The sequence below is a fragment of the Pseudomonas sp. 3MAES_34.3B genome (assembly GCF_058145875.1).
On sequence record NZ_CM176960.1, the window covers coordinates 4,549,616 to 4,607,286 of the forward strand.

Consider the following 57,671-nt stretch of genomic DNA (forward strand, 5'->3'; position numbering starts at 1 on the left):
CACACCCACCGCGCCGAGGATGATGTCGTTACTGCGTTGCGGGAAGAACACCTGGGTGGCGCCCTCTTCCGCCAACTGTTGCAGGCCCTGGCGCAGTTGCTTGGACTTGAGAGGGTCTTTCAGGCGCACGCGGCGGAACAGCTCCGGGGCGAAGTGCGGGATGCCGGTAAAGCCAAGGCTTTCGCCTTCGGTGAAGGTGTCGCCGATCTGGATGGTGCCATGGTTGTGCAAGCCGATGATGTCGCCGGCGAAGGCCTCTACCAGTTGCTCACGCTCGGAGGAGAAGAACGTAAGCGCGTCGCCGATGCGCATGTCCTTGCCGGTGCGCACGTGGCGCATCTTCATGCCCTGGTCGTAGCGGCCCGAGCAGATGCGCATGAAGGCGATACGGTCGCGGTGTTTGGGGTCCATGTTCGCCTGGATCTTGAACACAAAGCCGGTGAACTTCTCTTCGACAGGCTCCACGGTGCGCTCGTGCGCCACACGGGCCAACGGGCGCGGCGCCCAGTTCACGACAGCGTCCAGCACATGGTCTACGCCGAAGTTGCCCAGGGCGGTGCCGAAGAATACCGGCGTGAGCTGACCATTCATGAACTCGTCCTGGTCGAACGGATGGCAGGCGCCCTGCACCAGCTCCAGCTGCTCGATGAACCGCTCGTATTCATCACCAAGGTGGGCGCGGGCTTCGTCCGAGTCCAGCTTCTCGATGATTTTCACTTCGGTCCGCTCATGGCCATGGCCAGGGGTGTAGACGATGATGTAATCGCCTTCGAGGTGGTACACGCCCTTGAAATCCCGATAGCAACCAATCGGCCAGGTGATGGGCGCGGCCTTGATCTTCAATACCGCCTCGATCTCGTCCAGCAGCTCGATCGGGTCGCGGATGTCCCGGTCCAGCTTGTTGATGAAGCTCACGATGGGCGTATCGCGCAGGCGGCACACGTCCATCAGGGCAATGGTGCGCGGCTCTACACCTTTACCGCCGTCGAGCACCATCAGCGCCGAGTCCACCGCGGTGAGGGTGCGGTAGGTGTCTTCGGAGAAGTCTTCGTGGCCCGGGGTGTCGAGCAGGTTGATCATGTGATCGCGGTAAGGGAACTGCATCACGGACGTGGTGATAGAGATACCGCGCTGCTTCTCCATTTCCATCCAGTCGGACGTGGCATGGCGGTCCGATTTGCGCGACTTGACCGTACCGGCCACCGCGATTGCCTTGCCCATCAGCAACAGCTTTTCAGTGATGGTGGTTTTACCGGCGTCGGGGTGGGAAATGATTGCGAAGGTACGGCGCTTCGCGACTTCGGCGGCCTGCTGGGTCATGGAAAATCGCCCGGGAGCTAAACAAAAAAGGGTACGGATTATAGCCCAGAACCGGGCCTGCGCTGAACCGTCCAGCAACATTCGGGGTTCCCACACCAGCCTGTGTGTGGGAACCTTTAAAACACTGGAGCCGTCCATTGCCGCGCAACCGCTTCGCTTGCGCGGCAGAAACACTTGGCAATTCGCGACCTGACGGGGTCGTGCTCAGGGTTCGCCAGGCGCTTGCCGCCCAGGTACGAACCGCACTTCGCGCCAACACTCGAACGCCTCCCTCCCCGGGCATCGCCGAGCGTGTTTGCGCAGACCGATAAACAGGAGTTTCTATGGCCACACGCTATGGAACGGGCCTGGCAGGGTGCGCCGCTGTGCTCGCCGTCCTGGCCCTGCTGATCCACTGGATCGGCGTTGAAACCGTGCTGCATTACCAGCAAGACCTGCTGTTCTACCTGCAAGCCCACCTGGTGCTTGTACTGGTGTCCATGTTAGCCGCTCTGTTGATCGGCATCCCCGCTGGTGTACTGCTCAGCCGCCCGGCCATGGCCCGGCACGCCGAACGCTTCATGCAAGTGTTCAACATCGGCAATACCGTCCCGCCCCTCGCCGTGCTCGCCATTGCCCTTGGCATTCTCGGCATTGGCAGCGGCCCGGCCATCCTTGCGCTGTTCCTCGCCTCTTTGTTGCCCATCGTGCGAAACACTTACGAAGGCCTGAAGAACGTTCCCGGCTCGCTGAAGGAAGCTGCCACCGGTATCGGCATGACCCCGCGCCAGGTGCTGTGGCAAGTGGAGCTGCCCAACGCTGTGCCGATCATCATCGGTGGGGTACGGGTAGCGCTGGCGCTCAATGTGGGCACCGCGCCGCTGTCGTTCCTGATCGGCGCCAACAGCCTCGGCAGCCTGATCTTCCCTGGCATTGCGCTGAACAATCAGCCGCAGCTGGTGCTGGGGGCGGCCTGTACCGCATTGCTGGCACTGGTGCTCGATGGCCTGGTGCTGGTGATCAGCCGTACTTGGCTGGAACGCGGCCTCGCCCCTGCCCGCTGACACAAGGACACGCACATGACCAAATCAGGCTGGCTGCTGGCGGCAGCCCTGCTGTTCTCGGGCATTGCCCAGGCGGCGGACGAACAACCCCTGCTGCGCATCGGCGCGCGGGTTTTTACCGAGCAGACCGTACTGGCCACGCTCACCTCGAAGTACTTGGCCACCAAGGGCTTTCGTACTGAAATCACTGGCGGCCTGGGCAGCAATATCGCCCGCAGCGCCCAGGAAAGCGGGCAACTGGACCTGCTGTGGGAATACACCGGGGTGTCGTTGGTTTCCTATAACCACGTCAACGAAAAGCTCGACAGCAACGCTACCTACGCACGAGTGAAAGCGTTGGACGCGCAAAAGGGCCTGGTGTGGCTGGCGCCCTCGAAGTTCAACAACACCTACGCCTTGGCGTTTCCCGACAAGGTCGCGCAGCGCTACCCCGAGGTGAACACCATCAGCCAGTTGAACGCGCTGGTGAAGCGTGAAAAGGACGAGGACCACGTGCTTGCATTGGACACCGAATTCGCCAACCGCCCGGACGGGCTGGTGGGCCTTACCCAGGCCTACGGCTTGGCGTTCGACCGCCGCGACATTCGCCAGATGGACGCCGGCCTGGTGTACACCGCCCTGCGCAACGGCCAGGTGTTCACCGGCCTGGTGTACACCACCGATGGCCGCCTGGATGCCTTCAAGCTCAAGGTGCTGGAAGACGACCGCCACTACTTCCCCGACTACACCGCAGCGCCGGTGGTGCGCAAGGCCGTGCTGGACCAGTACCCGCAACTGGCGACGCTGCTCAAGCCGCTGGCCGAACTGCTGGACAACGCCACTATGCGCCAGCTGAACACGCGTGTGGATGTGGACCACGAAAACCCTGGCGCAGTGGCCGATGCGTTCCTTGCCCAGCACCCTGAACTGAAGGAGGCGAAATGAACATGCTCGCGACCTTCCAGCACATCGACTGGCAGCAGGTGCTGCACCTCACCGGCCAGCACGTGATGCTTGTAGGCATTGCCGTAAGCCTGGCCATCCTGATCGGCGTACCGTTGGGCATCGTGATGACCCGCTTCCCCGTACTCGCTGGCCCGCTACAGGCCGCTGCCACGGTGTTGCTGACTATCCCTTCCATCGCGTTGTTTGGCCTGCTGCTGCCGTTCTATTCGAAGTTCGGCCAAGGCCTGGGCCCGCTGCCGGCAATCACTGCCGTGTTCCTTTATTCACTGCTGCCCATCCTGCGTAATACCTACCTGGCCCTTACCAGCGTGGAGCCCGGCATTCGTGAAGCGGCCAAGGGCATCGGCATGACCTTCGGCCAGCGTTTGCGCATGGTGGAATTGCCGATTGCCGTACCGGTGATCCTGGCCGGGGTGCGCACCGCCGTGGTGATGAACATTGGCGTGATGACCATCGCCGCCACCATCGGGGCCGGCGGCCTCGGTGTACTTATCCTGACTTCCATCAGCCGCAGCGACATGTCGATGCTGGTCGTGGGCGCGGTATTGGTGAGCCTGCTCGCCATCGTCGCCGACCTTTTCCTGCAATGGCTGCAACGCTCGCTGACACCAAAAGGATTGCTCAAATGATCGAACTCCAGAACCTGACCAAGACGTTCAACAGCAATGGCAAGGACGTCCGCGCCGTGGACGCCGTGAGCCTGACCGTGAACGAGGGCGAGATCTGCGTATTCCTGGGCCCCTCCGGTTGCGGCAAAAGCACCACGTTAAAAATGATCAACCGGTTGATCGAGCCCACCTCCGGGAAAGTGCTGATCAATGGCGAGGACACCAGTTCGCTGGATGAAGTGACGCTGCGCCGCAAGATCGGCTACGTGATCCAGCAGATCGGGCTGTTCCCGAACATGACCATCGAAGAGAACATCACGGTGGTACCGCGCCTGCTGGGCTGGGACAAGGACCGCTGCCGCGAGCGTGCCCGGGAGCTGATGAGCATGATCAAGCTCGAGCCCAAACAGTACTTGAGCCGCTACCCGCGCGAGTTGTCCGGCGGCCAGCAGCAGCGCATCGGGGTAATTCGTGCCTTGGCGGCGGATGCGCCATTGCTGCTGATGGATGAGCCTTTCGGCGCCGTGGACCCAATCAACCGCGAGATGATCCAGAACGAATTCTTCGAGATGCAGCGGGCCCTGAACAAAACCGTGATCATGGTCAGCCACGACATCGACGAAGCGTTGAAGCTGGGCGACAAGATCGCGATATTCCGCGCGGGCAAGCTGTTGCAGTTGGACCACCCGGACACCCTGCTGGCCCACCCGGTGGACGATTTCGTCAGCAACTTCGTGGGCCAGGACAGCACCCTCAAGCGCTTGCTGCTGGTAAAGGCCGAAGAAGCAGCGGACAACGCGCCATCCGTAAGCCCGGACACCCCGGTGGCCGACGCCCTGGAGCTGATGGACGAGCACGATCGGCGCTACGTGGTGGTCACCGACGCAGGGAATCGAGGGCTGGGTTATGTGCGTCGCCGCGACTTGCACCGCCAGCAAGGCCAGTGCGAAAGCTTCTTGCGCCCGTTCACGGCCACGGCGGCCTCGGAAGAAAACTGCCGCATCCTGCTGTCACGCATGTACGAGTTTAACCGCTCGTGGCTACCGGTAATGAATGCCGAGCAGGTGTTCCAGGGCGAGGTCACGCAAGAGTCCATTGCCGCCTACCTCAGCTCCGGGCGTTCGCGCGGGATGAAAACCAGCATCGTGTCGCCGGCGGAGCAGGCAATGGCCTGACTCGATTCACATCAGGCCTGTAGGAAGCGGGCGCAGCTCGCGAAGAATGGGAGTAACGACTATTGGCGAACTTCGTCGGATGGCCGGCCGCCGCTTCCTACAGATCGATTCACCCTGTTTAATTTATTTAAATGCGACGTTGAATTTATTTAAACGCGACATTTTTAGTTGATCTCGCCCCCCTTACGCCCTACAGTGCGCGCCGAACGTCCATGCTGGAAACGATCCATCCGGCTCAAGTACTGACGACGAGACAGCAAGGTCACCTCCTTATTTGGGAAGCAGGCAAGCTCAGCCGCTTCCCCGGGGTGGCCTTTTTGCTTTCGGCGAACAGCCTTGGGAAGTAGGCGAACCAAAGTGGGGATACGGAGGGCGTTCAGTTCAACCACTTTCATTCACGCTTCCCTTGAGGAGTCTCCATGTCGATCAACGTCGAAGATTACTACCCTCGCGAAACCTTCCAGAAAATGAAGGCCTTCGCCGACACTCAGGAAACCCCGTTCGTACTGATCGATACCCAGATCATCAGCCAGGCCTACGACGACCTGCGCGCGGGTTTCGAATTCGCCAAGGTGTACTACGCGGTCAAGGCCAACCCGGCCGTGGAGATCATCGACCTGCTGCGCGACAAGGGCTCGAGCTTCGACATCGCCTCGATCTACGAGCTGGACAAGGTGATGGGCCGTGGCGTTGGCCCGGAGCGCATCAGCTACGGCAACACCATCAAAAAAGCCAAGGACATCCGTTATTTCTACGAGAAGGGCGTGCGCCTGTATGCCACCGATTCCGAAGCGGACCTGCGCAACATCGCCAAAGCCGCGCCGGGTTCGAAGGTGTACGTACGTATCCTGACCGAGGGCTCCACCACGGCGGACTGGCCCCTGTCGCGCAAGTTCGGCTGCCAGACCGACATGGCCATGGACCTGCTGATCCTTGCGCGCGACCTGGGCCTGGTGCCCTATGGCGTGTCGTTCCACGTGGGTTCGCAGCAGCGTGACATCAGCGTGTGGGATGCCGCGATCGCCAAGGTAAAAGTGATTTTCGAGCGCCTCAAGGAAGAGGACGGCATCGAACTCAAGCTGATCAACATGGGCGGTGGCTTCCCGGCCAACTACATCACCCGCACCAACAGCCTGGAAACCTACGCCGAGGAAATCATCCGCTTTCTCAAGGAAGACTTCGGCGATGACCTGCCGGAAATCATCCTGGAGCCGGGCCGTTCGCTGATTGCCAACGCTGGCATCCTGGTAAGCGAAGTAGTACTGGTGGCCCGCAAGTCGCGTACCGCAGTGGAGCGCTGGGTGTACACGGATGTGGGCAAGTTCTCGGGCTTGATCGAAACCACCGACGAATCCATCAAGTTCCCGATCTGGGTAGAGAAGAAGGGCGAAGTGGAGGAAGTGGTGATCGCCGGGCCAACCTGCGACAGCGCCGACATCATGTACGAGCATTACAAGTACGGCCTGCCGCTGAACCTCGCCAGCGGCGACCGCCTGTACTGGCTGTCCACCGGTGCCTACACCACCAGCTACAGCGCCGTGGAATTCAATGGCTTCCCGCCGCTGAAGTCCTACTACCTGTAGGCGTTGCCTTAAGCGGCTTCGGCCCAGCGCGCCGCCAAAGCCCGTACCTGCGGGTGAGGCGCCTGGGCCAACGCCTCGGCGGCAGTGCGGCGAAACCGCTCATGGCCGCCGAGGCGGGCCTTTTCCAGCCAGGCCATCCCCTCTTCCAGCCTGCCCTGGGCGATCAACACGCCGGCATGGCTGAATTGCCCGCGAAAATCCCCATTCTCGGCCGAACGCCGGTACCAGCGATGAGCGGCTGCAACGTCCCGAGGCAGTACATTCCCTTCTTCAAGATACCGGCCATACAGGTTCATGGACTTGGCATGCCCTTGTTCCGCGGCACGCTGGTAGCACACTACTGCAGCGGGTTCGTCTTTAGCCACCCCTCGCCCAGTGGCGAGCAGATTGGCCAGGTTATACGACCCCCAATCCAGCCCCTTATCGGCACAGGCGCGGTACTCCACCGCCGCCCGGGCCGGGTTTGGCTCGCAGCCCCAGCCATGCTCATGACACCGCCCCAGCATGTTCCTGGCCATGAGGTGCCCCGCGTCAGCGGCGATCTGGAACCAACGCAGCGCCAGGGCGGCGTCGCGCTCGATGCCACGGCCGTCCAGCAGAATCTGCCCCAACAGCGCTTGCGCTTCCACGGCACCCGCGCCCGCAGCGGCCAGAATGGCCTGGGCCGCGCGTGCAGGGGTGTCGGCTAACTGGTCTTTCAATTGGGCGGCATCGAGGGTGTCTTCGCGGCGAAGCGTCCAGCCGCTCACACGTCCACCCAGCGGCGCAGGAGGTTGTGATAGCTGCCGGTAAGCCGAAGCAACGCGGGATGGTCGGGCACGGCGGCGGTGAGGGACTGAATGGCGCCGTCCATCTCGAACAGCAACGCTCGCTGGGCATCCTCGCGCACCAGGCTTTGCGTCCAGAAGAACGCCGCATAGCGCGCGCCTCGGGTCACTGGCCGTACCCTGTGCAGGCTTGTGCCCGGATACAGCAGCATGTCCCCGGCCGCCAGCTTGATGGCCTGGGTGCCGAAGGTGTCCTGTATTTCCAGCTCGCCGCCGTCATAGTCGGCGGGATCGCTGAGGAACAGGGTGGAAGAAAGGTCGGTGCGCAGGCGCTCGCCACCGCCTCGCGGCTGGCGCACTGCGTTATCAATGTGGAAATCGAAACTGCCGCCATCCCGGTAACAGTTGATCAGCGGCGGGAAGATCTTGTGAGGCAAGGCCGCGGACAGGAACAGCGGATGGACCCACAGCCGTTCCAGCAAGGCAGCGCCTATCTCCCGGGACAATGGATGGTCTTCGGGCAGCTGAAGGTTGTGCTTGGCCTTGGCGGACTGGTAACCGGCCGTGAGCTTGCCATCCGCCCAATCGGTGGCGGCAAGCGCCTCGCGGATGCGGGCGACCTCATCCGGAGTAAAAACGGCGGGGATTTGGATCAGCATGACGGCGCCTCGTGCGAACAGGGCGCAATGATATTGATTCCCAGTTCACAATCGCAAGCGGTCTTGCAGGATGAAGCGATTCGGTGGTCCCTGTGCGAAATGTAAAGAATGTAAAGCGATCACAAACAGCATTATTTCTCAATTGATACAGATAAGCATTTGTCCTATTCTCCGCCGCCTCAAGACCCGGGGAGGGAATCCAATGTCACGCCATTTCAAACCATTCCAAGGCTCGCCACGGCTGATCGCCTCTGCAGTTGGGGTCGCTATTACGTCCCTTTCCGCTGCACAAATGGCGCAAGCCGCGGAAGCTGAAGACAACGCGGTCACCCTGGGCGCTACCTCGGTTACCGAGAAGGCGCAAAGCGATTCGTACCAGGTTGAACAGTCGGCGTCGCAAAAATATACCGCCCCCCTGCGTGACACCCCTCGGTCCGTCACTGTTGTTCCGCAGCAGGTCATCAAGGATACCGCTGCCACTACCCTCCAGGACGCCTTGCGCACCGTGCCGGGCATTACCTTCGGCGCAGGCGAAGGCGGCAACCCTCAAGGGGACCGCCCGATCATCCGGGGCTTCGATGCCCAGGGCGATACCTACATCGACGGCGTACGGGATGCCGGCGCTCAAAGCCGCGAGATCTTCGATATCGAATCCATCGAAGTCAGCAAGGGCCCAAACTCCGCCATGGGCGGCAGGGGTAGCGCTGGCGGTAGCTTGAACCTGATCAGCAAGCTGCCCAAGGACTATGATTTCCTCGATGGCGGCTTCGTTTATGGCTCGGACCAGACGCGTCGTTACACGCTCGACGTGAACCGCAAATTCCTGGATACCGCAGCTTTCCGCCTGAACCTGATGAGCCACGAGCAAAACGTGGCCGGCCGCGATGCAATCGATTACGACCGTTGGGGCGTGGCGCCGTCGCTGACCTTTGGCCTGGGCACTGAAAACCGGCTGAACCTCAGTTACTACCATATGGAAAGTGACGATCTGCCGGACTCCGGCATTCCCTATGGCTACGCCTCTCCCACCGCTACGGCTCATGGTCATGACAAGCCTGATGACGGCGGGGACAGCAGCAATTTCTACGGGCTCAAGGACCGCGACTTCCGCAAGACCCGCGCAGACATCAGCACCATCGCCTTCGAACATGACTTCAGCGACACCATGACGCTGAAAAACACCCTTCGCCATGGCAACACCGGCCAGGACTACCTGCTGACCCAGCCTGATGACAGCAAGCGTAACGTGAGCCAGTACGGCACCGTATGGCGCCGCGCCAATGGCCGGGTATCGGTAACCGAAACGACCACCAATCAGACGGACCTGTTCGGCGAATTCCATGCACTGGGTTTCAAGAACAATTACTCCACCGGCCTTGAAATCACTCGGGAGAAAACCCGGGTCAGCGGCTACAACTACAGCACCAGCAGCCTGACCAATTGCTCCCCCACCGGTAACGGCAACAGTGTTTCCGGCAACTGCACATCGCTGAGCAACCCCAACCCGGATGACGCCTACGGTGGCACTGTCACCCGTAACCGTGTAACCACCGAAACCGCAGCCAACACGCGTTCGCTGTATGCTTTCGACACCATTGAGCTCGACCCGCAGTGGTTGCTGAACCTGGGCGCGCGTTACGACAGCTTCGATACAACGGCCAATTCGCCCACCGCTCATGCGACCAACGACAGCAACTTCTGGAATTGGCAGGCAGGTATAACCTTCAAGCCAACGGAAAACGGCAGCATCTATGCGTCGTTTGCTACTTCGGCTACTCCGCCCGGCGGGCTGGTAGGCGATGGCTCCGAAGGCAACCCGCTCAGCGCCGGCACCGCTTCCAGCGAACTGGAACCGGAAACCACCAAGAACTATGAAATCGGCACCAAGTGGGATCTGTTCAACGAGCGAGTATCGCTGGCAGCCGCGATTTTCCGCACAGAGAAGGACAACACGCGCGTTCTGGTGAGCACCAACAGTTACCAAAACGCGGGGAAATCCCGAGTGGACGGCGTGGAGCTCTCCGCCAGTGGCAAGATCACCGATAAATGGCAGGTGTTCGCGGGCTACAGCTATCTGGACAGCGAACTGGTGGACGCTGGCCTGACCGGCCGTAACGGAGCCGTCACCGCAGGCGCCGCGCAGGCTTCCGGTAACGAGATGCCCAATACTCCGAAGAACAGTTTCAGCCTGTGGACAACCTACGAGCTGATGCCGAAACTCACCGTGGGTGGCGGTGCGTTCTATGTTGATGACGTGTACGGCGATACAGGCAATACCGTGTACATTCCTTCGTACACCCGCTACGACGCCATGGCCGCCTATAAGCTCAACAAGACCGTGGACTTCCAGGTGAACGTGCAGAACCTGACCGACAAAACCTATTACGACAAGGCCTACGCGTCGCACTTCGCCACGCAGGCCGCCGGCCGGACGGTATTGTTCAGCACAAACGTCCACTTCTAACCCAACCCGGCGAACCACCCCGCTCACTTCGGTCAGCGGGGTTTTTGCTGTTCGGGCCATTCGCAATTGCAGCCAGCAGGCAGGCGTCGTGTTCAAGAAAACCATTTTCCAACTTCACTGGCTGTTCGGTATTACCGCAGGCCTGGTGCTTTCACTGATGGGCCTGACCGGCGCGTTGTATTCCTTCCAGGAAGAGATACTCCAGGCGCTGAACCCTGATACCTCGCAAGTGCAGGCCCGGGAAACAGGCCTATTGCCCGCTTCCGAACTGGTGCAGCGGCTTGAAGCCGAGGGCGCCGGCAAGGTCACCGGGATGTGGGTGCATATCGGCACCGGGCCGGCGTCACAGGCCTTCTATGCCCCGGCACCCGGTCAGCGTCGAGGGCCCATGCGGTACTTCGACCCCTACACCGGCGAGCTGCAAGGCCGCGTAGTGGGCCAAGGCTTCTTCGGCTTTGTACTACAGCTGCACCGTTTTCTGGCCATCGGTGAAACCGGCAAGCAAATCACCGCGGCCTGCACGCTGATGCTGCTGTTCTTCTGCCTCTCGGGGTTGTACCTGCGCTGGCCAAAAAACCCGCTGCGCTGGCGAACCTGGTTAACGTTCAACTGGGCGAAAAAAGGCCGGGCGTTCAACTGGGACTTGCACGCGGTGGCGGGCACCTGGTGTTTGCTGTTCTATCTGATTGCCGCGGTTACCGGGTTGATCTGGTCTTACGACTGGTTTCGCGATGGGGCCTCACGCGTGCTGACCGGCACCGTCGTGGCACAACGTGGTGGCGAAGCCCGAGGCCGCCCCGCCCCGGGCCCCGCGCCACAAGTGAACTGGGATGCGATCTGGGCCTCGATCCAACAGGCCGGTGGCCCCGATACAAGCAGCATCAACCTGCGCCTGCCGGTAGCGCCCGGCCAGCCCGCCAATGGCTTCTACCTGCTCGCCAGCTCACCCCATGACCGTGCCTTCAACCAGATGGTGCTCAACCCGGTGACCGGCGCGGTGCTCAAGCATGAACGCTATGCCGACAAACCGCTTGGGGAGCAGTTGTTTTCGAGCAACTACGCAGTGCACACCGGCGCCTTCTTTGGCCTGACCGGCCGGCTGTTGATGACCGCGGCCAGCCTGTGCATGCCGCTGTTTTTCATCACCGGCTGGCTGCTGTACCTGGACCGACGCCGCAAGAAGCGCCACATCCGCCTCAGCCAACAAGGGCTGGACGGCCACCGGGAAGGCTGGCTTGTGGTGTTTGCCAGCCAGAGCGGCTTCGCTGAACAGCTCGCGTGGCAGGCGGCGGCCAGGCTGCAGGCCGGGGGCCAGGGCGCACGCGTTGTAGCATTAGCGGCTGTGAGCGAGAGCGACCTGAAGAACGCGCAACGGGCGTTGTTTGTGGTGAGCACATTCGGTGACGGCGAAGCCCCGGACTCGGCCCGGTTGTTCGAAAAGCAGCTGGCGGTACGGCAGTGGCCGTTGCCGCAACTGGAATATGCCCTGTTGGCGCTCGGCGACCGGAGTTATCCCGCGCTCTGTGGTTTCGGCCGCAAGCTGGCTGGCTGGCTCGACGCCCAGGGCGCACGAGCGCTGTTCCCGGCTGTAGAAGTGGACAATGGCGACCCTGCCAGCCTGGAACAGTGGAATACCCTTCTGGCGGCATACTGCGCGGCCGGTGACGTACAAACAGGGCCCGCCCCATGGCAACAGTGGCGGCTGGCCCAGCGTACATTGCTTAACCCCGGCAGTGCCGGCGCCCCGCTCTTTGAATTAGAGCTTACGCCGCCTGCGCACGCCTCATGGCAGGCAGGTGACGTACTGGAAATCCTGCCACCATGCCAGGCGCTGGCTACCCAACCCCGGGCCTATTCCATCGCGTCGTTGCCGAGCGACGGCGGCGTACGACTGTTGGTGCGCCAGCATAGCCTGAGCGATGGTCGCCTGGGCGTGTGCTCCGGTTGGCTCACAACAGCCGCGCTCTTGGGCGATGTGATAGAGGCCCGGGTACGGCGCAACAGCAATTTCCACCTACCCGAGGATGACCGGCCGTTGATCCTGATCGGTAACGGCAGCGGGCTGGCCGGTTTGCTGGGGCTGGCCAAGGCGCGTATCCAGGCTGCCCAGCGCCGTACCTGGCTGATCTTCGGCGAGCGCAACAGCGCTACGGATTTCTTCCATGAAACCGAGCTCAAGGGCTGGCATGGGAGTGGTGACCTTGCCCGCCTGGACGCGGTGTTCTCCCGCGATCAGGCGCAAAAACGCTACGTGCAGCATGTGGTGCGAGAGGCCGCTGCCGGCCTTCGCCATTGGATTGCGGACGGCGCCTCGATCTATGTATGCGGCAGCCTGGAAGGCATGGCCCAAGGCGTGGACGCCGCCTTGCGTGAAGTACTCGGCGACGCCGAGGTAGATGCGCTCATCGCCAGCGGGCGGTATCGGCGAGATGTGTATTAACGTGTCGCGAGCCTGGCAATTCGCAGGCTTCGCCGGATGGCCGGTCCCCAGCTCCCATAGGAGCCATGGGGCTGCATAGATATCCTGCAGGCCCATGGCCCCGTGCTGTCAAGCCGGCTCGAGCTTGCGTTCGAACACCGCCACCCCATCCAAGTCGCGCAGGGTGACGGTGAGTTCGCCGCTGTGTGCAGCGATGTTCACTTCGCCGAAAAACTGGTACCCGGCGAAGGGCGAGGCGTTTTGTTTCGCAGGTGCCTTCTGGAACACCACTTCCGGGCCGAAGGTGAGGTCCAGCGGGTTGGGGCCGAAGCTGCCGGCGTTCAATGGCCCTGCGACGAACTCCCAGAACGGGTCGAAATCCTGGAACGCCGCGCGATCGGGGTGATAGTGATGGGCCGCGCAGTAGTGCACGTCGGCCGTCAGCCAAACCGTGTTCTTCACCTGCTGCTGGCGCAGGTGGCTGAGCAATTCAGCCATCTCCAGCTCGCGGCCCTTGGCCGGCCCGTTGTCACCATTGGCAATCGCTTCCCAACGCCCTACCCCGGGGCTTACCTCGCCGTCGGGCACACCTAGGCCAATGGGCATGTCGGCGGCGATTACCTTCCATTGCGCGCGGGAGGCTGTCAGTTCTGCCTTAAGCCAATCCAATTGCTCACGCCCCATGAAGGCGCTGTCAGCATTCAGGGTTTCGCCCAGGTTGGCATCGTTGCCGCCACGGTAACTGCGCATGTCCAGCACGAACACATCCAGCGTGGGGCCGTACGGGATACGCCGGTAAACCCGCCGCCCCCCATCGCCTTGCTGCGGGCGCATCGGTGAATATTCCAGCCAGGCCTGGCGTGCCGGCGCCACCAACTGCTGGATGTCACGCGTGTGGTAACGCTCGTCCAGTTGCTTGCTGGGCGACCAATTATTCACCACTTCGTGGTCGTCCCACTGCCAGATCTGCGGCACCTCGGCGTTGAACCGGCGTACGTTCTCGTCCATCAAGTTGTAGCGGTAGTTGCCGCGGTAATCGCCCAATGTTTCGGCCACCTTGCTCTTGGCTTCGCTGGTGAGGTTGCGCCAGATGCGCCCGTCTTCCGTGGTGAGCTGCGCCGGTACCGGCCCATCAGCGTAAATGGTGTCGCCGCTGTGGATAAAGAAATCCGGAAGGCGCAGGCGCATGGCCTCATAAATGCGCATACCCCCGATGTCCGGGTTGATCCCGAAGCCCTGCCCCACGGTATCGCCGCTCCACACGAAGCGAATGTCCCGCGCCTGGGCAGGCACGCTGCGCAAGTGCCCGAACCATGGCTCGCTGGCTATACCGGTGTTGCCGTCTTCGAACCACAACCTATAAAAGATCGCCTGCCCCTGCGGCAGGCCGTTCAATTCCACACGGCCGGTGAAGTCGCTGCTGGCATCTACCAATGCCGAGGTCACCCGCCTCGGCTGGCTGAACACGCTGCGGGTATCCCACTCCACCACAAGCTTCGCGGGGCGGTCACAACGGCTCCAGATCATGGCCCGGTCACCGAGCGGGTCGCCCGACTGCACCCCATCGGTCACCTGCGGCCGATCCTTCACCGAGGCCAGCACCGCCGGGGCGAGGCCAGGCAGCAGCAAGCCTGCCCCCACGCCCTGAAGAAGGCGACGGCGGGCAATGGGGAATTCACTCATGGGGGTGCTCCTTCACGGGGTATGAAGGAGCCTAATAAACGGCACAAAGATGACAGCAACATGTACGGCCGGCCCAGGCATGCCCGGGCCGACCGCGGCTCAGGCGGCTTCGGGCACTGCCAAGGGGGCCGTTTCGGCTTTCTTGAGCAGGGCGTACACCACAGCAGTCAGCAGACTACCCGCCACGATAGCCAGCAGGTACAGCAAGGCGTGGTTGATAGCGTTGGGAATCAACAGCACGAACAAACCGCCATGCGGCGCTACCAGTTTGCAACCGAAGTACATCGACAGTGCCCCGGTAAGGGCCCCGCCCAGCATGGAAGCCGGTATAACCCGCAGCGGGTCCTTGGCGGCAAACGGGATGGCCCCTTCGGAAATGAAGCACAGCCCCAGAATAACCGCCGCCTTGCCCGCCTCCCGTTCAGCCTGGGCGAACTTGCTGCGCGCCAGCAGGCTGGCAAGGCCCAGGCCAATCGGCGGCACCATCCCGGCGGCCATGGTCGCTGCCATCGGGCCGGTAGTCTGCCCGGCCAGCAGCCCCACGGAAAACGCATACGCGGCCTTGTTGATCGGGCCGCCGAGGTCCACGCACATCATGCCGCCCAGCAGAATGCCCAGCAGCACCGCGTTGGTGGTGCCCATGCTGTTGAGGAAGTCTGTGAGGGCATGAAGCATTCCGGCGACGGGCGCGCCCACCACGTAGATCATCACAAGGCCAGTGAGCAGGCTCGCCAGCAAGGGGATGATCAGAATGGGCTTGAGCGACTCCAGGCTGGCCGGCAAGCGCGCCGCCCGGGTGATGCCCTTGGCGCTGTACCCGGCGATGAAGCCCGCCAGGATGCCGCCGATGAAGCCAGCGCCGAGCGTGCTCGCCAACAGCCCACCGATAAGGCCGGGGGCTAGCCCCGGGCGGTCCGCGATGGACCATGCGATGTAGCCTGCCAGCAAGGGCACCATGAGGGTGAACGCGGCATCGCCGATCTGCTTGAGGGCGGCAGGTAGCGTTCCCGGCTGCTTGAAGGCCTCGATCCCGAACACGAACGACAGCGCGATCAACAAGCCACCGGCCACGACCATCGGCAGCATGAACGACACGCCTGTGAGCAGGTGTTTGTACACGCCGCGTTTTTCCTGGCGGGCAGGCGCGGCGCCACCGGCCACTGCGGTACCTTCCACCCGCGCTTCGGCAAGGGCCTTGTTCAGCATGGCCTTGGATTGCTTGAGGGCAATACCGGTACCACAGCGGAAAATCCGTTTGCCGGCAAAGCGCTCCGTGGCCACCTCGATATCACAGGCCAGCAGCACCACGTCCGCGGCCGCGATGTCTTCGGCGCTGAGCGGGTTACGCGCGCCCACCGAGCCCTGGGTTTCAACCTTGAATGAATAGCCCAGCTGCGTTGCCGCCTGTTGCAGGGCCTCGGCCGCCATGAACGTATGCGCTACACCGGTGGGGCAGGCCGTGATCGCGACCAGCCGAGGCTGCTCGGTGGTTCTGGCCACAGGGGCTTGGGCGCCGGGCTCGTAGGGTCGCGCCTCGGCCATTGCACGGTCGAGGAACGCGTCCACGTTGCCCAGTGCTTCGGCCGGCGTGCTCTGAAATACCCGTTTGCCGCGCAGTCGGGAGAGGTCCACCGGGCCGGTGTTCACCACTAGCACCCAATCCGCCTCCTCGATGTTAAGCGGCGACAGGTGCCGTTCCGGATGCTGCGGATCGTAGATTTCCACGCAGGTACTCCAGCCCCTGCGCTGGGCGGCGCCATCGAGCAGGCGAGCACTGAGCACGCTGGAAATACGCCCGTTCGGGCAGGCGGTGATAATGGCGAGCTTCATGGCGACACCTCCTCGACAATTGCCAGGGGGCGAACGCTCACCCCACTTTCCAGCCCGGCCAACGCCGCGCGGTCAGCAATGCCGAACCCGATCTGGGTCACGGCCATGGCGGCAATGGCGGTAGCGGTGCGCAGCGTGTTCTCCGCGCTGGCCTCGGTCAGCAGGCCATGGACCATCCCCGCCAGCAACGAATCCCCGGCCCCTACCGTGCTCGCTACCGCCACCGTGGGTGGCAAAGCGTGCAGGGCAAGGCCAGGCCGGAACCAGCTCACGCCTTGGGCGCCCTGGGAAATCACCACGTGCTCGATACCGCGAGCATGCAGCGCCTTGGCGGCGGTGCCCTGATGGCCGAGGTGCTCGACGCAGGCGCCCAGCACTTCGGCCAGCTCGTCCGTGTTGGGCTTCACCAGCCAGGGCTGGCAGGCCAGGCCGGCCTTCAGCGCGGCGCCGCTGGTGTCCAGTGCTACCCGCACATTCAGCCCGCGCAAGGCGTCGAGCAGTTGCTGCAACCACTCCACGCTCACGCCGCGCGGCAGGCTGCCGGCCACGATCGCCAGATCATGCCCTTTGGCAATATCGGGCAACCGTGCCAGCAGGTCCGCCTGGGCCTCGGCGGATACCTCCGGGCCGGTGCCGTTCACATCGGTCACGCGCCCGTCACGCTCGGCCAGTTTGATGTTGCGACGGGTTTCGCCGGGCACTCGAACGAAGGCATCGGTGAAGCCGCGCTCGCGAAACAGCGTTTCGAAGCGTGCGCTGTTGTCATCGCCCAGAAAGCCGGTCACGGTGAGTTCATGGCCGAGGTCCGCCAATACCTGTGCCACATTCAGGCCTTTGCCGGCAGCGTGCACATGCAGTGCGTCGCCACGGTTCACCTCGCCGACTCGCAGGGTTGCCAACTCCACGGTAAGGTCAAGGGCGGGGTTGAGGGTAATCGTCAGTATCCTTGCCATCATGCATTCTCCACCAGGGCACGTACGTCGCCCGCACTCGCGGCTGTCAGCGCCTGCCGCGCCAGCGCTTGCGCCTTGGTCAGCGTGAGGGCGCGTACGCCCGCCTTCACTTCGGCGATGCTGCGCGCCGACACGCTTAGCTCGTCTACGCCAAGCCCCACCAGCAGCGGCACCGCCACGGGGTCGGCGGCCAGCTCGCCGCACACCCCTACCCACTTGCCATGGGCATGGGCGGCGCGCACGGTAATGTCGATCAGTTGCAACACGGCAGGGTGCAGCCCATCCGCCTGGGCGGACAGCGTAGGGTGGCCGCGGTCCATGGCCAGGGTGTACTGGGTAAGGTCATTGGTGCCGACGCTGAAGAAGTCCACTTCCGCAGCCAGCACGGGTGCCAGCAGCGCAGCCGAAGGCACTTCGATCATGATGCCTACCTGCAAATCCTCGACCGGATGCTCAAGGCGCAGGCGCTCGACCATTGCCCGCCCCTGGCGCCACTCCTCAGTGGTGGCCACCATCGGGAACATGATGCGCAGCGGGCGCCCTTTCCCGGCCTGCAGCAGGGCACGCAGTTGCGTTTCCATCACATCCGGGCGTTGCAACGTGAGGCGTATGCCGCGCACGCCGAGGAAGGGGTTTTCTTCGGCTGCGATCGGCCAGTAAGGCAATGGCTTGTCGCCGCCTACGTCCAGGGTGCGCACCACCAGCGGCCGCCCTTCCAGGCCGTCAAGCACGCGCAGGTATTCGGCGCGCTGGGTCGCTTCGTCCGGCGCTTGCGGGTGCGCCATGAAAATCAGCTCGGTGCGCAGCAGGCCAATACCTTCCGCGCCCTGCTCCACTGCTTTGGCCACGGCCGCCGCCTCGCCGATGTTGGCGAATACTTCCACGGCATGGCCGTCCTGGGTGACGGCCGGTTCGTGCCTTCGTTCTGCAGCAGCCGCCAGCCGGGCAGCACGCTCGTCACGCTCGGTACGGGCACGCACCAGTGTCGCCTCGGCCGGGGCCACGGTCGCCAGGCCGCGCTGGCCGTCGAGCAATAGGGTGGTGCCCGGGGCAATGCGCAGCACGGCCTCGCCTGCGCCCACCACGGCCGGAATGCCCAAGGCGCGGGCAACGATCGCGCTGTGAGCCGTTGCACCGCCACGGGCAGTGAGAATGCCGGCAACCCGGGCAGGGTCCAGGCGAGCCACGTCGGACGGCCCTACTTCGTCCATCACCAATACATACGGCTCATCCGGAGCCCGGCGGGCTTCTACCCCACACAACTGGGCAAGTACCCGGCGGCCGATGTCGCGCAGGTCGGCGGCGCGCTCGGCCAGTAACGCATCGTGCAAGGCCTCCTGGCGCTTGGCGGCCGTTTCGATCACGGCTACCCACGCGGCCTCGGCGCTGTCCCCTTGGCGCAAGCGCTGAGCCACTTCCTCCGTCAGGGCCGGGTCATCGAGCATTTCCAGATGGGTAATGAAAATATCCCGGATCGCTTGGGCGGCGCCGCGCTCGACCAGCTGTTGGATGTCTGTACGCACCGCGCCGACAGCGCCTTCCAGGCGGTGTTGTTCAGCGGCCGGGGACGCGCCGCGGGGTGCATAGTCAAAGTGTTCCGGCACGTCCACGTGCGCGGGGCCAATGGCAATGCCGGGCGCTGCCGCCACGGCGCGGAGGGTGGCGCCTGCCGCAGGGGCCGGAACATCGACGGGCACGCCTGGGGCTGCTTCCAGCGCCTCAGGCGTGGCAAGCGGCAAGGGTTCCACCTCTTCACCCAGCCCTTGCTCGATCGCTGCCAACAGCGCAGGCAAGGCATCCGCGGCAATGGAAGGCTCGGCTGCCAGTTCAAGCACCTGCCCGCGACGGGCGCCCAGGCTTAGCAGGCGGCTGAGGCTTTTGGCCGACACAGCCGGCTCGCCACTGCCCACCAGGCGCACGTGTATTTCACCTTCGAACCCTTTGGCCAACTGTGCGAGTTCTTTGGCGGGCCGCGCGTGCAGGCCGTGTGCGTTGGCCAGGGTCACCTGCACGCTGGGCCAATCCGGGGGTACATCGCCGCCCAACACTTCGAGCACGGCTCGGCTGTTGGCGGCATGGAACAGCTCTTCACCTCTACCGGCAATAAGCAGGGCACACAGCCGCTCAAGCAGCGCCTCATGGGCCTCACCCAGGCTGGCGAGGCAGAACAGCCCATTCACCGGTTGCCCGTCGTAGGCCAGCGGCCGCTCCGGGGTCACAAAGGCAAGGCCGGGCCGGCTCACATCTTGCTCACTGTGCAGCCACCACAGGCCCTCGCCCAGCGGCAAAGGCGCCAGCTGCTGCAGTACGCCAGCAAAGCCCGAGCTCACGCAATCAGCTTGGCGAAGCAAGCGAGCGCCGCGCCAAACCAGCTCTTCGAAATCCTCGACGGGCACGCTCAGCCCTACCATCTGGGCATCCAGGGCCAAGGCTTGTGGCGCGCCCTGTAGCAGCTTGAGCAGCGCTTCAGGCGTGCTCGCACGCCGCAGCGCTTCCCCCAGGTCGGTTTCACCCAGCGCGCGGGTCAGCAGCTGCAGCAGGCGCAGGTGTTCATCCGACTTGGCCGCGATACCGATCGCCAGGTACACCTGCTGGCCGTCGCCCCAGTCCACCCCTTCGGGGAACTGCAACAAGCGCACGCCGGTGGTGAATACCTGATCACGCGTGGCGGGGGTGCCATGGGGAATGGCGATGCCTTGGCCCAGGTAGGTCGACCCTTGCGCCTCCCGGCCTTGCAGGCCTTGCAGGTAACCTTCAGCCACCAGCCCATCGGCGACCAGCCGCTCGGCCAGCAGGCGCAACGCGGCAGGTTTATCGGCGGCAGCCTGCCCCATGGAAATCTGCTCTGAGGTGAGCTCGAGCATGCCTGACTCCTTTCATGCGCCGCTGGACGGGCGCTCAGGTATTGTTGTGAGTGTTTCAGTTCGCGAGGCTATTCTCATTAATTAACAATGCCCCGCCCTACCGCTGCGGCGTGCCGCTAAAGTTGAGACCCGCAGGACAGCACTTCATCGCGGATGCTCAAGCTGAAACGTTTAATCTATCAAGCAGCGAACGTTACTCGAATTCGCGCAGCAATGGAAAGCCCGCCGTCGGGCAGTATCGAATACGTGGCCCTGCCGCTCTGGCCCAGGATCAGCGACAATGCGGTCTGGCTCTGGCTTTTGAGCACAGGGGTGCCGGGCCGTCATACAAGGAACCTTTGCTTGAAACTCAGCGATATTGCTCGGCTGGCCGGGGTCTCGGTGACCACCGCAAGCTACGTCATCAACGGCAAGGCGGCGCAGCAGCGCATCAGCCAGACAACCGTTGCCCGAGTGCGCGCCGTCGTGGACGAGCACGGCTTCACGCCCAACCCGCAAGCCGCCGGCCTGCGCAGCCAGCGCACGCGCACGCTGGGCTTCATCCTGCCAGACCTCGAAAACCCCAGCTATGCGCGCATTGCGAAGATTCTGGAGCAACAGGCACGGGCGCGCGGGTATCAGTTGCTGATTGCCAGCTCTGACGACGACCCGGACAGCGAGCGGCAGTTGCAGAAGCTGTTCCGCGCCCGCCGTTGCGACGCGTTGTTCGTGGCCAGTTGCCTGCCGGCAAACGATGGCTGCTACCGCGAAATTCAAAGCCGCGGCACGCCGGTGATTGCCATTGACCGGCAGATGGACCCTGCCCAGTTCTGTTCGGTGATCAGTGATGATCGGGAGGCTTCGCGCCTGCTCACCGCCAGCCTGCTAAAGCCTGCGCCCCGGCATATCGCGCTGATCGGCGCGCGGCCGGAGCTGAGCATCAGTGAGGAGCGCGCGGGCGGTTTCAGGGAGGCACTGGCCGACTTTTCGGGCAAGGTGCTGGTGCGTGAGGGCGAGGCCTTCAGCCGGGAATGCGGGCAGCGCCTGATGAACGAACTGATCGCTGAACTGGGCGGCCTGCCCGACGCCCTGGTGACCACCTCGTACGTGTTGCTTCAGGGGGTGTTCGATGTTCTGAAAGACCGAGCCCCCGCCGAGCGCGCCTTGCGCCTCGGGACCTTCGGTGACACTCAGTTGCTGGATTTCCTGCCGCTACCGATCAATGCCATGGCCCAACAGCACGAACTGATCGCCACCCGTGCGCTGGACGTCGCGCTTACGGCACTGGAAGAAAAGCAGTATCGGCCCGGCTTGCATGCCATTCCTCGTACGTTCAAGAAACGCATCGACGAGTAGCCCGTGAACCTGGTGGACACTCACACGCATCTGGACTTTCCGGATTTCGACGCCGACCGCAGCCCGCTGCTGGATGCCGCGCAAGCGGCGGGCGTGCAGCGGGTGGTGGTGCTGGGGGTTCATCGCGCCAACTGGGACAGGGTATGGCGCATGGCAACACAAGACCCGCGCCTGTATGCGGCGCTGGGGCTGCACCCGGTATTTCTCGATGAGCATACCCAGGCGCATGTGGATGAACTGCGAGCATGGCTCGAGCGGCTCGCCGGGCACCCGCGGCTGTGTGCGCTGGGTGAATTCGGGCTGGATTACTACCTCAAGGACCTGGACCGCGAACGCCAGCAATGGCTGTTCGAGGCGCAACTTCAGATGGCGGTGGATTTCAACCTGCCGGTGCTGCTTCACGTTCGGCACTGCCACGCGGCGGTGATCGCCACGCTCAAGCGCTACAAGCTGCCCCGGCGCGGGGTGATACACGCGTTCGCTGGCAGCTGGGAAGAAGCTCGGGAATATCTGAAGCTGGGCTTCAAGCTCGGGCTTGGCGGCGCGCCTACCTGGCCCCAGGCGTTGCGCCTGCGCAAGGTAGTGCCCCGGTTACCGCTGGACTGCATCGTGCTGGAAACCGACGCCCCCGACATGGCCCCGAGCATGCACGCTGGCGTGCGGAACAGCCCGGTGCATCTGCCGGACATTTGCCGGGCGCTCGCCGAGCTGCTCGGGGTCAGCCCTGAACAATTGGCCGACGCCAGCAGCCGCAATGCCTATGAGGTGTTGGGCTGGCGGTAGAGCCGGATCTTCCCGGGCGTTGCCCGGTCCCACAGCGACCGGCCCCGCAGGGTTGTGTGTTTCAGGAAAATTATCCCCGATACAACAACGTCCACAAGGCGAACAGCGCGTACCACAACACCGCCGCCCGCTGCAGCAAGGCCCATAGCGCATCGAGGCCGGCCACGGGCTCGGCATCGCTGGCGGGCGTAGCGAGGTCTGCGGCCAGCCGGCCGGTGTGCGCCACAAACCGCGAAGCCGCGCCGTGCCAGTCCAATAGCTCATGCAGCATCCAGCGGCATACGGCCACAAAGTTACCCACCAGCGCGAAGCTTGCGGCCAACAGGCGGGCAGGCAGCCAGTCCAGGGCATGCCGCAGCAACAGCGCCCGTTCTGTCAGGGCCGGCGTTTCGCTGTGCTCGGCAACCAGTGCGGTCAGCCGATACGCCAATGCCAGCGCAGGGCCAAGCAGGCTGTACCAGAACACCACCGCGAAGAAGCTTTGAAACGCCTGCCACAGCAGCCATCCCTCGACCTGCTCGGTCAGCGCCTGCGGGCTTTGCGCGCTTACGCCCAGATCACGTTCGGCCACATGCAAGGCCGCCTGGGCGTCGCCGCGGCGCCAGGCGTCACGCAGCGGCCCCATGGCGGCCTTGGGCTCACCCCGGCCCAAGCTGTAAAGCAGCACCAGCAAGTGCACCGGCAATGCCAGCCAGCCGTAAGCAACCATGCCAAGTGCCCACAGCAACACGGCTATCAACGCCACCGGCAGGCCTACCAGCACTGCCAGCAGCCACCAGGGCCGTTGCTCGGCCCTCGGCTGGCGCTCCCGTGTTTTCAGTTCCCGGATCAGCCAGCCATCACGCTGAATGCGCGAGCGCCAGGCAGAAAACTTTTCGACCCATACAACGATCAGCAACACCAGAAAGCTCACGCGCGCCCCTCCTCGACAGGTGACAGGCTGGAAAGGTAACGAGGCCAGTCGAACGCCGGCCCCGGGTCGGTCTTGCGCCCCGGCGCGATGTGGCAGTGGCCTTGGATGCGTGAAGGCAGGATGGCCGGGTACACACTCAGCAACTGCTGGCTGAGGTGCCACAGGCTGGCGTACTGGGCATTGGTATAGGGCTGTTCGTCCGTGCCTTCCAGTTCGATCCCCAGTGAAAAATCGTTGCAGCCCTCGCGGCCATCGAACGTCGACACGCCCGCATGCCAGGCCCGGTCACGGCACGAAACAAACTGCGTGATTGCACCGCAGCGCTCGATCAAAAAGTGCGCCGAGACCGTCATCGCAGCAATGCTTTCGAAATAGGGATGCTCGGCAGGGTTTAGCTGGTTCTGGAAGAACTCGACCACCTTGCCCGTGCCGAACTGCCCCGGCGGCAAGCTGATGTTGTGAATGACCAGCAGCGACACTTCATCGCAGGGCCGCGTATTGAAGTTGGGCGAGGGGCAACGGCGCACGCCATCGCACCACCCGGTGACGGGATCCAGACGGACCTCATCGAGGCGCATAAGGGTTCCTTGCAGGGGCTTGGTTCAGGCGCGCAGTATGCCCTGTTCGGGCAACGAACGCAGCGCGCCGGCCAGCCGGGGCGTCAACTTTTCAGCTGGCGCAGCTTCCCTACCACGGCATCCAGGGCGCGGTCGAAAAGCAGGTTGTCATCGAGCACGCGTATGCGGCCTTGCTGGAACTCCAGCGCCAGCCCCATGCGGGTCTTTTCCAGTACTTTCATACCGGTGCGGTTGACGAACACGTACTTGCCCGTGCTTTCGATGATTGCCGTGAGCTTGCAGCGCAAGCGGGCATCGTCTTCCTCTTCCAGTTCTACCCATATGCCGGGCCGCAGGGCGTCTACCTGCTGCAGCGCCGGATCGCCCTCGTCTACTTGCGTGTCAGCCTCCCGAGGGGCGGATGGCTCACTGCCCCCCAACACGATCTCGTCCACCACTTGCACCATGGACGGATCGTTGGCCGGGTCCGGCAGGCTGGCGCCGAGCGTCTCACGCTGGAATGCCTGTACATGGAGGCTTTCGAGCTGGCTGAAAAACTGGCTGGTGGCAAAGGGGTCGAACGCCGAACTGGTAAGGCCTTCACGCAGGGACTTGAGCAGCCCCGGTACCAGTTCCAGCAAGCGGAGGCGGCTTTGGGGGTCGTCGTGCGGTGCCACGCTCCAGATCAGCTGGTCCATGGTCGCCAGGCCGGCTTTCCACTCTTCCGAGCCTGCGCCGTGCTTGAGCCAGGTCAGCAACAGGAATTTGCTCCAGGCCTCCTCCAGCAAGCGCACCACCATCTGTGGCAAAGTCTTGCCCATCAGCCGGCGGTTCAATTCGTACTGCACCTGCATCCGGGCCATTTCAGCCCTCGCCCTGCCTTCCTCGGCATCGCGGGTGCGCTGTTCCAGCAATTCGCTACGGCGGCGCTCCTCGCCCGTAAACGCGAGGAAGTCCACCAGCAGTTCGGAGAACAGCGCCGGGTCGTCCACGAAGTCGTTGAGCAGGCGCTGCACAATCTGTTCGATGCGGGCATGCAGCGCATCGCGCTGGGATTCATCCCGAGTGCTCCAGCCCATGGCGGCACTGGCGATCTCGTTCAACAAGCGCCTTGCCGGATGAGCACCACGGCTGAAGAAGCTTTTGTCGAGCACCGCGACCTTGAGCATGGGGATCTGCAAACGGCCGATCAGCGCTTTGAGCGAATCCGGCAAGTTACGGTCGTCCAGAATGAACTCGAACAGCATTGCCACCAGGTTGATGACGTCCTCATCCACGCCCCCAACTACGCGGAACTTGCCGCTTTTTACGCTTACCCGCGTGAGCAACTGCTCCAACTGGTAGCGAAGGTCGTAGTCTTCGTGGCTGGTTGGGTGGGTGGGTACGTATTGCTGCAAGTGCGACAGCAGGCGAAGCAGGTCGTTGGTGGAGATGGGCTGCGCCTCTACCGGGGTATCGAGCTTGGGAGCGACGCTGCCGCGTACGGCGTGCAGCAGGTCCTGAAGGGCAGAGAACACCTCCCGAACGCTTTCATCCAGAGGCGCCTGGGTTTGCGCGGGCTGACGGCCAACTGGAGCGTGGGGCGATGCCTCCGCCTCCCGCTTTCGGGCGCTGGCAGGGCGGTCTTCGGCCCGGCGGCTAGGCGCGGCCTTCAGCTCTGGAAGAATACCCGTGGCGATCAGCAACTGGTTGGCGTCGGCGTAGAGATGATCAGTGTCGCTGAGCACATACTTGTCGAACAGCTTGAGAATGATCAGCTTGACCTTTATTTCCACGCCCAGGCTGCGCCCGGCCTGCAGAAAAAAGTCACACAACATGGCAGGGCCCAACGGGTTGCTGTCGTCGGTCAGCTTGCGGGGCACCAGCGTATTCAGGCGAGTAGTGAGCTGGCCGAGGGCCAGGCCATCGCGGGCCAGTACCTTGCCCACCATGGCGTCCAGCGCCACCGTGCGCTCGAGTTCGTCATGGGGGACCAGCGCCAGCTTGTCATAGGCCACCGTAGGGGAAGGCATGTCCCCTACTTCGTACTGGCCGATGCGCACGAACGATTCATAGAATTTTTCCAGAAACCCGCGCTCAATATTCTTGCGCTTGAGACGAAGGTCACGCATGGCTTCGAAAAAGGTGTTCTGGTCCACATTGTTCTGAGCCTTGTCAGCCATCTCGAACAAGGTGTCATCCGCGTTATCGAACAACGCCTGCAGGCCGTCCTTGAGTTGCTGCGCGGCTTTATCGCGCACCTGCAACAGCACGACCGGCAAGCGGGCAAGAGGGGTCACCGCCGCCTGGTCGGCAGGTACCTTGAGGGGTACCACTTTGCCATCTGTGGGCATGGCGGGCTCCTGGTAAGAAAGGTCGGGCACTCGATATACAAAATTGTCCAATGCACTGCCCCTGGCAGACCCATTGCAGCAAGGCTGTGAAGAAAGAAGCCTGCCGAACTTAGCTACCACGAGCATGAATCGCCAAAGTTGTGACGTCAATTACTAGACGTGCTGCATTGTGAACCAGATCCCGAATGCCGAAGAGGGCGCTGATTCACCAATGGCTGAATGACGCATAGACCGCGCTGAATGGGAAAAGCTCCCAGCCACCTCCTAAAAAAACCAAATTGCCGGTCCGCCTGCTTGCGGGGTACGCAGCAGCAAGTCACTGCCCTATAATCGCCCCCGAATTTGCCCCCGGAGTGTTTCATGCCGAACGTACGGATCGCTGACCTGGTTGCGGAAATCGAAGCCAATGTGCGGCGCGCACTGCTTGAAGACGTAGGTGCCGGCGACATCACTGCGCAGTTGATTCCGGCCGAGCGGCTGGCGCGTGCCAGTGTGATCACCCGTGAAGCCTGTACAGTGGCCGGCACGGCCTGGGTCGATGCGGTGTTTCGCCAACTGGACCCGCGCGTTGCGGTGCACTGGCAAGTGGTCGATGGAGACCGCGCCCTGCCCGGCCAGGTGCTGTTCAGTGTAGAAGGCCCAGCCCGCTCGTTGCTGACCGGCGAGCGCTCGGCGCTGAACTTCCTTCAATTGCTGTCTGGCGTGGCCACGCGCGCGCGGCACTATGCCGATCAGGTCGCTCACACGCAGGTGCGCCTGCTCGATACACGCAAAACCCTGCCCGGGTTGCGCCTGGCGCAAAAATACGCCATCACTTGCGGCGGCTGTGATAACCACCGTATCGGCCTCTATGATGCTTTCCTCATCAAAGAAAACCACATTGCAGCCTGTGGCGGTATTGCTGCTGCCATTACGGCCGCCCATGGCATCGCCCCAGGCAAGCCAGTGGAGGTGGAGGTAGAAAGCCTCGATGAGCTGAACCAGGCATTGGCTGGCGGTGCAGACATCATCATGCTCGACGAACTGAGCCTGGCCGACATGCGCGAGGCCGTGCGCCTTGTCGCAGGCAAAGCCAAACTCGAAGCCAGCGGTGGCATCAACGACAGCACGTTGCGTGAGGTAGCGGAAACGGGGGTGGATTACATCTCCATCGGTACCCTCACCAAGGATGTGAAGGCGGTCGACCTGTCGATGCGCCTGAGCCTGTAAGCGGCCCCGGCCGCATTTTCTTTCCCATCGATAAGGGTGCTATGGACATCGGGCCACGACTGAAAATGGTGCGTGAACGCCACCAGCTCTCCCAGCGAGAACTGGCCCGGCGCAGCGGCGTTACCAACGCCACGATTTCGCTGATCGAACAGAACCGCGTCAGCCCTTCGGTGAGCTCGCTAAAAAAGCTGCTCGAAGGCATTCCCATGTCGCTGGCGGACTTTTTCACGGCCGATGAAGTGCCTGTGGAAAACCCGCACATTTTCCGTGCAGCTACCCAGCCAGACCTCGGCCGCCACGGCGTACGCCTACTGCTGGTGGGGGCAACCGTGAAAAATCGGGAAATGCGCATGCTGCGCGAGCTGTACGCGCCTGGCGCAGACAGCGGCGAGCCCATCGTTCACCCCGAGGGGGAGGAATGCGGGCTGGTGACGCGAGGCACCATCGAACTCACCATCAATGGCGAGGTGAGCATTCTGCAGCCGGGGGATGGTTATTACTTCCCTACCACCCTGCCGCACAGCTTCAAGAACATCGGGCCGGACGAAGCCGAGATCATCAGCGCCAATACCCCGGCCAACTTCTGAACGCCGCCGCAGGTCAGAAATTGGCCAGCGGCAACCGGCCGATCTCCGGCCTCGCGAACAGGTAACCCTGCATCAATTCGATACCCAGGCCGAGCAAGGTGTCGCGCTCGGCTTCGGTTTCCACGCCTTCGGCCACGATCCGGATGTTCAGCTTGGCCGCCGCGAGGATGATCCCCGCAACGATGGCCTGCCGAACCACGTCGGTATCGATGCTGCGAGTGAGCACCATGTCCAGCTTGATGACGTGCGGCTGGAAAGTCGCCAGCAGGTTCAGGCCAGAGTACCCCGACCCAAAGTCGTCGATGGCCGTGGTAAAGCCCTGCCGTTCGTACTCGGCAAAAATCCCCTTCAGGTGCTCAGGCTCCTCCACCCGCTCACCTTCCATCACCTCGAACATCAACCGGTTCAACGGGAAGCCGAACTGGCGGGAAGCCTCGACCGTGGCGCGGATGCAGGTTTCCGGGCGGTACACGGCGTTGGGGAAGAAATTGATACTCAGCTTGCAATCAGGCAAATCCTGCAGGCGCAAGCTGGCAGCCTGCTCGATCGCCTTGACCCGACACGCCTGGTCAAACCGATAAAGGTTAGTGTCATTCACTTGCGCCAATATTTGCCCTGCGCCTTCGCCACGCACGCCACGAACCAGGGCTTCGTAGGCAAACGGGATGCCCCGGGGGACGTCGACAATAGGCTGAAACGCCATGGTGAACTCGAAATCAAGCTTTTCGAGCGCACGACACTGTGCACACCCGACCGGCACGAAAGGCTGCTCAAACAGGGGCCTGGCCATATGTTCCTCCAGATACAATCATTCAATAGTGTCACTTAGGCATCATCTTGGCGAGCCCCTAGGGCGCTAAAAGCTTGCCCGCCTGCGTTCAGCTTTCTCGGCCGCCGCCGCGACTTCTTGCATCCCGGCCGACAGGCGGGGGCCATCGCATTAAAGCGAAACAGCCTGTGGCCGATGTGGATAGCGAGGGACAAGGAGGGTCCGATATCACAAAACTGACCCATGCTCCGCGCGAGAACCTACCATGTCTTTGAAGACCTCCCTGAAGGCCCAAATGTTGCTGCTGATTGGCAGCAGCCTGTTAGCGATCCTATTGATTGCGTTGGGCTGTTTCCAATTCCTGGCTCACGCCGTACAGGATTATCGTGCGCTGGTGGATGGCCCCGTGCGGGCCGCCCAGCTGGTGGAAGAAACCAACCTGCAGTTCAAGGTGCAGGTGCAGGAATGGAAAAACGTACTGCTGCGCGGCAAGCAACCGGCGGACCTGGCCAAGTACTGGGGGCAGTTCGAGGAACGGCACCGGGCCGTTCAGGGGTTGCTCGCCGAGCTGATCGCCGAACCCGCTATGCCGGCAGCATTGAAGCAGCGCGCCACCCAGGTGCGCGACGGCCACCAGGCGCTGTTGGCGGCCTACAGCAAGGGCCGCGATGCGTTTGTTGCCACTGGCGCCGACCCCGTAGCCGGCGACCGCGCCGTGCAAGGGATCGACCGGGCACTCACCGATCAGCTCAGCCAACTGGCAGAAGACATGAGCAGGGATGCCCGTACCCAGGCCACTGTCATCAGTGCCCGGGCCGAGCAAATCCTCTGGCTTGGTCTATCAATTCTTGTTGTTTCCACGCTATTGGTCGCCTGCCTGAGCCTGTGGCTGGTGACCCGTCGGCTGGTAGCGCCGGTGACCCGGCTGATTGCGTACGTGGCTGACCTGAGCAAAGGCAAATTCGCGGAACGTGTTCATAACGACCGTGAGGATGAATTGGGCCAGCTGGCGATAGCCGCCAATACCCTGCGCGATTTCCTCGACGAAACGTTCACCCGGCTCAAGCGCAACGCCAGCGAGCTTGACGGCGCCAGCTCCGCCCTTCACCAGATCGCCCGCCAGATGGCAGCCGGCACCGATGAGCAGTTCACCCGTACCGACCAGGTCGCCACGGCCATGCACGAGATGTCCGCCACCGCCCAGGAAGTGGCCCACCATGCGCAGGAAGCCGCGCGCGCCGCAGAAGATGCCGACCACTCTGCTCACCAGGGCGGCGAGGTGATGCAGGCAACCATCGAGGCGATCGACCATATGCGGGTGGAAATCGAAACCACGGCGTCGGTGATCCGCAAGCTGGAAAACGACAGCGGGCGGGTGGGCAAGGTGCTTGAGGTGATTCGCGGTATCGCTGAGCAAACCAACCTGTTGGCGCTGAACGCGGCGATCGAAGCGGCGCGCGCCGGGGAAGCCGGGCGCGGCTTCGCGGTCGTGGCGGACGAAGTACGCAGCCTGGCGCAACGGACGTCCTCTTCGATCAGCGAGATCAATCAGATCATCGATGCCGTGCAATTGGGCACCACTGATGCGGCGCGGGCCATCGAGAGCGGCAAACAGCGCAGCGAGCAAAGCGTGGAACACGTGAACAAGACCGGCGCGATGTTGCAGCGTATTACCACCGCCATCGAAGCGATCCGCGGCATGAACCAGCAGATTGCTACGGCTGCCGAAGAGCAGACCGCGGTGGCCGAAGACATTTCGCGCAACCTCACCGAGATCACGACCATCGCCGTGGCCAACCAGCGAAGCGTGCAGGATACCGAAAGCGCCAGTGGGCGGCTGCATGACTTGTCCGGGCAACTGAACGCCCTCACGGCTCGCCTGGGCAATTGATTCCGGCCGGCTCCGCCGCCGCGATGGCTGGCGGCGGCGGGCGGGGCGGCTAGACTTCCCCCACATGCAGTAAATCGGGGGCTGGCACGCGTGAAGATCCGTACGAAGATCATCGCTTCAGGCTTGATCACCTTGTTCTCGGTAGTGTTGCTGTGGGTGATCGGTACGCTGTGCTATCAGCAGATCGTGGCCGCGCTCAAGGAGAACGAAACCAGCCTTCTGGCGATACGGCAGCACATGCAGGCGGACATGATGCATGACGCCATCCGCGGCGACGTACTGGCCGCGCTGCTCACCGCGCCTGGGGATAACCAAGGCGCCGCAGCGGTACGCGAAGCCTTTAGCGAACATGCGCAAAGCATGCGCGATTCCACCCGTGCCAATGCTCAGGCACCCCTCCCGACTGAACTGTCCACCGCGCTTCAATCATTGCCCGCACAGGCTGACCGCTATATCCAGAGCGCCAGCGCATTGATCGACGTGGCGGTTTCGGACCCCGCACGCGCTCAGCCACTTCGCCCTGCGTTCAAAGAGGCGTTCGAGGCGATGGAAGCCAGCAATGAAAAACTCAGCGACTTGATAGAGGCCAACGCCAGCGCAAGCAGTGAGCGACAGACCGCCACCCTGCTGGCCGCAGCACGGTGGCTGGCGCTATGCCTGGTGATCATCGTGGTAGCGCTGGGGTTTCTCTGCCGCCAGGTACTCAGCGGCGTACTGCGCCCGCTGGCCGGTATTATCACTTCCGCCAAAGCCATCGCCGGCGGCGACCTGAGGCAGGCGCCGCCACGCCATACCAGCCAGGACGAAATGGGCGACCTCGTGCAGGCCATTGCAGAGATGCAGAGCAGCTTGCGGGACATGATCGGCACCGTACGCCATGAAAGCCAGGCCCTGCTGGCGGCTTCGCGCCAGCTGGGGCAAACGGCGGAAGACGTGGTGGCCAGCGCGGACGAACAGGCCGACAACGCCACCAGCGTAGCGGCCAGCATGGAACAGATGATGGCGAACATTACCCAGGTGGCGGACCATGCCGACACTGCCCGTGGCCTTTCCGCGCAATCGGAGAACCTGGCCAGCAGCGGCGGCCAGGTCATTCTCGGGGTAGTGGGGAGCATGACGCGCATCGCCGAGGTGGTCAGCCAGTCGTCCAGCAGCATCGTCTCGCTGGACGCCTCCTCCGAGGAGATCCATTCGATCATTCAGGTGATCAAAAGCATCGCCGAGCAAACCAACCTGCTGGCGCTCAACGCCGCGATCGAGGCCGCCCGCGCAGGGGAAGCAGGGCGAGGCTTTGCCGTAGTCGCGGATGAAGTACGGGGGCTGGCGGCGCGCACGTCCAAGTCTACGCAAGAAATCACCGCCATGATCGAACGCCTGCGCGGCAGCGCGCGCGACGCGGCCACCAACATGCAGGCCTGCGTGGCCCGCGTGGACGAAGGCGTTGCCCTGGCACAGGAAGCGGGTGTGTCCATCAACGAGATACGAAACGGCGCCCATAACGCCGCCGAGCGCGTTGTAGACATTTCCAGCACCATCAGCGAGCAAAGCCTGGCCAGCGATGAGATGGCGCGCCGGGTGACCGCGATCGCCGAGCGCTCCCGCAGCTATAGCGCTTCGATGCACCTGCTGCAGGAAACGGCCGCGCAGCTGAACGCGGCGGCTGCGGCCATGCAGGCGTCGATCGGGCGATTTGAGGTTTGAGGCGGAGCGGCATTTCCCCCAGACTGCCTCGATGTAAAGCCGCCCCGTTCGCCAGACGTCCTGTTGCTGAGGTTTGACAATGCTGATTGCCGTAGCGATTTTTGTGTTCACCTTGGTGCTGGTGATCTGGCAGCCCAAGGGCCTGGGGGTAGGTTGGAGCGCGGCGGGGGGCGCTGTGCTGGCGCTGGTGACAGGGGTGGTGAGCCTGGGCGATGTGCCGGCGGTGTGGCATGTGGTGTGGAATGCGACGGCCACGTTTATCGCGATCATTGTCATCAGCCTGTTGTTGGATGAAGCGGGTTTCTTCGAGTGGATTGCCTTGCACGTGGCCCGCTGGGGCCGGGGCAACGGCAGCCGTTTGTTCGCGCTGATGGTGCTGCTCGGCGCGGCGGTGTCCGCGATATTCGCCAACGATGGCGCCGCGCTGATCCTTACCCCTATCGTGATCGCCATGCTCACCGCGCTGCGCTTCAGCCCGGCGGCTACGCTGGCGTTCGTGATGGCGGCGGGGTTTATCTCGGACACGGCAAGCCTGCCCATGGTGGTGTCCAACCTGGTGAACATCGTGTCGGCGGACTTCTTCAAGGTCGGGTTCGGCGAATACGCCTCCGTGATGTGGCCAGTGAACGTGGTGAGCGTCGCGGCCACTTTGCTGATGTTGTGGGTGTTCTATCGAAAGGACATCCCGGCCCGGTACGCGTCGGAAGAATTACGCAAACCTGCCGAAGCTATCCATGACCGCGCCACATTCGTGGCCGGCTGGTGGGTACTGGCGCTATTGCTATTGGGCCTGTTCGCACTGGAGCCGCTCGGTGTGCCCGTGAGTGCGGTGGCCGCAGTGTGTGCGGTGATCCTGCTGTTGATTGCCGGCAAAGGGCACCGCATTTCCACCCGCAAGGTGATCAGGCACGCGCCCTGGCACATTGTGGTGTTTTCGCTGGGCATGTACCTGGTGGTGTACGGGCTGCGCAACGCCGGCCTTACCGACGCCCTTGCCACAGTGCTCGACGCGCTGGGCAAACAGGGGTTATGGGCGGCCACGCTGGGCACCGGCATGATCGCCGCGCTGCTGTCCTCGGTAATGAACAACCTGCCCAGCGTACTGATCGGCGCCCTTTCGATTCAGGGTAGCCATGCAACCGGCGCGGTGCATCAGGCCATGGTGTACGCCAACGTCATCGGCTGCGATCTCGGCCCCAAGATCACGCCGATCGGCAGCCTGGCAACGTTGCTGTGGCTTCACGTGCTGGCGAAGAAGGAAATCCGCATTACCTGGGGTTACTACTTCAAGGTGGGCAGCGTACTTACCCTCCCCATTCTGCTGGTAACCCTGGCTGCGCTGGCGCTGCGGTTGAGCGTTCACCCCTGAGAGCAAGCGATGAAAACGCCCATCAACTGCCAGACCCGTGTAGCCACCCCTTCAGACGCTGCGGCCATCCAGGCGATTTATGCGCCCGTGGTGGAACACACGGCGATTTCCTTTGAACTGGCGCCGCCCTCTGTCGAAGAGATCGCGCAGCGGATCACGGCTACGCTGCCGATGTTTCCGTACCTGGTTGCCGAACAGGATGGCCAGGTGATGGGGTATGCCTATGCCAGCGCGCACCGGGCGAGGCTCGCTTATCGGTGGTCTGTGGATGTCACCGTGTACGTTGCGTCAAACGCCCAACGTAAAGGCATAGGCCGTGCCCTCTACCAGCGCTTGCTGCCTTTGTTGGAACGCCAGGGGTTTCATTCGGCCTATGCGGGTATTGCCTTGCCGAATGCTGGGAGCATCGGGCTGCATGAAGCGCTGGGGTTCGTGCACATCGGCACCTACCCGGAAGTCGGGTTCAAGCACGGCAAATGGCATGACGTGGGGTATTGGCGCAAGGCGTTGAATGGGGCTACGCCGCCGGGCGAGGTGACTGCGTTTGCGGAGCTGGTGGTGGGATGAAGATTGGGCGTTGCGATTGCGGGCGAGACCGCGGGGGAGATGGTGCCGGAGACAGGAATCGAACCTGCGACCTTCGCGTTACGAGTGCGCTGCTCTACCGACTGAGCTACACCGGCGTGTTTCGGGTGTGTACGCTATCACCGCTCGGGCGCACGGGCAAGCCCTTGTAGCCGCTGACTTTTTCAGGCGCCTGGGCAGGATTTTGGGGCGTAGGCGGCTGGGGCGGTGGTAGCGCAGGTCCAGGCCGGCGTAGCGTCCCGTGTCCAGGTGATGGTTTGGCCATCCACCGATGCGGGAGCATTGGTGATGGTGCAGACAATAGTGCCAAGACCTGTGGAAGCCGTACCGTTCGCTGCAATAGTGCTGCAGGTTCCGGTCGACGCCTGGCCACCGATCTCGCCTGGGGCGGTTACATTGCTGCCTGACTCGAGACGGTCCTGAAAACCTGCTTTCAGCGCAGACGTTTCCGCCACGCCCGCGAGCACCTTGGCTCGGGCTTGGTAAGAGGTGTAAGCGGGAATTGCAATCGCCGCGAGTATGCCGATTATTGCTACCACGACCATCAGCTCGATCAGGGTAAAGCCTTTTGCGCCTTTCACGGCTGCGCTCCCTGTAAAAGAATCAAGGCCCGGGAAAGGGCCTTGAACGTCACATAGCTAATCAGCTGCAGCCTTTTGGTTTGTAGTCCGCGCTAGAGATACCGGTTGTAGAACAGCTCCAGCCAGTGGTCGCATCACGGGTCAAAATGATAACGCCCCCAGCAACGGCGGTAGGCGCGTTCTGCAGGGTGCACTTCAGGGTATTGGCTGTCGCGAAATCAAACACACAGTTAGCCGTAGCGTTGGCCGAAATACCAAGCGAGGTTGCCGAAATAGCAGTATTGGTGCTCAGCGCATCCTCATAGTTGGTTTTCAAAGCAGATACCTCGGCCAGCCCCGCAGCAGTCTTAGCCCGCGCTTGATACTTCGAATAAGCGGGAATCGCAATCGCCGCCAAAATACCGATGATCGCAACCACGATCATCAATTCGATAAGGGTAAAACCCTTCTGATTCTTCATACTCGTTCTCCTAATGCGAGAAGGCCTTGTGACCTGAAACCCACGGAGCAACCGCCATGCCAAGCGCCAGAGGGCAACGTTTCCGGCGCACCACCGGCATTGGCCATCATTTTGCCCGCACCTCGGCTTCGTCGCTAACTGACGTTTTTTGTCACTTTGCCCCAATCATTTGGCACCCGCAGGTGGACTAGGCTATAAACGAGCGACCGAAGGAGTCTGGCTACCCATGAATGACATCGCCCTGACCGGCCTGGCCAAGCAGTTGGTCGTTGCAGAACTGTTGAACGAGAAAAACGCCCAGCAGGCGTTCCAGCAGGCCCAACGCAACAAGATCCCGCTGGTGCATTACCTCGTGCAAACGAAGCTGGTGCGTGGGCGGGACATCGCGGAGCTGGCGGCGGACCAGTTCGGCATGGCGGTGCTGGATATTTCCACCATCGACAAGGACGCGTTCCCACAAGGCGTGGTCAACGAGCGGCTGGTACGCCAGCATCGCGCCTTGCCGCTGTGGCGCCGGGGCAACAAGCTGTTTATCGCCCTGTCGGACCCTACCAACCAGCAAGCCATCACGGACATCCAGTTCAACACCGGGCTGAACGCAGAAGCCATTCTGGTAGAGGACGACAAGCTCAGCGACGCCATCGACCGCTTCTTCGAGAGCAACACAGGGCTTGAGGACTTAGGCGATGTGGACCTCGACGGCCTGGATATCGAATCCACCGATGACAAGCGCGACGATGCGCCGGGCGGGGACGCCGACGACGCGCCGGTGGTGCGCTTCGTGAACAAGATGCTACTGGACGCGATCCGCAGCGGCTCGTCCGACCTCCACTTCGAGCCCTACGAACGGGCCTACCGGGTGCGCTTCCGTACCGACGGCATGCTGCGCGAGATTGCCCGGCCCCCTATCAGCCTGGCTGGGCGGATTGCCGCGCGTTTGAAGGTGATGGCCAGCCTGGACATTTCCGAGCGTCGCAAGCCCCAGGACGGGCGCATCAAGATGCGCATTTCCAAGAGCAAGGCCATCGACTTCCGGGTAAACACCTTGCCCACCCTGTGGGGCGAGAAGATCGTGATGCGTATCCTCGACCCCACCAGCGCCCAGCTGGGTATCGACGCGTTGGGCTATGAGGAAAATCAGAAGCAGTTGTACCTGGACGCGCTCAGCCAGCCCCAGGGAATGATCCTGGTAACCGGGCCCACGGGTTCGGGTAAAACCGTGTCGCTGTACACCGGCCTTAACATCCTCAATACCGTGGACATCAATATTTCCACGGCCGAGGACCCGGTGGAAATCAACATGGAAGGCATCAACCAGGTAAACGTGAACCCGCGGCAGGGGATGGACTTCGCCTCGGCGCTGCGTTCGTTCCTCCGGCAAGACCCTGACGTGATCATGGTGGGGGAAATCCGCGACCTGGAAACCGCCGAAATTGCCATCAAGGCGGCGCAAACCGGCCACCTTGTACTGTCTACCCTGCACACCAACAGCGCAGCGGAAACCCTGACCCGCTTGCAGAACATGGGTGTGGCGGGCTTCAACATTGCCACGTCGGTGAACCTGATCATCGCCCAGCGGCTGGCGCGCAAGTTGTGCCCGCACTGCAAGCAAGAGGCGGACATCCCCCGTGACGTATTGATCGAGGAAGGCTTCCCGCCTGAGAGCATCGGCACCTTCAAGGTGTATGAGCCCAAAGGCTGTGACCAGTGCAACAACGGTTATCGGGGTCGCCAGGGTATCTACGAGGTGGTGAAAAACACTCCGGCGCTGCAACGGCTGATCATGGAAGCTGCGAACTCCATTGATATCGCCGTGCAAATGCGGGCAGAAGGCTTCAGCGACCTGCGCCAGTCCGGTTTGGCCAAGGTCATGCAAGGTGTAACCAGCCTGGAAGAAGTCAACCGGGTGACCAAGGACTAAGCCATGGCCGTGAAAGCAGTAAAGCCAATCAAGCCGTCCGTATTCAGCTGGCAGGGTGTCGATCGCAAGGGCGCCAAGGTCAGTGGGCAGATGTCCGCGGCCAACGTTGCGCTGGTGAAAGCGCAACTGCGGCGCCAGGGCATCAATCCCGGCAAGGTTAAAAAACAAGCAACGTCACTGTTCGGCAAAGGGAAGAAGATCAAACCGCTGGACATTGCTTTCTTCACCCGCCAAATGGCGACGATGATGCGCGCCGGCGTGCCCATGCTGCAGTCCTTCGACATCATCATCGAGGGGGTGGATAACCCCAACATGAAGAAGCTGGTAGACGAACTGAAGCAGGAAGTTGCGGCAGGTAACAGTTTCGCCAACTCTCTGCGGCGCAAGCCCGAATACTTCGACGACCTGTATTGCAACCTGGTAAATGCCGGTGAACAGGCCGGTGCGCTGGAAACGCTGCTGGACCGGGTGGCGACCTACAAGGAAAAGACCGAGGCATTGAAGGCCAAGATCAAGAAAGCGATGACCTACCCTATCGCCGTTCTGGTAGTTGCCTGTGTGGTTTCGGCGATCCTGCTGATAAAGGTAGTCCCGCAGTTCAAAAGTGTATTTGAGGGGTTCGGGGCTGAACTCCCTGCGTTTACGCAGATGGTCATCAACCTTTCCGAAGCCTTGCAGGCGTGGTGGTATATCGTCCTGGCGGGTATCGTCGGGGTGATATACGTGTTCCGCCGTTTGCATAAAACCAACCAGCGGTTCCGCGATGGTGTGGACAAGTTCCTTTTGAAGATTCCTATCGTGGGCGGCATTCTCTACAAATCGTCAGTGGCCCGCTTCGCTCGCACCCTATCGACTACGTTCGCAGCGGGCGTACCCTTGGTTGAAGCACTGGATTCTGTCGCAGGTGCCACGGGCAACGTGGTGTTCAAGCGCGCGGTTTATCAAATCCGCCAGGATGTTTCCACGGGCATGCAACTCAATGTCTCGATGCGAAACACCGGAGCGTTCCCCAGCATGGCAATCCAGATGACGTCCATCGGTGAAGAGTCTGGCGCGCTGGACGGCATGCTGGACAAGGTTGCCAGTTATTTCGAAGGCGAGGTGGATAACGCCGTCGATAACCTCACCACCCTCATGGAACCCATGATCATGGCTGTGCTCGGCGTACTCGTCGGCGGGCTGGTTGTGGCCATGTACCTTCCCATCTTCCAGCTTGGTTCTGTCGTTTAAATGCCTGCTTTCGACCTTCTGGCCAGCTCACCGCTGGCCACCTCCCTCTGCGCGCTGTTGTTGGGCCTGCTGGTGGGAAGTTTCCTCAATGTGGTGATTCACCGCTTGCCTATCATGATGAACGCCGACTGGCGCAAGCAGGCCCGCGAGTACTTGAAGTTGCCGGAGGAAACACCGGGCCCTGTGTATAACTTGATGGTGCCGCGCTCGGCCTGCCCGCAGTGTGGCCATCGCATCAGCGCTGTGGAAAACATCCCCATCGTGAGTTACCTCTGGCTGCGCGGGCGTTGCGCCGGCTGCCAGGCACACATCCCACGCCGTTACCCGCTGGTAGAGCTGGCGTGCGGGCTGCTGTCCGCCTTTATCGCCTGGCACTTCGGCGCTACCTGGCAGGCGGCGGCCATGTTGCTGCTCACGTGGGGCTTGCTGGCGATGAGCATGATCGACGTAGACCATCAACTGCTGCCCGATGCCCTCGTACTACCCTTATTGTGGCTGGGGTTGATCGTGAATGCCCTTGGGCTGTTCGTGCCGCTGGCGGATGCGCTGTGGGGCGCCGTGGCCGGCTACCTCAGCCTGTGGTTGGTGTTCTGGGTATTCCGCCTGCTTACCGGCAAGGAAGGCATGGGCTACGGGGACTTCAAGCTGCTGTCGCTGATCGGCGCCTGGGGTGGCTGGCAAGTGCTGCCACTGACCATACTGCTTTCCAGTGCCGTCGGCGCAGTGCTGGGCACGCTCATGCTGCGCGCGCGTGGGGCCAGCCATGCCACGCCCATCCCTTTCGGTCCCTACCTGGCGGTTGCCGGCTGGATCGCGCTGATCTGGGGTGATGAAATAACCACGTCCTATCTTCAGTTCGCGGGGTTCGGCCAGTGAGCGCAAGCAAATCGCACCCTTGGGTGCTGGGCCTTACCGGCGGCATTGGCAGCGGCAAAAGCGCGGTGGCGGACCGCTTCGCCCAGCTGGGGCTGGAAGTGGTAGACGCCGACCAGGCCTCACGTTGGGTGGTGGAACCCGGCCGGCCGGCGCTGGCGGCGTTGGCGGAACACTTCGGCGAGGGCATTCTGCAGGCGGATGGCACCCTGCACCGTGCCGAGCTGCGCAAGCGCATCTTCGAAAGTACCGACGAGCGCCTGTGGGTAGAAAAGCTGCTGCACCCGTTGATTGCCACGGAAATTGCCGAGCGCCTGCAGGCGGCGAAGTCGCCGTACGCGGTATTCGTTTCACCGTTGATGATCGAGTCGGGGCAGTACCGCCTGGCCAACCGCCTGCTGGTGATCGACGCCCCGCGGGAGCTTCAGGTCGCACGAACCTTACGCCGGGACGGCAGCAGCCAGGCGCAGATCGACGCCATACTGGCCGCCCAGGCCACCCGGGAGGATCGCCGGGCCTTGGCCGATGACGTGATCCTCAACGACAATACCCTCGAACACCTCCAGGCGGAGGTAGACCGCCTGCACCTTGTTTACTTGTCTATAGCTGGAATGCATTCATGACCCAACCCACCCTCGTCAACTGCCCCACCTGTGGGGCCCCTGTGGAATGGAGCAGTGCCTCCCCCAACCGGCCCTTCTGTTCGGACCGCTGCAAGCTGATCGACCTGGGCGCCTGGGCGTCCGAAGAGCACAAGATTGCCGGCCGCGAAGAATCCGAGGATGAGCTGTTTTCAGGCGATTTGCCGCCCAGCCATCACTAAGCCTGCTGTTCAGGGCTTGTCGTCCTTCGCCATGGCTGTTACGAATAGCCCAAGCCGCACATGAGGCAAGGCCATGGACGATTCCGACTACCTGCGCCTGTTGACCACCCAGGCCGAAGAAGCGAACGCGCTGCTTTCCAATGCGCGCAAGTGGGAGCGCGAGCGTTGGGTGTGCCAGCGGCTGCTGCAGGGCCTGAATATCGCCTACAGCACGGAGGAGTTCCTGCCGGTAGGCCAGGAGCCGCCGGACGTGCTGTTTCGGGATGCCAACTTCGAAGTGTTCTTCGTGCTGGACGAAGGCCGTCGCCTCAATGATGAGTGGCGCGAGGAGTTGCAACGCCGCCGCAGCGCCTTCTCCCTCAGCCAGCTGGTACGCCGGGAAGCTCGGCCCAAACGCATCCGCGCCCCGGAGCTGCTGACGCGGCTGGGGCCTACCTTGCGCAAGAAAGCCCACAACTACCTGGAACGTGGCCTGGACCTGGGCGAGCTGGACATGATCGCCTTCGCCAGCCTCAAGCGCGACGTGCTCAACCTCAACAGCCATTTCCCCCCGCCCACGGAGTACCTGCGCCAGGGCTGGCGGTCGTTGTCGCTGGTGGGCCCGAACTTTGCGCGGGTACTGTTCGCTCACCCGGATGCGCCCGACTTTCTGCGGGCGAACCTGGGCCGGAGCATTCTGTTCGACGTGGGGATAACCCTGTGACAACCGCGCCCATGGCGCCGCGCCCGGGACAGTGTTAAAACTAGCGCATTGCGTACACCTGCCGGCCTGTCGAATGCCCGCCCCTCGCCTTACCGCACCGCTGCCCTCCTCTTCCAGCCCTGGAAAAATGCCAGCTCGCTGCGTGCAACATTTTGCCCAGCGCCGCGGTCTATTCGCGCAACCTGAACCCTGCCTCAGCCTGGATGGGCGCTCGAAGCTGCCTTGCGCTCGCCCCGTCCAGTTGCCCTCGCCGCCAGCCGCGGCCAGGGAGCACGGATTTTTCAACCTTACGAGATACCTCCATGAAACATCGCATCGTGATCGTTGGCGGCGGCGCCGGCGGCCTGGAACTGGCGACCCGCCTGGGTAAAACCCTGGGCAAACGCGGCAAGGCCAGCATCACCCTGGTGGACGCCAACCTGACGCACATCTGGAAGCCCCTGCTGCACGAAGTGGCGGCGGGCTCCTTGAACTCGTCCGGCGACGAGCTCAATTACCTCGCCCAGGCCAAGTGGAACCACTTCGAGTTCCAATTGGGCCGTATGAGTGGGCTGGACCGCCCCAACCAGCGGATTACCTTGGCCGCTACGCTCGACGACAGCGGCACCGAACTGGTGCCGGAGCGTGAACTGGCCTACGACACGCTGGTGATCGCCGTGGGCAGCACTACCAACGATTTCGGCACCAAGGGCGCGGCCGAGCATTGCCTGTTCCTGGACACCCGCAAGCAGGCCGAGCGCTTCCACCAGCAGCTGCTGAACGCCTACCTGCGGGCCCACGCGCAGGAAGGCTCGCACCAGGAAGAAATCACCGTGGCCATCGTCGGCGCTGGCGCCACTGGGGTGGAGCTCGCCGCCGAACTGCACCATGCCGCCCACGAGCTGGCTGCCTATGGCCTGGGCCGTATTCGCCCGGAAAACATGCGCATCACGGTCATCGAGGCGGGCCCGCGGGTATTGCCGGCCTTGCCTGAGCGGATCAGCACGCCGGTGCACCGCACCCTCGAGAAGCTGGGCGTAACGGTGCTCACCGGTGCCGCCGTAAGCGAGGTGACCGCCGACAGCCTGCACACCACCGACGGCAAGGTGATTCCGGCGCGGCTTAAGGTGTGGGCGGCAGGTATTCGTGCCCCGGCCTTCCTGGAAAACCTCGGCGGCCTGGAAACCAACCGCATCAACCAACTGCAGGTGCGCCCTACCCTGCAAACCACCCTGGATGACAACATCTTCGCCTTCGGTGACTGCGCCGCCTGCCCGCAGCCCGGCAGCGACCGTAACGTGCCGCCACGGGCCCAGGCCGCGCACCAGCAAGCCTCGCTGCTGGTTAAATCGCTCAAGGCTCGGCTCGAAGGCGGCACCCTGCCCGAATACCGCTACACCGACTACGGTTCGCTCATTTCCCTCAGCCGCTTCTCGGCAGTGGGCAACCTGATGGGCAACCTGACCGGCAGCGTGATGCTGGAAGGCTGGCTGGCGCGGATGTTCTACGTGTCGCTATACCGCATGCACCAGATGGCGCTGTATGGCCCGTTCCGTACCGCCATGTCCATGCTGGGCAGCCGCCTGGGGCGCGGCACCGAGCCACGGCTAAAGCTGCACTGAGATAGGACGCCTCTAACCCTGTGGGAGCAGGGCGGAGCCGAAGGCGGAGCTCGCGAATAAGGCCTTGAGAATACAGCTCAAGACTGTTGCTTCCCACAAGGTCCGCTGTGGCACTGGGAACAACTCTGTTCCATGAGAGCCGGCTTCGCCGGCTCCTATGCTTCGAGATATCCACTGGAAAAATGCCGCTTGCCATACCTGTATATACAGGTTTAGATAACAGGCATTGCCCACGTACCAGGATACTTCTCCATGCCTGCGCCCCTGACCATCCAGCCCGGCTCGTTCGACCTTGCTCAACTGCGCTCCATCTACCACTTCCGGGTTCCTTTCGAGCTTGATCCGGGCGCCCGGGCAACCGTGGACGAAGCGGCGGCGACGGTTACCCGTATCATCGCCAGCAAGCGCACGGTGTATGGCATCAATACAGGGTTTGGGCTGTTGGCGCGCACGTCTATCGCGGAAGAATCCTTGGCCAAGCTGCAGCGCAATCTGCTGCTCAGCCACTGCACCGGTACCGGCCCACTGCTGGACGATGCAACTGTTGGCCTGATACTGGCGTTGAAGGTCGCTTCGCTGGCGCGGGGCTTTTCGGGCGTGCGCTGGCAGGTGATCGAAGGGCTGAGCGCACTGTATAACGCACAGGTTTACCCCTGCGTGCCTTCCCAAGGCTCGGTAGGTGCCTCCGGGGACCTTGCGCCGTTGGCCCACCTGGCGGCTGTTCTGATCGGCGTGGGCCGGGTACGCCATGAAGGCCGCGAAATGGACGCCACCGAAGGCCTGACCATTGCCGGCCTGCAACCGCTGGAGCTTGGCCCCAAGGAAGGCCTGGCCCTGATCAACGGAACACAGGTTTCCACGGCCTTGGCACTGCGTGGTTTGTTCGCGGCAGAGCGGCTGTTCAGCGCGGCGGTGGTGGCCGGGAGCCTCACCGTTGAAGCGCTCAGAGGTTCGGACGTGCCGTTCGACCCGCGCATTCAGGCCGTACGCGGCCAGCCCGGGCAGATCGACGTGGCCGTGTTTTACCGGGAATTACTGGCGAGCAGCGAAATCCGGGAATCCCATCGGGATTGCCCGCGTGTGCAGGACCCGTACTCGTTGCGCTGCCAGCCCCAGGTGATGGGCGCTTGCCTGGACCACATGCGCTTCGCCGCAAGCGTATTCCTGCGCGAAGCAAACGCGGTGTCCGATAACCCCCTGGTGTTCAGCGCAGACGGCGATGTGCTGTCGGGCGGCAACTTCCACGCCGAGCCCGTAGCCATGGCGGCGGACGTTCTGGCGCTGGCCATCTCGGAGATCGGCGCACTGTCGGAGCGCCGCACCGCTCAATTGGTAGACCCTGCACTCTCCGGGCTGCCAGCATTCCTGGTGAAAGAAGGTGGCCTGAATTCCGGCTTCATGATCGCTCAGGTGACCGCTGCGGCGCTGGCGTCGGAGAACAAGACCCTGGCTCACCCGGCCTCGGTGGACAGCCTGCCTACCTCCGCGAACCAGGAAGACCACGTGTCCATGGCCACCTTCGCCGCCCGCCGATTGCAGGACATGGCCGGCAATAGCAGCGCGGTGGTGGCCATCGAGCTGCTTGGCGCAGCCCAAGGCATCGACTTGCTGGCCCCCCTGAAAACCTCGCCCCAGCTAGCGGCCGTGATGGAGTTGATCCGCTCGAAAGTGGATCACTACCACGAAGACCGCTACTTTGCTCCCGACATCGCCTGCGCCCGAGCCTGGGTCGAAGGCGGCGCTTTCGAAGAGTGGATGCCAGTGGGGCGGTTGTATAACGCCTGACGTTTACCGGGCCGGCACGCGCACCGCGGCCGGCTCGGCCCTGCGTTTACGCACCGACATCACGGCAATCAGCGAGATCGCCGCAGTCACCAGCAGGTAAATCGCGACCGGTTGCCAGGCCCCTTGGTATTTGCCCAGCAGCCAGGTGGCGATCAGCGGCGCCGTGCCGCCGGCCAGCGCGGCACCGAGCTGATAGCCGAGCGTGATGCCCGTATAGCGCACACGGGTGCTGAAGATTTCCGAAGACAAGGTACCCAATACCGCAGTGATGGGCGCCCACAGCAACCCGAGGGCGATGACGGTGGCAGTAGTGATGCCCCACACGCTACGGGTGTCGAGCAGCATGAAATACGGGTAGATGAAGGCGGCGCTCAGCACAATCCCCAGCGTATACACCGTACGGCGGCCCACCTTATCGGACAGCCAGCCCATGACTGGAATCATCATGGAGGCCACCACCGCCGCGCACATTACCGCATGCAGCGCATCCACCTTGCTGTAGCCCAGGTTGCCAGTGGCGTAACTGACCACGAACGTCGAAAAGATATAGAACGGCGCAGTTTCCACCACCTTCAAACCAGCGGCGATCAGTACTTCACGCCAGTGATTGCGCAGGGTTTCGACGATAGGCATTTTGGCGACATTGCCAGTGGCCTTCGCAGCTTCGAAATCGGGGGTTTCGCCGATGCCCGAGCGAATCCACAGGCCAAGAAACACCAGGCCCGCACTCAGCAGAAACGGCACGCGCCAGCCCCAGCTCAGAAAATCCTCTTCGGGCAACAGCGCCATCAGGCTGACCGCCAGGGTCGCCAGCAGCATGCCGATGGTTACCCCCACCTGCGGAATGCTACCAAACAAACCCTTGCGGTGCGCTGGCGCATATTCGTAAGCCAGCAACAGCGCCCCGCCCCACTCGCCGCCGATGCCAAGGCCCTGAATCACCCGAAGCGTGACCAGCAGAATAGGTGCCGCAATACCGATGGCTGAATACGTAGGGAGCAGGCCGATCGCTACGGTGGCCCCGCCCATGAGCGAGAGCGTGAGCACCAGGGTTTTCTTGCGGCCAATCCGATCGCCGATATGGGCGAATACGACTCCGCCAATAGGCCGAATAAAGAATGTAAGTGAGAACGTGAGGTATGACAGCAGCAGCGCGACGACAGGCTCGAAGCTCGGGAAAAATAGCTTGTTAAACACCAAGGCGGCCGCAGTGCCGTACAGAAAGTAGTCAAACCATTCGATCGAGCTGCCTGTAAGGCTGGCGATCAATGCACGCCCTCCGCCCGCAGGGGCGGCTGTCGAATTGGGTAAGGCCATGGAGCACTCCAATTGTTATTAGTAATACCCGAGGCGCAACCCATCCCTTTGGTCCAGTTGCACCCGAGGGCGCCGATGGTATTCATCCGTTTATAGGCCCTGCAAGAGGCTGGGACGATAGTCCTGAAAATATTTTTAAAATAACCCCACTTTATGGGGTTATGCACTGTTGTAAGTCGTTAATTCACGATTTAGCCCTGTAGAGCACCAAATTAGCCCACTAATGCTGAATTGATTAAGTAGAAATCTACTTGAGCAACCGGGTTGCACCTCATCGGTATTTACTTATAGGCTGATAAAAAATCGGCTACAGGCCGCTGGAGATCAGCAATGAACGTGTTGTTTTTGGGCTATGGCCGCATGGGTAGTGCGATGGGTGAAGCGTGGCTGGCAACTGGCCTGGCCAGCCATGTGTACGCCGTTGACCCCAGCCTGCCCGCCAGCAAGCAGGCCGTGGTTGTGAGCAACGCAGCCCAGCTGGGCGACATATCGGTCGACTGCATCATCCTGGCCGTCAAACCTGCCTTGGCCGGCGGTGTGCTGAGCGCGCTGCCCAAGCACTTGCTCAACGGCTCGGTCGTAGTATCGGTAGCGGCCGGGGTCACGCTGCCTACATTGCGTAGCGCTGCAGGCAATAGCTGCGATCTGGTGCGGGCAATGCCCAATACGCCAGTATTGTTGGGCGCCGGCTGTACCGGGCTGTTTGCCGAGCCAGGGCTGCCGGAAGCGAAACGGGCCCTGGTCAGCCAGCTGTTCCAGGCCGTGGGTAGCGCCTGGTGGGTAGATCAGGAGCATCAATTGGACGCCGTGACCGCCCTGAGCGGCAGCGGCCCGGCGTATTACCACCTGTTCAGTGAAGCCCTGGCTGCGGCAGGCGTGGCCCTGGGGCTGGATGCCGAACTGGCCAAACGCCTGGCGGTGGACACGGCCTTCGGCGCTGCCACCCTGCAACGCCAGCCCGATGCCGACCTGGCCGCCCTGCGCCAAGCGGTTACCTCACCCAATGGCACTACCGCTGCCGCCATTGACGTTTTCGAGGCCGGCGGCGCCCTGCGCTCACTGGTTCAGCAGGCCGCTACCGCTGCTGCCGCACGGGCGCAGGCGCTATCACGGGGCGAATGACCCAGGTTCGGTTCGATAGCCGCGCCAATCGCCCGATTGGCGTGCGAAAGCCTCGGACAAATCCGCAGAAATCATTATTATCCCAAGGTGAAGAACGGCCAGTGGTGAGCGGGCCGAAATAGTCGATCGAGGGTGTCATGGGCAACGAAAGCATCAACTGGGACAAGCTGGGTTTCGAATACATCAAGACTGATCTGCGCTACCTCTCCTACTGGCGCGACGGTGCCTGGCAGCCCGGCGAGCTCACCGAAGACAACGTGCTGCATATCAGCGAAGGCTCCACCGCCTTGCACTATGGCCAGCAGTGCTTCGAAGGCCTGAAGGCCTACCGCGCCAAAGACGGCACCATCAATCTGTTCCGCCCGGACCAGAACGCCCTGCGCATGCAGCGCAGCTGCCAGCGCCTGCTGATGCCGGAAGTGTCCACCGAGCAGTTCATCAATGCCTGCCAGCAGGTAGTGAAGGCCAACGAGCGGTTCATCCCTCCGTTCGGCATTGGCGGCGCGCTATACCTGCGCCCGTTCGTGATCGGCGTGGGTGACAACCTTGGCGTGCGCACCGCGCCGGAGTTTATCTTCGCAGTCTTCGCCGTACCGGTCGGTCCGTACTTCAAAGGTGGCATGAAGCCTCATAACTTCGTGATTTCCGGCTATGACCGCGCCGCGCCCAACGGCACTGGCGCTGCCAAGGTGGGTGGCAACTATGCAGCCAGCCTGATGCCTGGTGCCGAGGCGAAAAAACAGAACTTCGCCGACTGCATCTACCTCGACCCGCAAACCCACAGCAAGATCGAAGAAGTGGGCTCGGCCAACTTCTTTGGTATCACCAAGGACGGCAAGCAGTTCGTGACCCCGAAATCCAGCTCGGTATTGCCAGGCATCACCCGCCTGTCACTGCTGGAACTGGCAGCCAGCCGCCTGGGCCTGGAAGTGGTAGAAGGCGACGTGCACATTGACCAGCTCGACCGCTTCGCCGAAGCCGGCGCCTGCGGTACCGCTGCGGTGATCTCGCCCATCGGCGGCATCGAGTACAAAGGCAAGCTGCACGTGTTCCACAGCGAAACCGAAGTCGGCCCGGTCACCCAGCGCCTGTACAAGGAACTGACCGGCATCCAAACCGGCGAAATCGAAGGCCCACAAGGCTGGATCGTGAAGGTCGACTGATTTCGACCGGATACAAAAAAGGCGCCCGCAGGCGCCTTTTTCGTCGATGCGGTTTACATCACTGCCGCGAACGCCTCGATTACATGGTCGAGGTTGCTCGGGCTCAACCCTGCAATGCAGATGCGGCCGGTTTCCACGGCGTATACGCCATGTTCGGCCTTGAGCTTGCGCACTTGGTCCGCGCTCAGGCCGGTGTAGGCGAACATGCCCTCCTGGTGAGCCAGGAAGCCGAAGTCACGCTCTGGCAGGCGCTTGGTCAAACCTTCCACCAATGCAGCCCGCATGGCCGTGATTCGCTCGCGCATTTGCGCCAACTCGCCCTGCCACTGCTTGTTCAGCGCTTCGTCGCCCAGCACACGGGCCACGATGCTGGCGCCGAACATCGGCGGGCTGGAGTAGTTGCGGCGAACATGCAGCTTGAGCTGGCCGAACACTTGCGCATGGCTGTCGCGAGCCGTGTGCACGCTCAACGCACCCACGCGCTCGCCGTACAGCGAGAACGTTTTGGAGAACGAACTGGATACGAGGAACTCCATGCCGCGGCGCGCGCATTCGCGAATCAGCCAGGCGTCGTCGTCCAGGCCCTTGCCGAACCCCTGATAAGCGATATCCAGGAACGGAATGGCGTCGCGCGCCTGCAGCACGTCGAGGATTTTCACCCAATGCTCGCGCTCTGGCTGGATGCCGGTAGGGTTATGGCAGCACGGGTGCAGCAACACGATCGCCTTGGCCGGCACTTTCTCCAGCGCCTCTACCGCACCTTCGAAGTCGAACGACTTGCGGTTAGGCTCGAAGTACGGGTAACGGTTCACCTTGAAACCGGCGCCCTGGAAGATACCCAGGTGGTTATCCCAGGTGGGGTCCGATACCCACACCTGAGACTCAGGCCAGGCGGTTTTCAGGAAATCGGCGCCTACCTTCAGCGCGCCGGAGCCGCCTACGGTCTGGATGATCGCGACGCTGTGGCGGCTGGTGTCCACGCTACCGGCGAACAGCAATTGCTCGACCACTCGACGATAAGCCGGGCCGCCTTCCATGGGAAGGTAGCTGCGTGGCTGATGTTCGGCAACGAGCAGCTCTTCGGCGCGCTGCACCGAGGGCAACAGCGGCACGCGGCCCAACTCGTCGTAATAGATGCCGACACCCAGGTTGACCTTGTTGGGCCGCGGGTCTTCAGCAAACTCCCCCATCAGCCCCAGGATCGGGTCGCCAGCGTACAGGGGCAAGTGTTCGAACATATCCACCTCAGGGGAAAAATACCCCCGGGCGCCGGTGATGCTGTGTTGGAGCCAGGCTCGGAATGCTCATTGACAGGCCGTCAACTCCGCTTCCTCGCCTGGCTCCGCCTTGCCTGACCGACGCTCGGTGGCATTCTAATGATTTTGGTTGGCCGAAGCCTGTGCGAGGGGAATTAGTTCACAGCGATTGCCCGGGGTCAAGGCACAGAACGCGCCCTGCCCCGGCATACAGTCAGGCGACAGCAGGGCGCCCTTCAACGTCGGTGTGCACGGTAGGTTCCGGAGGCCGCACCAGTTCGCGCGCTACGGTCCAGACGATGATCGCGGCGACGATGTCGAACACGGCCAGTACCACGAACAGCGGGCTATAGCCGATCTTGGTCACCAGCACACCGAACACCATGGTGAACGCTGCAGCGCCCAGGTAGCCGAACATGCCGCCCATCCCGGTGGCGGTAGCCACTTCGTTTTTGCCGAAGGAGTCGGACGTGATGGAGTACAGCGCGCCGGAAAGGGTCTGGTGAGCGAAGCCACCGATGCACAGCAGCAGGATGGCTGTGTACGGGCTTTCTACCAGGCCGATGCAGGCCGGGCCGATCATGCACGACGCACCGAACAGCAGCACCAGCTTGCGCGAAGTGAACAGCGACACGTTGCAACGCTTGTGGAAGAACGGGCTCAGGTAACCACCGAGCACGCAGCCAAGGTCTGCCGCGAGAAACGGCAACCAGGCGAACATCGCGATTTCCTTGATGTTCATGTGGCGCTCGGTCATCAGGTACAGCGGAATCCAGGCGTTGAAGGTCTGCCAGGCCGGCTCGGACAGAATCCGTGCCGAAGCGATTGCGTAGAAGTTGCGGCTGCTGATGATCTTTTTCCAGCTGCCTTTCTGCGCGGGTGCGTCCTTGAAGTGTGCTTCCTGGCCAGAAAGGATGTAGTCACGCTCCGAGTCGGCCAGCCGGCGCTGATCCCGAGGGTGCTTGTACAGCACCAGCCAGAGGAAGCTCCACACAATGCCCAGCCCGCCAACGATAAGGAACGCCAGCTGCCAGCCGCTTTGCAGAATGGCCCATACCACCAGCGGCGGCGCGAGCAAGGCACCCACGGACGAACCGATGTTGAACCAGCCGATGGCGACAGAACGCTCCTTGGCAGGGAACCACTCGGTAGTGGCCTTGACGCCAGCCGGCAAGCCCGCTGCCTCGGTAAGGCCCAGCAGCCCGCGCAGGAACGCCATGCTCTGCCAGCCAGTGGCCAGTGCCGCTGCGGCACACGCGGCCGACCAGGCCAGGGCAAAGGTGAAGAAGCCCATCTTGGTACCGATGGCATCGATGACGTAACCCGCTACCGGCTGCATGAAGGCATAGCACAGCTGCCACGCCACCACGATATGGGCGTATTGCTCGGTAGAAATAGTGAGTTCTTGCATCAGGGTGGGCGCGGCCACCGAGAGGGTATTACGGGCGAGGTAGTTGACGATAAGCCCGGCCGTCACCAGGCCGACCATCCACCAACGGATGCCTTTGATTTTCATAGGCTGACACTCTTTGTATTGTTTTTGTCGAGGTAAAGCGTAACGACATATGTCGTCGTACTTGTCGGCATTTTATAGGGCTTACCCGTGAGGGTGTCAAACGGATATTAGGCCTGCGGCACTACCGCCTGTACGATTTCATGATTACGCCATGGCAGCGATGAAACACCGTAAAGGCGGTGGTTTTCTTAGGCCACGGCGTGGAATCATTGACACGCGGCAAGCGGAATTTGATAATCTCAACAAGTTGTACGACAACCTACCGCGACCTTAGAAAAATAATCGAGAGCACGTCCCATGGCGCAAACCAGCACATCCGAGCGGCAAACCTTCAGCCGCATCCTCTTGACAGGCGCTGCCGGTGGGCTAGGGAAGGTGCTGCGTGAGCGGATACAGCCGTTAACTGAAGTGCTACGGCTGTCTGACATCTGCGACATGCCAGCTGCGGCCGGCCCACACGAAGAGGTTGTAACGTGCGACCTCGCAGACAAGGCTGCGGTCGATCGCCTGGTGGAAGGCTGCGATGCCATCCTCCATTTTGGCGGGGTGTCCACCGAACACGCGTTTGAAGCCATCCTTGGCGCGAATATCTGCGGGGTATTCCATCTGTACGAAGCCGCACGTCGCCATAACGTGAAGCGAGTGGTTTTTGCCAGCTCCAACCATGTGATCGGCTTCTACAAGCAGAGCGAACGCCTGGATGCGCACAGCCCTCGCCGGCCCGACAGCTATTACGGTTTGTCGAAAGCCTTCGGTGAGGACATGGCCACCTTCTACTTCGACCGGTATGGCATCGAGACCGTGAGCATTCGTATCGGCTCGTCCTTCCCCGAACCGCAAAACCGCCGAATGCTGGACAGCTGGCTGAGCTATGACGACCTGGTTCAGTTGATTGAGCGCAGCCTGTATGCCGAGAACGTCGGCCATACCCTTGTGTACGGCGCCTCGGCAAACAAGAACGTGTGGTGGGACAACCGCTACGCCGAGCACCTGGCCTACCATCCACAGGACAGCTCCGAGCCCTGGCGTGCCGCCATCGAAGCACAACCCGCCTTGGCTGAAGACGACCCGTTGCGGATTTACCAAGGCGGCGCCTTCGTCGCGGCGGGCCCGTTCGAGGGCTGAACCGCTGTTCAAGCTCCGCGCCTTTCCCTATAGTGCGGGCATTCCAACAAAAGCCTCCTTTCGCCCTGGCCTCCCAGCGGTGCATGGGGGCTTTGTGCCTTTTGCTTGATGGGGTTTTATGGCTTTCACTTCCCTGCGTCGCGACGCATTGGCCGGGCTGACCACGGCGTTCGCGCTGGTTCCCGAATGCATTGCCTTCGCGCTGGTTGCGCATCTCAATCCGCTGATGGGCCTTTACGGCGCTTTCTTTATTTGTACGCTCACTGCCCTGCTGGGCGGGCGCCCGGGCATGATTTCCGGGGCGGCGGGTTCCATGGCCGTGGTGATCGTTGCCCTGGTTGTGCAGCATGGGGCTCAGTACCTGCTGGCCACGGTGGTGCTCGGCGGCGGGCTGATGATGCTGTTCGGCGCGCTGCGCCTGGGCAAGCTGATACGCATGGTTCCGCACCCCGTGATGCTGGGCTTCGTGAATGGCCTGGCGATCGTGATCGCTCTTGCCCAGCTGGAACACTTCAAGGAGGGCGATCACTGGCTGCAGGGCACAGCACTGTGGGTAATGGCAGGGCTGGTGGCGGTCACCATGGCGGTTGTGTGGGTGTTGCCGCGCCTCACCCGTGCGGTTCCACCCGCGCTTGTGGCTATCGTGAGCGTGGGCTTGCTCACGGTAGGGCTTGGCTTGCCAACGCGAACGCTGGGCGACATGGCCCACATTGCCGCCGGCCTGCCGCAATGGCATTTGCCGGACGTACCCCTCACATTGGAGACCCTGCGCATCGTGCTGCCCTATGCCGTACTGATGGCGGCGGTAGGCCTGCTGGAAACTCTGCTTACGCTTAACCTCACCGACGAGATCACCGAAACACGGGGCCAACCGGACCGTGAATGCGTTGCCCTGGGCGCGGCGAACCTGGCGTCGGGGCTGTTCGGCGGCATGGGAGGTTGCGCCATGATCGGCCAAACCATGATCAACCTGTCTTCGGGTGGGCGCGGCCGGTTGTCTGGAGTGGTCAGCGGCCTGATGATCCTGATGTTCATTCTGTTCCTTTCTTCGTGGATCGAGCAGATCCCGCTGGCCGCGCTGGTAGGCGTAATGTTCGTGGTTGCCCAACAGACCTTTGCCTGGGGCTCGCTGCGGGTGCTGGGCAAGATCCCCCGGCAAGACGCCGTGGTGGTAGTGGCGGTGACCATCATTACCGTGTTCACCGACCTCGCCACCGCCGTGCTGTGCGGGGTGGTGATCAGTGCGCTCGGGTTCGCCTGGCAGCATGCGCACGAAATTCGAGCAGAGTTTGCCGATGGCGGCGAAGAGCGTTACTACCGCCTGTACGGCACGCTGTTCTTCGCCTCCACCACCCGCTTCCAGACCCTGTTCACGCCGGCCGCCGACCCTGCGCGGGTGGTGATCGACTGCGCCGGGCTCAGGGTTGCCGACCACTCCGGTATTGCGGCGCTCGAAGCGCTGCTGGCGCGTTACCGAGCCTTGGGGCGCGACGTGCAGCTCATCAACCTCTCCCAGCGCTGCGAAGCCTTGCTGGGCCGGGCAGGCGTGACGGCCGAGTGACAGTCCTTTGGCAACGTGTTTGTAACCGCTGACAGAATCTCGCCGACCTACCGATCTTCAATTTTCTGACTATAAAGCGGCGGGGGCCATCCTAGCCTCCGCTTCCGCCTGCCTTTGCAACGGCTCGCGTACCTCTTGAATCCTCTTATTCCCCGCGCTTGACCTCCTCACGCCTTGGCACAGCGCTTCGCTTTCCGCCGGCCCGGATGCGCCAGAAAAAGAATAAGCCCGCATAGGTTTATTTGACGCAACGCTCTGTATCGAGCTGCTTACAAAGGACCCGTCGTCAACAAATCGACAGGAAACTGACGCTTTTACGAAATTTTCACTTTCCTCAGGGGTAGTCGATGGAAGGACGAATTGGGATATGTGAACTGTGTCATACAAATCCGGTACCACACGCTGAGTTATTGGCATTGATACCAATTCCCTTCCCAGGACCGGAGCAACATCATGATTTTCAACGTAAAGGATTTTGGCGCTGTCGGTGACGGTGTCACGGACGATACAGCCGCTATCCAGGCGACCATCGACGCGGCAGCCGCTGCTGGGGGCGGAACGGTATTTGTGCCAACCGGGATCTTTATCGTCTCGGCCGGGGAGGAACCCTCAGACGGCTGCTTGATGCTCAAAAGCAACGTGTACATGGAAGGCGCGGGTGCTGGCAAAACCACCGTGAAGGTAGCGGACGGCTCGGACACCAAGATCACTGGGGTAATCCGTTCGGCCTATGGCGAAGAAACCCACGACTTCGGCCTCAGCAACCTGACCATCGACGGCAACCGCGACAACACCACCGGCAAGATCGACGGCTGGTTCAACGGCTACATTCCCGGCAAGGAAGGCCACGACAGCAACGTCACCCTCAGCGGCGTGGAAATCAAGGACTGCTCGGGTTACGGCTTCGACCCCCACGAGCAAACGATCAACATGTTGATCGAAAACTGCGTGTCACACGGCAACGGCCTGGACGGCTTTGTCGCGGATTACATGATCGACACCAAATATGTGAACAACGTGGCGTACGACAACGACCGCCACGGGTTCAACATCGTGACCAGCACCAACGACTTCACCATGACCGGCAACGTGGCCTATGGCAACGGCGGCAACGGTATCGTGGTGCAGCGCGGCAGCGAGAACATCCCTTCACCGTACGACGTCACCATCGAAGGCGGCAGCGTGTACAACAACGGCGCCGAAGGCGTGTTGGTGAAACTGTCGAGCGACGTGACCGTGACCGGGGTGGATATCCACGACAACGGCGGCGCCGGCGTGCGCATCTATGGCAGCACTGGCGTGGTGGTCAGCAACAATACCCTGACCAACAACGCGCTGAACGCTCCTGTGCCGGAAGTGATTATCCAGAGCTATGACGACACCACAGGTGTGTCCGGCAAGTTCTTCCCTGGCAGCGACAACCAGATACTGGGCAACACCATCACTGGTGGCGCCAATTCCACCTATGGGGTGGCCGAGCGTAATGAAGACGGCACCGATCACAACACCATCGTCGGCAATGCAATCAGCCAGACCACCAAGGGCTCGACGCTGACCTATGGCGACGGTACCTATGTAGGCGCCACCCTGCCCACCCTGACCATCGAAGGCACCAGCGGGGCGGACACGCTGACCGGCACCGCCAGCAACGAGCTGTTCCTGGCTGGAGCCGGCAAGGACACTATCAACGCCGGCGCGGGCGACGACATTCTGGTGGGTGGCGCGGGCGCGGACAAACTCACCGGCGGCGCTGGCGCGGATACCTTCCGTTTCACGGCCCTGACCGACAGCTACCGTACCGCCAGCGCCACCTTCAGCGATCAGATCACTGATTTCGACGTAACCAAGGACACCATTGACGTTGCCGACCTGGGATTCAAAGGCCTGGGCAATGGCTATAACGGCACGTTGTTGGTGCAATACAACAGCAGCACCAACCGCACCTACATCAAAAGCTACGACGCCGATGCCAATGGCAACCGCTTCGAGCTTTCTCTGGAAGGCAACCTGGCCACCACCCTCAAGGCCGGCAACTTCGTGTTCCAACGCGTAATCGAAGGCACCAGCGGCAGTGACTCCCTTACCGGGACCAGCGGCGCCGATACCCTCAACGGCCTGGCGGGCGCGGACAGCATCAATGCTGGCGCCGGCAACGACCGCATCAATGGCGGCGCGGGCGCGGACACCCTCACTGGCGGGGCGGGGGCCGACACCTTCGTCTATACCAGCCGGCTGGACAGCTACCGCAACTACAACACCGGTGGCGATACCGTGACCGACCTGGTCACGGACTTCGATGTCGCCAACGACAAGATCGACCTCTCGGCGCTGGGCTTTACGGGCCTGGGCGACGGCAAGAACGGCACGGTGTACCTCACGCTCAACAGCGCCGGTACCAAGACCTACATCAAATCCCTCGAGGCCGATGCCTCGGGCAACCGTTTCGAAATCGCCCTGAACGGCAACTACACCACCAGCCTCACCGCGGCCAACTTTGTTTTTTCCACGGTCACCCCTGTGAACCACGCGCCAGTGGTCGCCACCCCCCTGGCCGACCAGAACGCCAGTGAGAACACGCCGTTCTCCTATGTTGTGCCGGCTACGAGCTTCAGCGATTCGGACAACGACAGCCTCACCTATACCGCCAAGCTGGCGGACGGTAGCGCCCTGCCCTCCTGGCTGACCTTCGATGCGGCCACGCGCACCTTCAGTGGCACGCCGGGCAGCACGGCGTCGGGCACCTTCAACGTGACCGTCACCGCCAGCGATGGCAAGGCTGGAACCGCCAGCGACACCTTTACCCTGGCGGTGAAAGACGTGCCACAGGGCAACGGTGTGATCAATGGTACCTCCGGCAAGGACACCCTGACCGGCACCGCCGCCAATGAGCAGCTGTTCGGCCTGGGCGGCGCGGACACGCTCAATGGTGGCGCGGGCAACGACGTACTGGTAGGCGGCGCGGGTGCGGACAAGCTTACCGGCGGCGCGGGCGCGGACGTGTTCCGCTTTACCACCACCCTGGACAGCTACCGCACCGATACCACCAGTTCCACTGACCTGATCACCGATTTCGACGTTGCGGCCGACAAGATCGACGTTTCCACTCTCGGCTTCACCGGCCTGGGCACCGGGTACGGCGGCACCTTGAACATTTCGTACAACAGCAGCACCGACCGCACCTACATCAAGGATCGCGACGCTGATGTGAACGGCAATCGCTTCGAGCTGGCCTTGCAAGGCAATTACCTGAGTACGCTCAAGGCCTCGAACTTCGTGTTCGGTTCCGAAACGATCCCGCTCAACAATGCGCCGGTCGTTACCGACCCGCTGCTGGATAACAACGCCACCGAGAACACGCCGTTTACCTACACCATCGCGCAAAGCGCCTTCACCGACGCCGATGGCGATGCACTCACCTTCACTGCCACGCTGCAGGATGGCACGCCGCTGCCCTCCTGGCTGACCTTTGACCCCGCCACCCGGACCTTCAGCGGCACGCCGGACGACGACGCCGCGGGTGTGTACAACTTCCTGGTCACCGCGACCGATACCAAAGGCGCCTCGGCCAGCGACGTATTCGCGCTCACCGTCGCCGATGCCCCGCCCACCACCGTCACCGGTACCGATGCAGGTGAAACCCTCACCGGCACCAGCCACAGCGATCTCATCCTGGGCCTCGGGGGCGCCGACACACTCAATGGTGGCGCAGGCTCGGATGTGCTCGACGGCGGTGCTGGCCGTGACAGCCTCACGGGTGGTGCCGGGGCGGACACCTTCCGCTACACCGCCCTGAGCGACAGCTACCGGGACTACGACACCGGTGGCATTACCGCCAGCGATACCATCACCGACTTTACCGTGGGCGCGGACAAGATCGACGTCAGCGCGCTCGGCATTCTGGGGCTGGGTAACGGCAGCAACCACACGCTGTACATCACCACCAGCGACGACGGCAGCAAAACCTACGTTAAATCGGCCGAAGCCGACAGTGACGGCAACCGCTTTGAAATTGCACTGCAGGGCAACTACGGCAGTACCTTGAGCGCCAGCGACTTCGTTTTCGCCGAACGCGCCCAGCAAGACATTCTGTTCCTGCCTACCCTTGGCCAGTCCAACGCCCGCCTGATGCGCATGACCGAGGACGACGACCAGTCCGGTATCACCGAGATGGTGAAGGACCTGAGCAAGTACACCGATTACGACGTACGCAGCCAGTTCACCGACGCCGATGACAATGGCATCGACGTGGCGGTAGGCGGCAGCACCGTCAGTGGCTTATCCACGGGCAC

At 62.4% G+C, this 57,671-nt stretch carries 44 protein-coding genes, 1 tRNA gene and 2 pseudogenes (2 of these 47 running past the window's edge); 30 read left to right on the forward strand and 17 right to left on the reverse strand.

Annotation, left to right across the window (positions count from 1 at the left end; translation table 11 throughout):
- A protein-coding gene (locus AC3Z8Y_RS20305; RefSeq protein ID WP_490087313.1) for a peptide chain release factor 3 crosses the window boundary here: on the reverse strand, window positions 1-1,320 show its 5' portion. The gene continues 264 nt to the left of window position 1, outside the view; the window shows 1,320 of its 1,584 coding nt (coding positions 1-1,320); its start codon is at window positions 1,318-1,320; its stop codon lies beyond the left edge, outside the window.
- 323 nt (window positions 1,321-1,643) lie between these two features.
- On the opposite strand from AC3Z8Y_RS20305, the gene AC3Z8Y_RS20310 reads away from it, so the two are divergent.
- The 5 genes from AC3Z8Y_RS20310 (at window position 1,644) to AC3Z8Y_RS20330 (ending at window position 6,674) form a co-directional block, all read left to right on the forward strand.
- Complete coding sequence (locus AC3Z8Y_RS20310) at window positions 1,644-2,363, forward strand: ABC transporter permease (protein ID WP_490087314.1); 720 nt, start codon at window positions 1,644-1,646, stop codon at window positions 2,361-2,363.
- Window positions 2,364-2,378: 15 nt separating this feature from the next.
- Window positions 2,379-3,287 carry a glycine betaine ABC transporter substrate-binding protein gene (locus tag AC3Z8Y_RS20315; protein WP_490087315.1) on the forward strand — a complete coding sequence of 303 codons (909 nt, stop codon included), beginning with the start codon at window positions 2,379-2,381 and terminating at the stop codon, window positions 3,285-3,287.
- Window positions 3,284-3,937 carry an ABC transporter permease gene (locus AC3Z8Y_RS20320; RefSeq protein WP_181115541.1) on the forward strand — a complete coding sequence of 218 codons (654 nt, stop codon included), beginning with the start codon at window positions 3,284-3,286 and terminating at the stop codon, window positions 3,935-3,937. Before AC3Z8Y_RS20315 ends, AC3Z8Y_RS20320 begins: the two co-directional genes overlap by 4 nt.
- Window positions 3,934-5,091 (forward strand): osmoprotectant ABC transporter ATP-binding protein OsmV, encoded by a 1,158-nt coding sequence (locus tag AC3Z8Y_RS20325; protein ID WP_490087316.1) that lies wholly within the window; start codon window positions 3,934-3,936, stop codon window positions 5,089-5,091. The genes AC3Z8Y_RS20320 and AC3Z8Y_RS20325 overlap by 4 nt, the downstream gene beginning before the upstream one ends.
- A 419-nt stretch (window positions 5,092-5,510) precedes the next feature.
- Window positions 5,511-6,674: a type III PLP-dependent enzyme gene (locus tag AC3Z8Y_RS20330; protein WP_181115551.1), complete on the forward strand. Its 1,164-nt coding sequence runs from the start codon at window positions 5,511-5,513 to the stop codon at window positions 6,672-6,674.
- 8 nt (window positions 6,675-6,682) lie between these two features.
- Here AC3Z8Y_RS20330 and AC3Z8Y_RS20335 read toward each other — a convergent pair whose 3' ends face one another.
- Both AC3Z8Y_RS20335 and AC3Z8Y_RS20340 read right to left on the reverse strand, forming a co-directional pair.
- Window positions 6,683-7,423, reverse strand: a complete 741-nt coding sequence (locus AC3Z8Y_RS20335) for a tetratricopeptide repeat protein (RefSeq protein WP_490087317.1) — start codon at window positions 7,421-7,423, stop codon at window positions 6,683-6,685.
- Entirely contained in the window at window positions 7,420-8,100 is a 681-nt protein-coding gene (locus AC3Z8Y_RS20340) for a Fe2+-dependent dioxygenase (RefSeq protein ID WP_490087318.1), read from the reverse strand. Before AC3Z8Y_RS20340 ends, AC3Z8Y_RS20335 begins: the two co-directional genes overlap by 4 nt.
- A 202-nt stretch (window positions 8,101-8,302) precedes the next feature.
- Between AC3Z8Y_RS20340 and AC3Z8Y_RS20345 the strand changes: the two genes are divergently transcribed.
- Entirely contained in the window at window positions 8,303-10,564 is a 2,262-nt protein-coding gene (locus AC3Z8Y_RS20345; protein ID WP_490087319.1) for a TonB-dependent receptor, read from the forward strand.
- Window positions 10,565-10,652: 88 nt separating this feature from the next.
- Entirely contained in the window at window positions 10,653-13,004 is a 2,352-nt protein-coding gene (locus tag AC3Z8Y_RS20350) for a PepSY domain-containing protein (protein ID WP_490087320.1), read from the forward strand.
- 108 nt (window positions 13,005-13,112) lie between these two features.
- Here AC3Z8Y_RS20350 and AC3Z8Y_RS20355 read toward each other — a convergent pair whose 3' ends face one another.
- The 4 genes from AC3Z8Y_RS20355 to ptsP all read right to left on the reverse strand — a co-directional run bounded on the left by AC3Z8Y_RS20355 (window position 13,113) and on the right by ptsP (window position 20,313).
- A complete protein-coding gene (locus tag AC3Z8Y_RS20355) occupies window positions 13,113-14,666 on the reverse strand; it encodes an alkaline phosphatase D family protein (protein ID WP_490087321.1) in 1,554 nt (517 codons plus the stop codon).
- A gap of 99 nt (window positions 14,667-14,765) precedes the next feature.
- Window positions 14,766-16,496: a PTS fructose-like transporter subunit IIB gene (locus AC3Z8Y_RS20360; protein WP_490087322.1), complete on the reverse strand. Its 1,731-nt coding sequence runs from the start codon at window positions 16,494-16,496 to the stop codon at window positions 14,766-14,768.
- Entirely contained in the window at window positions 16,493-17,449 is a 957-nt protein-coding gene (gene pfkB / locus AC3Z8Y_RS20365) for a 1-phosphofructokinase (RefSeq protein ID WP_490090057.1), read from the reverse strand. The genes AC3Z8Y_RS20360 and pfkB overlap by 4 nt, the downstream gene beginning before the upstream one ends.
- A complete protein-coding gene (gene ptsP / locus AC3Z8Y_RS20370; protein ID WP_490087323.1) occupies window positions 17,449-20,313 on the reverse strand; it encodes a phosphoenolpyruvate--protein phosphotransferase in 2,865 nt (954 codons plus the stop codon). The genes pfkB and ptsP overlap by 1 nt, the downstream gene beginning before the upstream one ends.
- 342 nt (window positions 20,314-20,655) lie before the next feature.
- On the opposite strand from ptsP, the gene cra reads away from it, so the two are divergent.
- Complete coding sequence (gene cra / locus AC3Z8Y_RS20375) at window positions 20,656-21,648, forward strand: catabolite repressor/activator (protein ID WP_490087324.1); 993 nt, start codon at window positions 20,656-20,658, stop codon at window positions 21,646-21,648.
- Between the two features lie 3 nt (window positions 21,649-21,651).
- Entirely contained in the window at window positions 21,652-22,431 is a 780-nt protein-coding gene (locus AC3Z8Y_RS20380; RefSeq protein ID WP_490087325.1) for a TatD family hydrolase, read from the forward strand.
- 70 nt (window positions 22,432-22,501) lie between these two features.
- Here the strand turns inward: AC3Z8Y_RS20380 and ampE are convergent, their stop codons facing one another.
- From ampE to AC3Z8Y_RS20395, 3 genes are all read right to left on the reverse strand, one after another.
- Window positions 22,502-23,344 (reverse strand): regulatory signaling modulator protein AmpE, encoded by an 843-nt coding sequence (gene ampE, locus AC3Z8Y_RS20385; protein ID WP_490087326.1) that lies wholly within the window; start codon window positions 23,342-23,344, stop codon window positions 22,502-22,504.
- Window positions 23,341-23,922 (reverse strand): 1,6-anhydro-N-acetylmuramyl-L-alanine amidase AmpD, encoded by a 582-nt coding sequence (gene ampD / locus AC3Z8Y_RS20390; RefSeq protein WP_490087327.1) that lies wholly within the window; start codon window positions 23,920-23,922, stop codon window positions 23,341-23,343. The genes ampE and ampD overlap by 4 nt, the downstream gene beginning before the upstream one ends.
- A gap of 83 nt (window positions 23,923-24,005) precedes the next feature.
- Complete coding sequence (locus tag AC3Z8Y_RS20395; RefSeq protein ID WP_490087328.1) at window positions 24,006-26,234, reverse strand: DUF1631 domain-containing protein; 2,229 nt, start codon at window positions 26,232-26,234, stop codon at window positions 24,006-24,008.
- 360 nt (window positions 26,235-26,594) lie between these two features.
- Between AC3Z8Y_RS20395 and nadC the strand changes: the two genes are divergently transcribed.
- Complete coding sequence (gene nadC / locus AC3Z8Y_RS20400) at window positions 26,595-27,443, forward strand: carboxylating nicotinate-nucleotide diphosphorylase (RefSeq protein ID WP_490087329.1); 849 nt, start codon at window positions 26,595-26,597, stop codon at window positions 27,441-27,443.
- 41 nt (window positions 27,444-27,484) lie between these two features.
- Window positions 27,485-28,030 carry a cupin domain-containing protein gene (locus tag AC3Z8Y_RS20405; protein WP_181115581.1) on the forward strand — a complete coding sequence of 182 codons (546 nt, stop codon included), beginning with the start codon at window positions 27,485-27,487 and terminating at the stop codon, window positions 28,028-28,030.
- Window positions 28,031-28,043: 13 nt separating this feature from the next.
- On the opposite strand, the gene AC3Z8Y_RS20410 is transcribed toward AC3Z8Y_RS20405, so the two are convergent.
- Complete coding sequence (locus AC3Z8Y_RS20410) at window positions 28,044-28,820, reverse strand: EAL domain-containing protein (protein WP_490087330.1); 777 nt, start codon at window positions 28,818-28,820, stop codon at window positions 28,044-28,046.
- A gap of 748 nt (window positions 28,821-29,568) precedes the next feature.
- Here AC3Z8Y_RS20410 and AC3Z8Y_RS20415 point away from each other — a divergent pair.
- The 6 genes and pseudogenes from AC3Z8Y_RS20415 to AC3Z8Y_RS20440 all read left to right on the forward strand — a co-directional run.
- A pseudogene (locus AC3Z8Y_RS20415) lies at window positions 29,569-29,757 on the forward strand (methyl-accepting chemotaxis protein); the annotation flags it as partial.
- Window positions 29,758-29,985: 228 nt separating this feature from the next.
- Window positions 29,986-30,690: a methyl-accepting chemotaxis protein gene (locus AC3Z8Y_RS20420; protein WP_490090058.1), complete on the forward strand. Its 705-nt coding sequence runs from the start codon at window positions 29,986-29,988 to the stop codon at window positions 30,688-30,690.
- 546 nt (window positions 30,691-31,236) lie between these two features.
- Window positions 31,237-31,536 (forward strand): annotated as a pseudogene (locus AC3Z8Y_RS20425) (HAMP domain-containing protein); the annotation flags it as partial.
- Window positions 31,537-31,677: 141 nt separating this feature from the next.
- On the forward strand, window positions 31,678-32,391 hold the full coding sequence (locus tag AC3Z8Y_RS20430) for a methyl-accepting chemotaxis protein (RefSeq protein ID WP_490090059.1): 714 nt from the start codon (window positions 31,678-31,680) through the stop codon (window positions 32,389-32,391).
- A gap of 79 nt (window positions 32,392-32,470) precedes the next feature.
- The gene (locus tag AC3Z8Y_RS20435) at window positions 32,471-33,760 is read left to right on the forward strand and encodes an arsenic transporter (protein ID WP_490087331.1); all 1,290 of its coding nucleotides are present in this window, start codon (window positions 32,471-32,473) and stop codon (window positions 33,758-33,760) included.
- Window positions 33,761-33,769: 9 nt separating this feature from the next.
- Window positions 33,770-34,327, forward strand: coding sequence for an arsinothricin resistance N-acetyltransferase ArsN1 family B (locus AC3Z8Y_RS20440; RefSeq protein ID WP_490087332.1), 558 nt, complete (start codon window positions 33,770-33,772; stop codon window positions 34,325-34,327).
- A gap of 40 nt (window positions 34,328-34,367) precedes the next feature.
- Here the strand turns inward: AC3Z8Y_RS20440 and AC3Z8Y_RS20445 are convergent.
- The 3 genes from AC3Z8Y_RS20445 to AC3Z8Y_RS20455 form a co-directional block, all read right to left on the reverse strand.
- Window positions 34,368-34,443: transfer RNA gene (locus AC3Z8Y_RS20445), tRNA-Thr, on the reverse strand.
- 66 nt (window positions 34,444-34,509) lie between these two features.
- Entirely contained in the window at window positions 34,510-34,926 is a 417-nt protein-coding gene (locus AC3Z8Y_RS20450) for a pilin (protein WP_490087333.1), read from the reverse strand.
- Between the two features lie 61 nt (window positions 34,927-34,987).
- Entirely contained in the window at window positions 34,988-35,386 is a 399-nt protein-coding gene (locus AC3Z8Y_RS20455; protein ID WP_490087334.1) for a pilin, read from the reverse strand.
- A 226-nt stretch (window positions 35,387-35,612) separates the two neighbouring features.
- Here AC3Z8Y_RS20455 and pilB point away from each other — a divergent pair, with 226 nt between their 5' ends.
- The 8 genes from pilB (at window position 35,613) to hutH (ending at window position 44,322) form a co-directional block, all read left to right on the forward strand.
- Window positions 35,613-37,307 carry a type IV-A pilus assembly ATPase PilB gene (gene pilB, locus AC3Z8Y_RS20460; RefSeq protein ID WP_490087335.1) on the forward strand — a complete coding sequence of 565 codons (1,695 nt, stop codon included), beginning with the start codon at window positions 35,613-35,615 and terminating at the stop codon, window positions 37,305-37,307.
- A 3-nt stretch (window positions 37,308-37,310) separates the two neighbouring features.
- A complete protein-coding gene (locus AC3Z8Y_RS20465; RefSeq protein ID WP_490087336.1) occupies window positions 37,311-38,537 on the forward strand; it encodes a type II secretion system F family protein in 1,227 nt (408 codons plus the stop codon).
- Complete coding sequence (locus tag AC3Z8Y_RS20470; RefSeq protein ID WP_490087337.1) at window positions 38,538-39,413, forward strand: prepilin peptidase; 876 nt, start codon at window positions 38,538-38,540, stop codon at window positions 39,411-39,413. It abuts the gene before it with no gap.
- Window positions 39,410-40,033 carry a dephospho-CoA kinase gene (gene coaE, locus AC3Z8Y_RS20475; RefSeq protein ID WP_490087338.1) on the forward strand — a complete coding sequence of 208 codons (624 nt, stop codon included), beginning with the start codon at window positions 39,410-39,412 and terminating at the stop codon, window positions 40,031-40,033. Before AC3Z8Y_RS20470 ends, coaE begins: the two co-directional genes overlap by 4 nt.
- The gene (gene yacG, locus AC3Z8Y_RS20480; RefSeq protein ID WP_181115608.1) at window positions 40,030-40,233 is read left to right on the forward strand and encodes a DNA gyrase inhibitor YacG; all 204 of its coding nucleotides are present in this window, start codon (window positions 40,030-40,032) and stop codon (window positions 40,231-40,233) included. The genes coaE and yacG overlap by 4 nt, the downstream gene beginning before the upstream one ends.
- A 73-nt stretch (window positions 40,234-40,306) precedes the next feature.
- Window positions 40,307-40,936, forward strand: coding sequence for a DUF1780 domain-containing protein (locus AC3Z8Y_RS20485; RefSeq protein ID WP_181115610.1), 630 nt, complete (start codon window positions 40,307-40,309; stop codon window positions 40,934-40,936).
- 302 nt (window positions 40,937-41,238) lie between these two features.
- A complete protein-coding gene (locus tag AC3Z8Y_RS20490; RefSeq protein ID WP_490087339.1) occupies window positions 41,239-42,537 on the forward strand; it encodes an NAD(P)/FAD-dependent oxidoreductase in 1,299 nt (432 codons plus the stop codon).
- Window positions 42,538-42,789: 252 nt separating this feature from the next.
- Complete coding sequence (gene hutH, locus AC3Z8Y_RS20495; RefSeq protein ID WP_490087340.1) at window positions 42,790-44,322, forward strand: histidine ammonia-lyase; 1,533 nt, start codon at window positions 42,790-42,792, stop codon at window positions 44,320-44,322.
- Between the two features lie 3 nt (window positions 44,323-44,325).
- Here hutH and AC3Z8Y_RS20500 read toward each other — a convergent pair whose 3' ends face one another.
- Complete coding sequence (locus AC3Z8Y_RS20500; RefSeq protein ID WP_490087341.1) at window positions 44,326-45,639, reverse strand: MFS transporter; 1,314 nt, start codon at window positions 45,637-45,639, stop codon at window positions 44,326-44,328.
- A 330-nt stretch (window positions 45,640-45,969) separates the two neighbouring features.
- On the opposite strand from AC3Z8Y_RS20500, the gene proC reads away from it, so the two are divergent.
- Window positions 45,970-46,761 (forward strand): pyrroline-5-carboxylate reductase, encoded by a 792-nt coding sequence (proC, locus tag AC3Z8Y_RS20505; RefSeq protein WP_490087342.1) that lies wholly within the window; start codon window positions 45,970-45,972, stop codon window positions 46,759-46,761.
- 137 nt (window positions 46,762-46,898) lie between these two features.
- Window positions 46,899-47,924 (forward strand): branched-chain amino acid aminotransferase, encoded by a 1,026-nt coding sequence (locus AC3Z8Y_RS20510; RefSeq protein ID WP_490087343.1) that lies wholly within the window; start codon window positions 46,899-46,901, stop codon window positions 47,922-47,924.
- Between the two features lie 53 nt (window positions 47,925-47,977).
- On the opposite strand, the gene AC3Z8Y_RS20515 is transcribed toward AC3Z8Y_RS20510, so the two are convergent.
- Both AC3Z8Y_RS20515 and AC3Z8Y_RS20520 read right to left on the reverse strand, forming a co-directional pair.
- The gene (locus AC3Z8Y_RS20515) at window positions 47,978-49,162 is read right to left on the reverse strand and encodes an amino acid aminotransferase (protein ID WP_490087344.1); all 1,185 of its coding nucleotides are present in this window, start codon (window positions 49,160-49,162) and stop codon (window positions 47,978-47,980) included.
- Window positions 49,163-49,394: 232 nt separating this feature from the next.
- Window positions 49,395-50,696, reverse strand: a complete 1,302-nt coding sequence (locus AC3Z8Y_RS20520; protein WP_490087345.1) for an MFS transporter — start codon at window positions 50,694-50,696, stop codon at window positions 49,395-49,397.
- A 297-nt stretch (window positions 50,697-50,993) separates the two neighbouring features.
- On the opposite strand from AC3Z8Y_RS20520, the gene AC3Z8Y_RS20525 reads away from it, so the two are divergent.
- From AC3Z8Y_RS20525 to AC3Z8Y_RS20535, 3 genes are all read left to right on the forward strand, one after another.
- A complete protein-coding gene (locus AC3Z8Y_RS20525) occupies window positions 50,994-51,821 on the forward strand; it encodes an NAD-dependent epimerase/dehydratase family protein (protein WP_490087346.1) in 828 nt (275 codons plus the stop codon).
- Window positions 51,822-51,939: 118 nt separating this feature from the next.
- Window positions 51,940-53,382, forward strand: a complete 1,443-nt coding sequence (locus AC3Z8Y_RS20530; RefSeq protein ID WP_490087347.1) for a SulP family inorganic anion transporter — start codon at window positions 51,940-51,942, stop codon at window positions 53,380-53,382.
- 453 nt (window positions 53,383-53,835) lie between these two features.
- Window positions 53,836-57,671, forward strand: partial view of a putative Ig domain-containing protein gene (locus AC3Z8Y_RS20535; protein ID WP_490087348.1) — the 5' portion only. Its footprint extends 1,783 nt past the window's final position; 3,836 of the gene's 5,619 nt are visible here — the first part of the coding sequence; its start codon is at window positions 53,836-53,838; its stop codon lies beyond the right edge, outside the window.

Coding starts and splice junctions, on each gene's coding strand:
- AC3Z8Y_RS20310 (WP_490087314.1), top strand. CDS start 1,644: ATGGCCACACGCTATGGAACGGGCCTGGCAGGGTGCGCCGCTGTGCTC.
- AC3Z8Y_RS20315 (WP_490087315.1), top strand. CDS start 2,379: ATGACCAAATCAGGCTGGCTGCTGGCGGCAGCCCTGCTGTTCTCGGGC.
- AC3Z8Y_RS20320 (WP_181115541.1), top strand. CDS start 3,284: ATGAACATGCTCGCGACCTTCCAGCACATCGACTGGCAGCAGGTGCTG.
- AC3Z8Y_RS20325 (WP_490087316.1), top strand. CDS start 3,934: ATGATCGAACTCCAGAACCTGACCAAGACGTTCAACAGCAATGGCAAG.
- AC3Z8Y_RS20330 (WP_181115551.1), top strand. CDS start 5,511: ATGTCGATCAACGTCGAAGATTACTACCCTCGCGAAACCTTCCAGAAA.
- AC3Z8Y_RS20340 (WP_490087318.1), bottom strand. CDS start 8,100: ATGCTGATCCAAATCCCCGCCGTTTTTACTCCGGATGAGGTCGCCCGC.
- AC3Z8Y_RS20345 (WP_490087319.1), top strand. CDS start 8,303: ATGTCACGCCATTTCAAACCATTCCAAGGCTCGCCACGGCTGATCGCC.
- AC3Z8Y_RS20355 (WP_490087321.1), bottom strand. CDS start 14,666: ATGAGTGAATTCCCCATTGCCCGCCGTCGCCTTCTTCAGGGCGTGGGG.
- AC3Z8Y_RS20360 (WP_490087322.1), bottom strand. CDS start 16,496: ATGAAGCTCGCCATTATCACCGCCTGCCCGAACGGGCGTATTTCCAGC.
- pfkB (WP_490090057.1), bottom strand. CDS start 17,449: ATGGCAAGGATACTGACGATTACCCTCAACCCCGCCCTTGACCTTACC.
- ptsP (WP_490087323.1), bottom strand. CDS start 20,313: ATGCTCGAGCTCACCTCAGAGCAGATTTCCATGGGGCAGGCTGCCGCC.
- ampD (WP_490087327.1), bottom strand. CDS start 23,922: ATGCGCCTCGATGAGGTCCGTCTGGATCCCGTCACCGGGTGGTGCGAT.
- AC3Z8Y_RS20395 (WP_490087328.1), bottom strand. CDS start 26,234: ATGCCCACAGATGGCAAAGTGGTACCCCTCAAGGTACCTGCCGACCAG.
- nadC (WP_490087329.1), top strand. CDS start 26,595: ATGCCGAACGTACGGATCGCTGACCTGGTTGCGGAAATCGAAGCCAAT.
- AC3Z8Y_RS20405 (WP_181115581.1), top strand. CDS start 27,485: ATGGACATCGGGCCACGACTGAAAATGGTGCGTGAACGCCACCAGCTC.
- AC3Z8Y_RS20410 (WP_490087330.1), bottom strand. CDS start 28,820: ATGGCCAGGCCCCTGTTTGAGCAGCCTTTCGTGCCGGTCGGGTGTGCA.
- AC3Z8Y_RS20420 (WP_490090058.1), top strand. CDS start 29,986: ATGTCCGCCACCGCCCAGGAAGTGGCCCACCATGCGCAGGAAGCCGCG.
- AC3Z8Y_RS20430 (WP_490090059.1), top strand. CDS start 31,678: ATGGAACAGATGATGGCGAACATTACCCAGGTGGCGGACCATGCCGAC.
- AC3Z8Y_RS20435 (WP_490087331.1), top strand. CDS start 32,471: ATGCTGATTGCCGTAGCGATTTTTGTGTTCACCTTGGTGCTGGTGATC.
- AC3Z8Y_RS20440 (WP_490087332.1), top strand. CDS start 33,770: ATGAAAACGCCCATCAACTGCCAGACCCGTGTAGCCACCCCTTCAGAC.
- AC3Z8Y_RS20455 (WP_490087334.1), bottom strand. CDS start 35,386: ATGAAGAATCAGAAGGGTTTTACCCTTATCGAATTGATGATCGTGGTT.
- pilB (WP_490087335.1), top strand. CDS start 35,613: ATGAATGACATCGCCCTGACCGGCCTGGCCAAGCAGTTGGTCGTTGCA.
- AC3Z8Y_RS20465 (WP_490087336.1), top strand. CDS start 37,311: ATGGCCGTGAAAGCAGTAAAGCCAATCAAGCCGTCCGTATTCAGCTGG.
- AC3Z8Y_RS20470 (WP_490087337.1), top strand. CDS start 38,538: ATGCCTGCTTTCGACCTTCTGGCCAGCTCACCGCTGGCCACCTCCCTC.
- yacG (WP_181115608.1), top strand. CDS start 40,030: ATGACCCAACCCACCCTCGTCAACTGCCCCACCTGTGGGGCCCCTGTG.
- AC3Z8Y_RS20485 (WP_181115610.1), top strand. CDS start 40,307: ATGGACGATTCCGACTACCTGCGCCTGTTGACCACCCAGGCCGAAGAA.
- AC3Z8Y_RS20490 (WP_490087339.1), top strand. CDS start 41,239: ATGAAACATCGCATCGTGATCGTTGGCGGCGGCGCCGGCGGCCTGGAA.
- hutH (WP_490087340.1), top strand. CDS start 42,790: ATGCCTGCGCCCCTGACCATCCAGCCCGGCTCGTTCGACCTTGCTCAA.
- AC3Z8Y_RS20500 (WP_490087341.1), bottom strand. CDS start 45,639: ATGGCCTTACCCAATTCGACAGCCGCCCCTGCGGGCGGAGGGCGTGCA.
- proC (WP_490087342.1), top strand. CDS start 45,970: ATGAACGTGTTGTTTTTGGGCTATGGCCGCATGGGTAGTGCGATGGGT.
- AC3Z8Y_RS20510 (WP_490087343.1), top strand. CDS start 46,899: ATGGGCAACGAAAGCATCAACTGGGACAAGCTGGGTTTCGAATACATC.
- AC3Z8Y_RS20515 (WP_490087344.1), bottom strand. CDS start 49,162: ATGTTCGAACACTTGCCCCTGTACGCTGGCGACCCGATCCTGGGGCTG.
- AC3Z8Y_RS20520 (WP_490087345.1), bottom strand. CDS start 50,696: ATGAAAATCAAAGGCATCCGTTGGTGGATGGTCGGCCTGGTGACGGCC.
- AC3Z8Y_RS20525 (WP_490087346.1), top strand. CDS start 50,994: ATGGCGCAAACCAGCACATCCGAGCGGCAAACCTTCAGCCGCATCCTC.
- AC3Z8Y_RS20530 (WP_490087347.1), top strand. CDS start 51,940: ATGGCTTTCACTTCCCTGCGTCGCGACGCATTGGCCGGGCTGACCACG.